Genomic DNA, 42,493 nt, shown 5'->3' with positions numbered 1-42,493 from the left:
GAGGCGCTGGACATCATGCGGGCGAACAACATCCCCGGCAGCTACGAGGGCATCAAGCGCAATATCCTGCGTGAGTCCTCGGGCAACCCGAACGCGATCAACCTGTGGGACTCCAACGCCGCCATGGGCATCCCGTCCAAGGGCCTGCTGCAGGTGATCGACCCCACCTTCGCCGCCTACCACGTTCCGGGCACGGAGTTCAACGTCTGGGATCCGGTCGCCAATATCGTCGCCGCGTGCAACTACGCCGCGCACCGGTACGGCTCCATGGACAACGTGAACAGCGCCTACTGATGGATTTCCGCACCGCGGAAGGCCTCCGGTGAGTGTCGTCGGCGCGACGTAAACTGCGTCATGGCCGATTACGCTCATTCCGCGGCCGCGGAAGCCGGGCGCGCCGCAAAGGCGCGGCGCGTTGCCGGCTACCTCTGGGACCGCGATATCTCCGGTGCCGAACTTCTCGCACTGCCGAACGCGGTACGCCGGAAACTGGCCCGGGTGGCGGGAGTCAATCCGCCGAGCACCGAGGAAACCTGGCAACAGGTCGCTCGACTACTCGACGAGAAGACCGCCTGGGCGGCACGCCACCCGGACCACCCGGCGGCCCGCCGCACGGCCGTCGACGAGAAGCTGCTGTGGGTGAAACCCCCCGTCAAACCATGGTCGTGAACCCGGGATCACGAACCATCGAGGGATGAAACCGACAGTTCGTCCGGATCGGCGGGATCAACGACGATCTTCGCCGACAACGACCGCAGCGCCCGCGCCTCGGCGTCGGAAATACGGTCGATGAACATATCGCGAACCAGGGCCACATGGTGTGGGGCCGCGCGCTCGAGCAGCGCGCGGCCCTTTTCCGTCGGCCACACCTCGACACCCCGGGCGTCATCGGCCACCGGTCGCCGATCCACCAGACCACGAGCCGCCATCCGGGCCAGATGTTTGGACAGCCGGCTTTTCTCCCAACACACCTCGGCGGCCAGATCCTTGGCCCGCAGACAGCCCCCCGGCGCCGCCGCGAGCGGCACGAGCAATTCGTAGTCGGACGACGACAGCCCGTCCCGGGCCAGGCCCGCCGCTATCGCGGCATCCATCCGTTGACGCATTCGGATATACGCCTGCCAGGTCTTTTGCTCCTCAGCGCTCAACCAGCGGACCACGAAATCATCCTATCCGGGGCTTGGTTGACATGGACACCAATCTCTCGGGGCGTCCCCGTCATCACCGTCGACGACATCCTGATTCCACCCGAACCGCCCGAGCCTGGGCAGCACCCGGCCGACCGCCGCACGGAGCCGGCTCGAAGATGCCGATTTCCGGGGTGGTTATGCCAGTGAATTTGGGCGTCGTTCGTCGGCGAATTTGGGCATCGGCGGCGGGAGTGATGGCGGTAGTGTGACGGCGAAATTTGACGTCACTGGACGGCCGAGCGAGAGGGTACTGCACGCAGCACGATGGTCCCATCGGGTCAATTGCGCGATGTCATCCCGGGGGCTCGCAGCTCTGGCCTCCAGGGCCAGACAGGAAGATGACAAGGCCAAATCCGCACATCATGGCGAGAATCCCACAGCTACTCAATGTAAGTCGCAGTATGCTGATCTGATCGCGACGGGCCCACAGATCAGCCAGCAGGACAAGCCCGCCGGCCAGCATGGTGACGGCGCCTGTGACCTGGAAGCTTTCGACAGCTGTGAACTTCGCGTTGCGTGATGCTGGTCCTCCATGAACCGCGTCACAGAAATCCGCGACTCCTCCGGTGAACAATACGTAACCACCGAGGAAGATGGCTGGTCCGAAAAGGAACGAGCTCACGACATAGGTCAATGTGAGTACAACCGGACGTTCCAAGGGCTTCACCATACGTACCGTAGTTCGCCACCACCACTGGAGATGCCAGGAGCAGGAAGAACGGCCAAACTGCAGTGGCAAGCCTTCTCAGATGGCTCGAATGTCGCGGCAAAGGCGGAACTTCCCTGGTAACGAACTGGCGGGCCACGGTGATCGGCTGGTTGGCGTGTGTGCTGGATCGGTGGATATGAGCACCGGTTTTGGGGACGTGTTCTGGGATCTATTGGTGAATATCGGTGTCACTGGGCGATGGTGGTGGCCTGTTTGGTGCGGGCGAGGCGGTAGGAGTCGGTGCCGGTTTCGAGGATGTGGCCGCCAAAGGTGAGGCGGTCGACGATCGCGGCGCAGAGCCGGGGATCGGTGAAGGTTTTTGTCCAGCCGGAGAACGACTCGTTGGAGGCGATGGCGACGGAGTTCTTCTCCTCGCGTTCGGTGAGGACTTGGAACAGTAGTTCGGCGCCGCGGCGGTCGAGTTCCATGTAGCCGAGTTCGTCGATGCAGAGCAGGTCGACGCGTCCGTAGCGGGCGATGGTCTTGGTCAGTTGCTTGTCGTCGGCGGCTTCGACGAGTTCGTTGACCAGCTTGGTGGCCAGGGTGTATTTCACCCGGAACCCCTGCATGGCGGCTTCGGTGCCCAACGCGATAAGCAGATGGGATTTGCCGGTGCCGGAGTCGCCGATCAGGCAGAGCGGCAGGCCTTTCTTGATCCAGTCTCCGCTGGCGAGGGTGTTGATGGTGGCGGGGTCGATATTGGGGTTGGCGTCGAAGTCGAACGCGCGCAGTGATTTGTCCCGGGGGAACCCGGCGGCGCGGATCCGGCGTTCGGAGCGGCGGCGGGCTCGGTCATCGCATTCGGCGATCAGCAGCTCGGCCAGGAAGGCCCGGTAGGTCATCTGTTCGCGGCCGGCGTTCTCGGCGATCTCGTTGAACTGGGATCGGACGGTGGGCAGCCGCAGCATGCGGCAGGCTTGGTCGACCGCGGCGTCGGCGGCCTGCTCGGTCATGCCGTGACGACGCGGTGTGGAGGTTGTCATGCGGTGGTGGATCCTTTCGTCGTGGTGGGCGTTCGGCGGAGTAGCTGGTCGTAGGCCGCGACCGAGGACGGCGGGCGCCGATCAGGCGGTAGCTGGGCCAGGCGGCGCTCGGTCAGAGACGGCACCGAATTGGGTGCATCGAGGTCGACCACTGCGGGTTCGGAATCGAGGGTTTCGCCGATTTTGCGGGCTTCGAGAGCGACCGCGTCGGCGGTCAGTGCCCCGGCCTGCTGCGCGGCCGCGAGGCCGGCGACCACATGATCGTGGGGCAGATGGCGGTGCAGCAGAAGCACTTCGATGAGTGCGCGGGTGCCGTCTCGGTCGCCGTGTGCTCTGCGGGCCGCGGCCCACCAGGCTTCGTGGACCGGGGTGAACTTCCCCGCGGCGCGGGCTTGTTCGAGTGCGGTCGCGCCGGGTAACGCACCTGGTTTACGGAGCAAACCTTCCAGATAGTGGTCCAGATCCAGCCGCGACCGGGCTTTGCCGAGCAGGCGTTCGTGGCGGGCGACTTCGGTGCGGCCGTCGAAGACCACCAGGTGGTTGGCATGCAGCAGGACCCTGACCTGGCGTCCGACCAGCCGGACCGGCACCGAGTATCGGTTGGTGCGGACGGTGACCTGGGAGAATTTGTCGACCCGGGGACTGAACCAGCGGCCGGTCTCGGCGGCCTCGTCCGGAAGCGCGGCCATCAGTGGTTTCTCGATCGCGAAGTGCTCACCGATCGTGTGTGGCCGGGCCCCGATCCGGCGCTGTTCGTCCTCGACGTCCCAGATATCGATCATGGCGTTGAGCTCGTCGATCGACTCGACCTCGGGAACCGGAACCAGGCGGTTGCGTCGAAACCAGCCGATCTGTCCCTCGACGCCGCCCTTCTCGTGCGCGCCGTCGATGCCGGGCTGGCAGTAGAACGGTTCGATGCTGTAATGCGACCGGAACGCGGTCCAACGGTCGGATTCATCACGCAGCCGGGCGAACCCGATCACACGCGCGACAGCAGCGCGCAGGTTGTCGTAGCGGATCTTGCCGAACGGAACCCCGCCCAGCACCGCGAACGCGTGCGCATGCCCCTCGAAAAACGCTTCCTGACCACCAGAGAGAAAGCAACGGTGGACCGACTTGCCCGAAAACGACAACCGCAGCGCGAACACATAAACCTGAACCAGCTCACCACGCAGCCGGATCGTCACATCACCGAAATCGACCTCGGCTTCCTCACCCGGCCGATGGCTCTGACGGATAAACACCTGCGCCGGGCCCCGACCGGCCTCTACCCGGATCTGTGGCTTGCGGTCGGCGACATAGTCCGCAGCGTCTGATACGCGATGCCGGTCATGGCCTGCTCATCGGTCAACCGGGCATAGAGCCGCTTGACCGTGTGCCGCTACTTGCGCGGAGCATCCAGATCAGCCCGCAACACCTCGTCGACGAACGGCTCGAACGGATCCAGCTTCGACCCCCGCCGCGGATAGGACTTCCGCTCCGCCGGCCACACCATATTCGTCGCCGCCTGAACCGTGCGCCACTCCACCCCGTACTTGGCCTGCAACGTCCGCCCCGACATCCCGCCCGAGCATCCCGACGTATCGCGGCATACAGCTCGACCTTCGACGGACGAGGCAACAGCGGCTCACTTCCACAAGGACCGGACCCGAGACCAAGCACACCGATACCCGCACCGCAACCAAGATCACGACGTCAAAATTCGCCGATACGAACATCTCCCGATCTCGACCGACGTCCACATTCACCGATGAGTGACGTCACAGATCACCGATAGAACCACCGGGGCGACCGCCCGCTGCCCGGTGCGCAACCGCGTAACGCCGATTCGTCCCCACTCGGCCGGACAATGTGCCCGATGAGCTACGAACCGACCGGACCGGACCACGCCCTCCGGCGAGGTCATCGTCGCTCGGCCGATCCACGGCCGAGCGAGGCGATACGGGCCGTTCGTGATGAACGGCCACAACCGCAGCCCGGACGGCCGAGAACCTCCCCACGGGCCGTCTGGGCGCCATTACGGCCGACCACGGGGCCGGCCGCGGTCACCACAAACCGGTGACGGCGCCGATCTGGCGCTCCAACTCCGGGGCGATGGTGCGCGAGTAGGTCGCGCTGAGGTGGTGTTCGTCGTGATAGACGAGCACATTGCCCTCCACCACCCGACACACCACCGGCCCGCACACCGCATCGGTGAGATCGATCGGATGCACATTCGGGAACGCGGCCGCCGCCGCGAGCGCCGGATTGACCGGGGAGAGCGCGTCGCTGCGGCGGATACCGCAACTCTCGGCGTTACCGCCCGCGGCCAAGCAGTCGGAGGCCTTGTAACGGCGGCCGGTGTCCGTGCGCAACCACGGGGTATCACGAATGGCGATGATCTGTAGATCGAACTCGGCCAGGGCCGCCCACACCTCGGTGAACTCGTCCGGTGTCTCGTCACCACCGATAGGCCAGATCGGCCGGGTGCCGGTGGTGAAGATCCAGTCCGGACGTTCTCGTCCGAGTTGGTCGATCACCGCCCGCGACCAATCGCGACAGTCGGGGATATCGAGCCCGCGGTACTGCGCGTCCTCGCGGAGAGTGAGGGAACAGCCCATCTTCAAATAGACGACAATCTTGACGGAATGAGCCTTGGCCAGAGCGTCCATGGCCGGCAGCCAGTGCTCGGCGTGCGAATTGCCCACCATGGCTATGGTCGTGTCACCGGCCGGGTCGCCGTAGATACAGCTGACCACCTGGGTGTTGTACCAGTCGGCGATACAGCCGTCCCGGGTGGGCGGCGGCAGATCCGACGACGCCTCCAGCACCGAGGGCCGTATCTGCGCGGCGGGTACCGGAGCCCCGGCCAGGAGCGCTTCCGCTCCCGGATACAGATTGGGTTCGAGTGCGCCCACCGGCTCCGACGGGGCGGTGACCATCACCGCCTGCCAGACCATCGACGCGCCGAGCGCCAGCACCCCCACCAGGGTCACCGCGACCGCCGACGTCCGCCGCAACCACAGCGCCCCCACGACGGACCCACTCGACCGCAACCGCAGCGGCTCCTCCACGAGCCGATTGGTCAGCACCGCCAGCACCAGCGACACCCCGATGACCAGCAGGCCGCCCACCAACCCGGCGTGATTCCGCTCGGAAGCGACCAGATAGAAGATGAGCAGCGGCCAGTGCCACAGGTAGAGCGAATAGGCGATGGAGCCGAGTTCCACCATCGGTCGGGTCGCCATGACCCGGCTCACCACGGGCCGGTGTCCCGACTCGGTCGGCAGCCCGGCCAGAATGAGCGCCACCGCGGCCCCTACCGGGAACAACGCGGCCGGGCCCGGGAACTGCCGCGCCCCGTCGAACAGAATGCCGCAGGTGAACACCGCCGCCAGCCCGCCGAACGCGAGCAGGGCCCGAACCACCCGGGCGAACCGGTGGTCGGGCACCCGCAGCATGCCCACCACCACCGCGAGCAGCGCGCCGACCATGAGCTCCCAGGCCCGCGCACCGCTGTCGTAATAGGTCCATTCCTGGTGTGAGACCGACCACAGCGTGGCATAGACGAACGATGCGATTCCCGACAGGAGTGCGAGAACCCCGACCACGGGCCGGATCGCCGGTGTGCCCCCTATCCGACGGCATACCCACGCCGTGATCGCCAGCAATAGCGTGATGAGCAGATAGAACTGGCCCTGCACCGCCATCGACCAGAGATGCTGCATCGGACTCACCGAGGGGTCGGCGGCCAGATAGTCCTTGGCGGCGCCTGCCAGGTACCAGTTCTGGTAGTACAGCGCCGAGGCCACGACCTGCCCGGACAGATCTCCCCATTGGGTGTAGGGCCGCTGCCACACGGTCAGCGCCACGATCGCGGCCAACACCACCATCAGAGCGGGCAGCAGCCGGCGGGCGGTGCGGCGCGCGGTGCGCCACAGCTCGACCCGACCACCGCGCTCGGCCTGCCGCAACAGCATGCCGGTGAAGAAGAAGCCCGAGAGCACGAGGAAGATGTCGACACCGCCGGAGACCCGGCCGAACCACACGTGAAACGCAACCACCAAGGCGATTGCGAGACCGCGCAGACCATCCAGGTCGAGTCGGTAGTCGGCACGTTTCCCGGCCTCGCGCGCCGGGCCGGTATCGACGGAAGCCGCCCCCGAGGCGGTGGGCTCATCCGTTGGCCGAGTCGTGGCTGTGTTCTCGATCCGCAACACTCGTTACTGCTCCCGAACTATCCGAATCGTGCGCCGGCCCCGGGCGCAGTGTTGATCAGCAATGGGACACGAGCGACGGACACAGCAAGAATGCCTATCACAACCGACCATGCCACCGGAATTCGCCTGGGTGTCACCACCTCGCCTTATACCCGAATTCGCGGTCATTATTCCGTGATCTTCCCGTGCCGTCGAAGTGACATCCGGTTGACAATCGGACAGCAGGTCACAACAGTGGATGCTGCGTTCTTCGGTCGAACGTTCTTCGGTCGAACGCCCGATCCATCCCAGTAAGACACATACACATAGAGGAATCCATGAACGTACGCCGGCTCACTGTCAGCGCCGCCGCCGCGGCGGGCTTGACCTTCCTGGCCGCCCCCGCCGCTCTGGCCGTCCCGGCCCCCTCCGGTTCTGCCGGCACGGGCTCGTCGGGCGTCGACAGCCTGCTGGGAGCCACCGGCTCGTCCCAGCTGTCGCAGACCGGCTCCGCTGGTGGCGCCTTCCAGAACTGCGACGAGGTCCGCGCGGCGGGCCGGGCCCCCATCTTCCGCGGCGAACCCGGCTTCGGCCCGCACCTGGATCCGGACGGCGACGGGTTCGCGTGCCCGACCGTCTGATCACGTAGTACCCCGAAATACGACGAACACCCGGTAGCGGCCCGCTACCGGGTGTTCGTCGTCTACGGCCACGTCTATGGCCACTCTGGTCAACGGAAGATCTTGTACAGCACCAAACCGACCACCAGCGCCCCCGCACCGATCAGGGTGTACTTCACCTTCGGCTCGTTCACTTTGGCCAATGCCAGCTGTTTGGTGCCCTCGGCGAGCCGTTGCGGATCGGCACGTACCGCGATCTCGTCCAAAGTGTCGGCCAGTCGCGCCCGCGCGGCCTCGATCTCGCGCTCGATCCGCTCGGTATCCCTTGCCACGTTCAAGCCTCCTGTAATCCGCCCGCACCCGGGCGGGCCGTTCTGCCGCACCCGCACCGCGGGTGGTTCTGCTCTACCGCACCTGCCGGTCCAGGGCTTGCGGACGAGTGTATCCGCGCTCACGCCGTATCTTTTCGCGGCATGAGCGACGCCCGCCGTGGCATGAGCGACGCTCTTCGTGACACGCTCCGCTACCTCCTCCGGGCGCCCACGCGCGGGCCGGGGCGGAACGGGACAGACAGGGCACCGGCGTCCTGCCGCGCCGCGCTCGATGGTCGGTTACGGTGCGAAGGTGACCGACAACCATCGACTCTCCCCCGGAGACCGGGCACCCGATTTCATCCTTCCCGACGCCGACGGCAACCCCGTATCGCTGGCCGATTATCGCGGCCGCAAGGTGGTGGTGTATTTCTACCCGGCCGCGAGCACACCCGGCTGCACCAAGCAGGCGTGTGATTTCCGGGACAACCTCACCGAACTGAACGAGGCCGGTATCGATGTCATCGGCATCTCCCCCGACAAACCGGCAAAACTCGCGAAATTCCGCGATGCCGAAGGACTGAATTTCCCGCTGCTGTCCGATCCGGAGCGCACGGTGCTCACCGAGTGGGGCGCCTTCGGTGAAAAGACCATGTACGGCAAGAAGGTCACCGGTGTCATCCGTTCCACTTTTCTGGTGGACGCCGACGGGGCGATCGAGGTGGCCCAGTACAACGTGCGCGCCACCGGGCATGTCGCCAAGCTGCGCCGCGACCTGTCGGTGTAGCGGGCACCGGCCACGACCGTATGCCGTAGCACCCGCACAGCCGGCCTCGAAAACCGGACGGTTCCGAACCTCACCGTGAACCGCCCGGTCTTCGGTGTTTCGTATTCGCCGCTGCGCCCTGTTCGCTAGAGGACGGCGGCCGGGCGCACCCCCTGATAGCCGGCCTCCGGGGTGGGCGTCCGGTACGGCGCCGTCCCACCCGAGGGCGGTCGCTCCGAATCCGGCAGGGTGAACTGGGTGGCCCACTGCACCAACAGTCGCAGATGCCGGCTCCACCAGGCATACGACTCCGGAGTGAAGGGGGGCGGTGGCAGTTCCTCACCCGGGAAGAGCAGCCCGGTCGGCGATTCGGCCCTGCGCATGGGGGCCGGAATATACGGCCGCGAGCGTGAATCCGGAACCGTCGAGTCGGGGGTCGATCCCGGGGCGAGGGAATGGCTCTGCGGCTCGGCGCCCTCGACGGACGGATCGGAGTCCGACTCGTAGTCGCGGTTCGGAGCCACATACCGGGGGGTGGAGTACTCGGAATCCGTCGAATACTCGACACCCTCGGAATCGGCGGGGATGCTCAGGCTGCCGGTCTCGGGCACACTGCTCGCCGCCTCGGGTCGGAACATCCGCTGCTGCGGCGCGTCCGTGGACCCCCGGTCCGCGGCCTGGCCGCCCACCGGGACCATGGGGGTGACATCGGCGGCCACCGACGTGTACTGCGGGTTGTTGTTCATCAGAAGATACGCCCCGCCGCCGGTCATCCCGCTCGCCAGCACCCCGGCGGCCGCAACCACCACCACCGGCCCACGCCGCTGCTGTTCGGACCGCAACGGCACCGCCACATCCACCAGATCGGTCATGGCGCACAGCGCCGCACCGGCGGCCGGCGCGGTCCGGGCCATCCCACACGGAATGACGGAGGCGCCGAACCCGCCTACGGCGCCCATGACCGCGGGCTGATCGGCCGCCGAACCGATCAACACCACCGCGTCCGGGCGCACCTGCGCCGCCTCGATCTGGTCCCGGGCCGCGCCCACCGCGGCGCTCATCGCCGCCATGGTGGGCTCCGCCGCCGACTGTCCGGTCGCCGCCAGCACCCGGGTGCGTGCCGCATCGACCAGTGTGAACGCCTGGTAGCCGGGCACCACCTCGCCGATGAGCAGATGGCCGAACTCCCCCAACCAGGTCATGGCACCCGCGACACTCAGATGCGCGGATTTCGTCGACACCATGGAGGCGCTGCGCCATGGACCGGTGGCCAATTCGGTGACGATGGCCCGACGTTCCGCCGGATCGCGGTAGGTGACGGCGGCCCCCGCGATCTCCTCGGCCGGTCCCAGTTCGCGAGCGACCTCGTCCATGACTCGCGCCACCGCGGCGGCCACCTCGGCCCGACCCGTACCGAGCACCTCGAGGACCCGGTGCACCAATATCCGATCGGGCAACGGCACATCGCTGTCATCCAAGGCCACGGCGTGAACGGCACCACGCTCGGTTGATACCCCCACGGTGACGAGCGACTTCTCCGACCGAGCTATCACAGACCCTGCCTCCCTGTACCGATACCGACCCGTGCTCGGGCCGAAACCCTGGGCTTCCCGCCTGCTGTCCGCCCCTGTCCGAACGCGAAAGATATGTCCTTGATATGTGTTCGTGACCAAACGAGGCCGAGATGGGTCGTTGGTGAGGACAGTTTCCGGTAGCCGACCACGGCCGTATATCGCGACGGTTGCGTCCTACCGCTAGCCTGGGCATGTGGATGTACGCACGGAGGCCAGGGTGAAACGGCGCCCGGACCCTGCGTTGGAAATGCAGGACGATCCCCAGGAACTCATGCCGCGGCGGCGTCCGACGCAGGAACGCAGTAAGCGCAAATTCGACGCCCTGTTGCAGGCATCCAGAGAACTGCTGGTGGAGGTGGGTTTCGAGTCCTTCACCTGTGAGGAGGTCGCCGCCCGGGCCGAGGTGCCGATCGGCACCCTTTATCAGTTCTTCGCCAACAAGTACGTCATCGTCTGCGAGCTGAACCGGCAGGACCTGGTGGCGGTTTCGCAGGAGCTGGCCGATTTCCACGGCGAGATCCCGTCGCTGGACTGGTTGCGCCATATGAACCAGTTCGTCGACCATCTGGCCGAACTGTGGGTGACCGACCCGTCCCGGCGCGAGGTGTGGCTGGCCATGCAGTCCACCCCGTCGACCCGGGCCACCGGTGCGATCCACGAGAAGGAGTTCGCCGAGGTCGTCTCGCAGATGCTGCGGCCGCTCACCCCGCGCACCCCCCGGAAACGGCGCACCATGATGGCCGAGGTGCTGGTGCACGTGGTGTATTCGATGCTCAACTTCTCCGTGCAGGACGAACAGAGCCATACCGACGCGGTGGCCGAGCTGAAACGGCTCATGGTCGCGTATTTGTTGGTGGCGGAGAAGGAATCTCGGACGGCCGGCGGGGACGAGAACGAGAACTGACCCCGCCGGCCGGTCGGTTCAGGCGCCTTCCGGTGCCCGTCCCTCGATGAGATCTGCCAGTTCGCCCGGGTCCTCCAGGACGACCATGGCGGCGGCGGTGTCGCCGTCGTGGGTCAGGGACAGATGCACCCGGACCCGGGGTAGGAATTCCGCGGCCAGGCCGTGCAATTTGATGCTCGGCCTGCCCCAGGCGTCGTTGACCACCTCGATCAGCGGATACGGGTTGTCCCCGATCTGCGGGCGGCGGGCGAACCGGGACGATGCCCAGGCCTTGAGCACCGCCTCCTTCGCCGCCCACCGCGCCGCGTAGCTGCGGGCCGGATCCGTGCCCTTGCTCTGGCAGTAGCGCCGCTCACCGGCGGTGAAACTTTCTCTGAGCATGGTGGTTCCGGCACGTTGCAGCTGTTCGGCGAACTCGGAGATGGTCACCAAGTCCAAGCCGATACCAAGGATCGTCATGGACACAGCAGCCTACGGTGTCACCGACGAGTCGGCATCGGAACCGACGGGCGCACCGTCCGTTCCGGCGTCCTCGCCGTTCGCTCGGTAGGCCCCGTCCCCCCCGAGGCGCGCCTCGGGGGACAGCAGCACATCGGCTTCCAGCTGCCGGATGCGTGCCGCCGGGGTGCCGTCGGGTCCGAACCGTCGGTCGGCCGGCCGCTCGTAGAGCGGACGTCCGCCGCACATCGCCTCGACGAACCGCTGCCGCCCCGCGAGCCGCCGCTGTTCGGCGCGACGCTGGTAGTCCTCCCGCCGCTCCGGGTCGATCGCCTGGATGAACGCCTCCGGATGCACGATGGCCAGCAGACCGGACACATGGCCGAAGCCGAGCGAGGTGACCAGTCCGGCCTTGAGCGGGAACCGCTCCCCGAAACGCAGCGGCTGTCGCGGCCACACCAGATGCGAGTAGCCGAACATCTTCTCGTCGACGCAGTCCAGGCTGCGGTTCGGCGGAACCACACCCTGTTCCAGCACCTGGCACAGGCCGATCAGCTGGAATGCGGCCGCACCGCCCTTGGCGTGCCCGGTGAGGCTCTTCTGCGAGATCACGAACAGCGGGGCGCCCGCGCTGCGGCCGATGGCGTCGGCCAAGCGCTCGTGCAGCTCGGATTCGTTGGGGTCGTTGGCGGCGGTGGAGGTGTCGTGCTTGGACACCACCGCGATATCGTCCGGTCCGACACCGAGTTTGCGCAGTTCGGTGACGAACCGGGACTCCCGACCACCCCGTCCGGCGCCGAGCGCGCCGAGGCCGGGCGCCGGAATCGAGGTGTGCACACCGTCGGCGTAGGACTGGGCGAAGGCCACCACCCCGAGCACCGGCAGACCGAGCTCGAGCGCGATATCACCGCGGGCCAGCAGCACGGTGCCACCGCCCTGCGATTCCACGAACCCGCCGCGCCGGCGGTCGTTGGCCCGGGAGAAGTAGCGATCGCTGATGCCCTTGGCGCGCATGGACGCCGAGTCCGCGGTGGCGGACATATCACCGAAGCCGACGATGCCCTCGATACCCAGATCGTCGAAGCCGCCGGCCACGACCACCTCGGCCTTGCCGAGCCGGATCTTGTCCACGCCCTCCTCGACCGACACCGCGGCGGTGGCGCAGGCCGCCACCGGGTGCACCATGGCGCCGTAGCTACCCACATAGGACTGCACCACGTGCGCGAGCGCGACGTTGGGCAGCGCCTCCTGCAGGATGTCGTTGGGCCGCGGCTCACCGAGCAGGTTGTCGATGTAGAGCGAACGCATCGACGACATACCGCCCATACCCGTGCCCTGGGTGTTGGCCACCAGGCTCGGGTGGACCCAACTCAGCAGCTCGGCCGGGCTGAGTCCGGCGCTCACGAAGGCGTCGACCGTGCAGGCGATATTCCACAGCGCCACCCGATCCACCGAGTTCGCCATATCCGCCGAGATGCCCCATACGGTCGGATCCCAGCCGGTGGGGATCTGACCGCCGACGAAGCGCGACAGTTCGACCCGACGCGGAACCCGGATCTCGGTGCCCGCCCGGCGGGTGACCGTCCAGTCACCGGAGTCGGCGACCGGGGTGATGATCGTGTGTTCCGGATCGGAGGCGTGGAAGGCACGGGCCTCGGCCTCGCTACCGACCGTGAACGACAGATCCTGATCGAGGAACACCGAGGCCATGAGCGGCGCGGTGTTGTCGGTCATGGCACCGTCGTCGGCGTAGCGGCGGACACCGCAGCGCTCCACCACCGCGTCGTGGTACTTCTCGACCAACTCGGATTCGTCGACGTATTCCCCGGTTTCGGCGTCGTACCAACCCGGTTTGGGCTCGTTCTCCCAGCGCACCATGCCGGTGGTCCAGGCCAGTTCCAGCACACCCGCGGCGGAGAGCTCGTCGGAGACCTCCATCTCGAAGCGGGTGCGCGCCGACCCGTACGGGCCCAGCTCGCCGGCGCCGACGATCACGACCATATCGGCGAGATCGGCGGTGACCTCACCCCATTCGGGCACCGGCAGCGCGGACGACAGGGTCGGCGGAGCCGGCAACGCCGCGATGGTGCGCGCGGTCTCCGACTCGGACTCGGTGGCGCTTTCGGCCTGCTGCTGGGCCTGTTTGGCCAGCGCGGCCAGATCCAGCTCGGCGTCGGCCAGACCACCGGTCAGGTCGATCTGTCGCGGGCCCTCCACGGCGGCCGACCGTGCCTCCGCGGTGCACCATTCCAGCAGGGCCTCGGCCATCTCGGCGGTGGACCAGGTACGCACACCGGCCTGTTCCACGGCTTCGACCATGGGGTCGTTACCGCCCATGAGCCCGGTGCCGCGCACCCAACCGATCAGCGCGTGCACCAGGGTGACCCGCGTCGACCAGGATTTCTCGGCCCGCCACTTGGCGACCACCGCGTCCAGCGCCGCCTTGGACTCGCCGTAGGCGCCGTCGCCGCCGAACATGCCGCGGTTGGGCGAACCGGGCAGCACCACATGCAGTTTGGCGTCCACATCGTGGTCGGCACCCAGTTTGGACAGGCCGCCGATCAGCCGCTCCACCGACCACAGCAGGACCCGCATCTCCATTTCGGCGCGGGCACCCGCGTCGGCGAGATCACCGGCCACCCGTGGCGCCGCGAACGGCAGCAGCAGGGTGGGGGTCATGGCGTCCTTGATCTTGATCTTGGCGCCACCCGCGTTGTCCACCTGTTCGGTGCCGACCCATTCGATGAGGGCGTCGACATCGACGTAGGAGGCCATATTGGCGGGCACCACCCACAGCGCCGCGCCCGGGCGGGCATTGTCGCGGTAGAGCTGCTTGTAGAAAGCGAGTTTGGCGTCGTCGAGCCGGGACGTGGTCGCGATGACGGTGGCCCCGCCGCCGAGCAGGCGCGCAATGGCCGCCGCGGCGATGGAACCCTTACCGGCACCGGTGACCACGGCGATATCGGTGGACCACTCACCCGGGGTGGCGATGTCGCGCGCCGCTTCGGCGATGCGCTCGTAATGTCCGGCGAGCACCGAACGCGCCTCGCCCATCGCCCGCTGCCGCCACCAGTCGGCCTGGGCGGCCACGGCCTCGCCCGCCCCCACGAAACCGGTGACCGGCAGCGCGGCACTCACCGCGTCGTCGGCGGTCCACATGCGGGCCAGGTCCTCGCGGGCGGTGGCCCAACGGTCGTCGAGCAGCACCGCCTTGCGGGCATCGAACGCGGGCGCCACCAAACGCGGCCAGTCCGAACCCAGTTCGCTCGACACCAGGTCGATCAGGGAGTCCTCGGCGGCCTCCGGCGCGGACACCCGGTCGCCGAGACCGAGTTGCTCCAGCACCAGCCGGGCCGCCGACGCCAGCACACCGTCACGGCCGGTGATCTTCTCGGCGAACTCACCCAACGCGGCCGCGTCCACGGTCGCGCCGCCGCCACCACCGGAGCTGGGCAGCGACACCGAGATACCGCGCCGCGCGGCCACCGCCTGGACCGCGGCATCGATCACGGCGTCCACCGCGGCGGCGTCGTTGAGCGGCCCGGAGACCAGTCCACCCAGGTCCCCGCCGCGCACGCTGGTGCCTTCCCGGGTGCCGAGAGACACCTCGGCGGTGACATGGCTGGCCCAGCCGTCACCCAGTTCCCAGACCTTCTTCACCCGTTCGGCGACGGCGGCGGGCCGCTTACCGGAGGGACCGAACACCTTGCGCAGGTGGTCGTTGATGGCGTCGCTCAGCACGGAACCGAACGGCTTGTAGGTGCGGGCCAGGCGTTCCACGGTGGCCGAGAGCGCGCCCATATCGGCGTCGGCCGCACCGTCGATGGCGCCCAACGACAGCTCGGATCCGAGGTCGACCAGCAGCTGGTTGCGCCGGGAGCTCACCCCGTCGCACAGGCCCTCGATGGTGTCCACCGCGCCGATCTGGTCGATCCGCAGTTTGGTCCACAGCGCGATGAGCACCCGAGTGGCGTCGGCGGCGGTGAAGGCGATGTCGTCCGGCCGCGGCCCACCCGAGGCGACCGGGGCCGCGGCGACCGGAGCGGCCGCGGGTTCGGCCGCGGCGACCGGGGCCGCGGCGGTCTCCTCCACCGGCTCCTCCACGGGGGCGGGGTCGGTGTCGGTGGAGAACACAATGCCGGCCTCGCGCTCGATATTGAGCACTTCCACCGTGGTGGTGCCGTATTCGGGCAGCTTCAGCGTCTGGCTCGCCAGGTTCGCCACGGTGGGGGTCGCGCCGAGACCGATCTCGACGAACCGCTCCACCCCCAGCCCACCGGCGGAGGTGTCGGTGAACAGCAGGTCCTGGGTTTCGATCCACCGCACCGGGCTGGCGAACTGCCAGGCCAACAGTTCGATCAGCACCACCCGGCACAGTTCGGCGGGCCGCTGCGACCAGCTGTCGAAATCGGCCAGCACTTGCGCGAGCGGCTCCGAGGGCACCAGATCGGCGATTTCGGCGACGAATTCGCGTTCCAGCGAGAACGGCTTGGGCACCAGGTTCGGAATGTAGCGTCCGACCAACACCTCCGGTCGCAGCTCCTGCGGCAGCAGCTGCTCCAGCTTGCTCCGGAACTCCGGAACACCCTTGCGCAGCACCGTCGAATGGAACGGCACGTCGATACCGGGCACCAGGATGAAGGCCCGCTTACCGCCGAACTCGGCCCGGCGCCGCTCGATCTCGGCCTCCAGCGCCTCCAGGCCCGCGACCGTGCCGGCGATGGCGTACTGCGAACCGCGCAGGTTCAGGTTGACGACCTCGAGGAATTCCCCGACGCTCTCGCCCACACCGGAGACGAAGTCGACCACCTCGTCGTCGGGCAGCCCGATCTGCGACGGCCGGATGGCCGCCATCCGGTAGTTGCTGCGGCCCTGCTCGTCCCGCGGCACCAGCTGGTGCATGGCCGAACCGCGCTGGAACACCACCTCGAGCACCGCCTCCAACGGCAGTACCCCGGCGACGGCGGCGAGCGCGTTGTACTCACCCACCGAGTGCCCGGCCAGCAGCGCGTCCTCCACGAACGCGCCGGCCTCGCGCAGTTCGGCGATCTGCGCGACACCGAGGGTCGCCATGGCGACCTGGGTGAACTGGGTCAGGTGCAGCACGCCCTCCGGATGCCGGTGCTCCACCCCGCGCGCTTTGAGGTAGGTCGGGTTGTCGCGCACCACGGCCAGGATGGAGAAGCCCAGCGCCTCGCGAGTGTGCTTGTCGGCGCGGTCCCAGATCTCCTTGGCGGCCTTCGATCGGGTCCGCGCGTCCAGGCCCATGCCCTTGCGCTGAATGCCCTGGCCGGGGAAGGCGTAGACGGTCTTCGGGGCTGCGGTGCGACCGGTGGCGGTCATCACCAGCTCACCGTCGATCCGGCAGGACACCTCGACGATCTCGCTGCCCGCGTCGACCGCGATCCGCTCCACCCGGACATCGATCTCCGCGCCGGGACGGACCATGCCCAGGAAGCGGGTGGTCCAGGCGGTGAGGGTGCGCGGCGGCACCGAGCTGGTGGTGTCCACCGCCGACACCGTGTGCTGGGCGGCGGCCGACAGCCACATACCGTGCACGATCGGGCTGCCCAGACCCGCCAGTTTGGCGGCGGAATCGCTGGTGTGGATGGGGTTGTGGTCACCGGAGACGGTGGCGAAGGCGGTCATGGTGCGCGGCGCGACGATGGTGGTGTCGCGGCGGCGCCGACGCGGTGTCTCGGTGGCGTTTTCGCCGACGGTGCCGGCGGCGCGCGGCGGGTCGGCGAGTTCTGCGGCGCCGGTGCGGCCGCGGATGGCGAACCGCTCGACGAGTCGGGCCAACGGCACCACGTCCAGGCCCTGATCACGCATTTCGCCGACCGTGACCCCGACCTCGATCACCCGGCCGAGATCGGTGTCGACCACCGAACCGGCCTCGGCCCGCACCACCAGAATGCTGGTGGTGTCCGGCAGTTTCCGCAGCAGTTCGATCTGGTGGTCCAGGTGGACCAGGTCGAGCATGCCCTCGATCACACTGGCGCCGGTCTCGGTCCGGGCCGCGCCGAGCACCGCGAACACGGCCGGCCAGCACGCGCCGACCAGCACGTCGGGCACCGCCCGACCCAGAGTGCTCAACTCCGCCGGCAGCCCCGAACCGGTGACCCCGGCGTGGTCGGCGATGAGGTCCGGCGTCCAGGCCAGGTTGACGTGGGCGACCCTGCCCTTGACCTCCGGCAGGGTCTGCCCGGCCGCGACGGCCAGCAACGCCGACATGGCGGTATCGGCGTCCTCCTCGGTGACCAGGGGGGCGCCGCCGTTGTAGGTGGTCACCGGCACGGTGATCCGGATCCGCACCTCGCGGCCCGCGAACAGCGGAACGACCAGCTCGACGTAGGCGTGTTCGGCCTCCGGACCGGTGGTCTCGGTGAGGGTGGCGCCGGTCGGCGGGTGCACCGCGCCCTTCTCGTCGACGGTCCACTCGTGCAGATCACCCAGCCGGTGCACCGGGTTGACGGTGGCGCGTCCGGACCAGGTGATGTCCGGCGCGGCCAGCACCACGTCGATCGGGCCGGCGGTCACACCGGCCACCCGGCGGGCGTCCACGGCGGCCGGCACCACACCGGCCCGCATCATCGAGTAGGCGGCGTCCTGCTCGAACCGGTCCAGCAGCTCCCCGACCGGTTCGTTCACCTTGGTGATACCGGCGACCGACACGGTGCCGGGAATGATGCACACCTGGTCGGCGGAGTAGCGCGGATCGTGGGCCTGCCACAGCGAATCCGAACGCCACCAGCGCCGCACATCGGCGTCGATGACGGGCACGAAGTTCACCGGTTTGCCCGGGGTCCTGCACAGCGAGACGAAGAACGGCACATCCGCCGGGTGCAGCAGTGTGGTGGCCGCGGCCGGGTAGCGTTCACGCAGGGCGGCGATGGCGGCCGACGGGTTCTCCAGGTCGTCGTCGGCGAACAGGGTCTCGATCCGCCCGTGGTCGGTGGGCGCGAGCCGGGACTCGGCACGCTGCAGCATCTCGACGAATCGGTCCCGCCAGGTGACGTCCAGCCACACCGACCGGGTGGCCTCGGTGATGGCGTCGCCGAGGTCGCTGCCGCAGTCGAAGTCCTGGCGACGTTCGGTGCCCACGGTCAGTTCGACATAGCGCTCGAGCCATTCGAGGTAGGTCATGGTGGCCACATCGCCGAAATACGGTTTGGCGGTGGCGTTCAGCGCGGCGATGATCTCGTCGCGGCGCTCGGCGACCGCATCGGCGTCACCGGCGACCTCGTCGAGCAGCCGGCCGGTGCGGGAGGCGGCGTTGTCGATCTCGTGGATATCGGCGCCCAGCTGGCTGCGGCCGGAAGCCATACCACCGCGAGCGGTGCCGGCGCCGACCCAGTCGGGGGTGCCGGGGGTGTCCACCAGCAGCTGCTTCACCTCGGGCGCGGTGGTGGCCTCGAGGGTCGCCATGGCGGCGGTGCCGACCAGCACACCGTCCAGCGGCATGGCGGGGTAGCCGTGCGCGGTCGACCACGCGCCGGTCAGGTATTCGGTCGCCCGTTCGGGGGTGCCGATACCACCGCCGACGCAGACCACCACATTGTCGCGGGAACGCAGTTCGGCGTAGGTGGCCAGCAGCAGATCGTCGAGGTCCTCCCAGGAGTGGTGCCCACCGGCCTTACCGCCCTCGATGTGCATGATCACCGGGTAGTGCGGGACGGCGTCGGCGATCCGCAGCACCGCCCGGATCTGGGCGACGGTGCCCGGTTTGAACGCGACGTGGGTGATACCGACCTCGGTCAGTTCCTCGATCAGTGCGACGGCTTCCTCGAGCTCCGGAATACCGGCGGTGACCACCACGCCGTCGAAGGGGGCGCCCGCCGCGCGGGACCGCTGCACCAGGCGTTTCCCGCCGAGCTGCAGCTTCCACAGATACGGGTCCAAAAACAGCGAGTTGAACTGCACCTGCCGCCCGGGGTGCAGCAGTTTCTTCAGTTCCGCCACCCGGTCGGCGAAGATCTGTTCGGTCACCTGACCGCCACCGGCCAGTTCCGCCCAGTGGCCCGCGTTCGCCGCCGCCGCGACGATCTTCGCGTCCACGGTGGTGGGGGTCATACCCGCCAGCAGAATCGGGGAGCGTCCGGTGAGTCGGGTGAACGCGGTTTCCACCACGATCCGCCCGTTGGGCAGCCGCACCGGTTTCGGCGCGTAGTCCGACCAGCGCCGACCGGGTTTCGGTGCCGCGCCCGGGGTGAGCAGGCCGCGCTGGCCCTCGCGGGTCGCCGCCGCGACGATACCGACCCCGGTGCCCTTCAGCGTCCCGCCGCTGACCCGGGTGAGCAGATCACCGGGGCCGAGGTCGAGAATCCACTGCGCGCCGGCCGCGACGACCTCGTCCACGGTCGCCACCCAGTCGATGGGGTCGACCAGGATCCGCTGTGTCAACGACGCGGCGAGTTCGACGTCCAGGCCGCACTGCCCCGCCCAACCGGACACCAGGTCGACGGTCTCGGCCAGCGCCGGGTGGTGGAATGCCACATCGACGATGAGGTCCTCGAAGACCGGCGCGAACACCGACCCGCCCCGCATCTTGGCCTCGCGTTCGCGGCTCTGCTCGGCGTGGATCCGTTCGCAGCGCTGCCGCACCCGCCGCAGTTGCGCGGGGGTGCCGGAGAGCACGGCGCGCCGCCGACCGTTGCGGATGGACAGCACCGCCGCCGCGGCCGGATCCACTCCCTCGGCCACCTCGGCGAGTACCGCGCGCAGTTCCTCGGGGTCGACGTTCGACACGGCCACCATCGGCGACTGGTCGCCCACCGGCATGAGCCCGCGCCGCCGGGCCACCAGTCCGGCCGCGGCGCCGATCAACTGGGCGATGGCGAGCATTTCGGCGTCGGAACGTTCGTCCCGTTCCAGGGCCGCGACGGCCAACTGTCCCTGCGAGTGCCCGATCACCGCGACCGGCGGGAACTCGGTGGGCTCCAGCCCCTGCAGGCGCAGCGCCCGCAGCGCGGCCAACTGGGTCAGCAGCACGCCCGGCATGGAAACCGCCGCGGAGCGCAGCACCTGCTCCGACGGCAGGGCAGAATTCTGCGAGGATTCCTCGTCGGCCAGTTCGTCCTCGAGCATCCAGCCCATGGGGTCGAAGCCCATGGGGCGCACCACCAGCAGCTGCCCGGCGACCGGTTCCAGTAGCGCGGCCGACTCGTTCACCAGCGCGGTGAGTTCGGGTTCCAGCGCCGCATCCCGGCCGATCTCCTCCAGCTCACCGAGCCATCGAGCGCCCTGGCCGCCGAACGCCAGCGCGTACGGGGTCCCGTCGCGCAGTCGGTCCAGCAGCGGTGAGCGGACTTCCTCGGCAACGGTCCTGCCGGCGGTGCCTGCCACGTTCACGCGGTATCCGGCCTTGGCCGCCGTGTTCTCGTTGATCGTCAAGACGCTTCGACTTCCTACTAGTGGCGACATGTCCTCGGAGACATCCCCGGCTCCTCCGGCGCGCGGGCGTCGCACGCCCGATCGGCCTCTCCTGGCAAGGATCACACAAAATCATGAGGAAATCCTCAGGTTTCTCCCCACGCCCCGGCCCTACCAACCAGTTTTCTGGCACTTTCGTACCAGAAATCATGGAAACATGAACCTTCCTCATGTTTGAAGCCGCAGGTCCGACGCATGCTTCACCCGAGGAAACATGAGACTCCCTCATATTGGCCGTTATATAATCGTTATAATCCCAGGTGGAGTTACCGACGAGTACGCCACACCCACCCACTGCTTCGCGAACGAGCCCGGGCCCGGTAAAGTTTGGACGGTCGTACCATCAGCGCGAGTGGCGAAATTGGCAGACGCGCCAGATTTAGGTTCTGGTGTCCACGGACGTGGGGGTTCAAGTCCCCCCTCGCGCACAAATACCCAGCAAATTTGCTGGGTTTGCGTGCCGTGTGTTCGAGCGCACTCGAACACACGAAGGGACCAGGCAATATGCCTACTGACCTGCGGAAATTTCTGGCAGATTCGCCAACCATACCCGCCATCAGCTCCTCGGCGCCGCGATTCGGCAGCCACCGCCAGGAGGTTCGATGATCCCGGCACTCATCCCCCCACAGGCACCGCTGGACCAACTGGTCCACGGTTCCGCACCCGTCGCCCCAGCGCATCGTGTAGCCGACGGCGATGTCGTCTACGGCATCTGCACGGTGGGCGAAGCAGGCCGGATCCTCGACCATCACCTCTTCGCTGCTCTCGGCTGGGCCCCGGGCACACGCCTGCATATAGACGTCACCGACGATGCACTGCTCGTCGGGCAGCTCCTGGACGGGCCGGTCCACGTCACCCCTGGCGGCTTCTTCCGGGTTCCGTTCCGCCAGCGACGCCGTGTCCACTTGTTCGTCGGCGACCGGGTACTGCTGATCGGCCGCCGCAGCAGCGGACGCCTTCTCGTGCATCCTCCCGCGACGTTGGAGAACCTGCTCGGTGCCCGCATCGAACTCCTGGGCAGGTGACCCGATGACATCAACCCACCAGTCCACAACTCCCCCGGCCGACACCCTCGCTGCGGCCAGGCTGTTGCTCACCCAGATGGGTCTCTCCCCCGCGGATCTGCTCACGCCTACCGTTGCGGCACCTACCTTCGCCGAGATCGTCCCTGCGGTGCGCGCAACCCTGCGCCCCGGCACCCGCCGCACCTACGGCACACACCTCGACAGACTCGAACAGTGCTGGGGTGATCGCCGACTCGACCAAGTGACCAAACCCGACTTCGACCAGCTGGCCGAATCTGTCCGCACGACCGTACGGGTCAACCGGGCCTCCCGCGGCGGCGCCAGCGCGGTCGAACACTTCATCTCCACCGTCCGCTGCGTCTACCGCCACGCCGAGGAGAAAGGCTGGATCCGTCCCGCCGACAACCCCGCACGCACCCTCACTCGCCCCACCCGCCGCAAATCACACCGCTACGCAATCCCTACCCACCAACTCGCCGATATCTGCCGTATCGCCGCCACGACCGGCAACGACCAAGAACTCGACTCGTTGCTGCTGCGGCTGCATATCGAAACCGCCTGCCGCCGCAGCGGCGCGCTGGGACTGCGCCCCCACGACCTCGACACCACCCAATGCCTGATCTACCTCCGCGAGAAGGACGGAACCGACCGCTGGCAACCGGTCTCCCCCACCCTGATGGCCCATCTCACCGCCCACGCCCAGAACCGCCACAGCCCGCAATCGGAGCAACTACTGCGTTACCGCAACGGCAAACCGATCACGCACCGCCGCTACGACCACCTCTGGAACCGCATCGGCGAACACCTGCCCTGGGTCCTCACCCAGGGAGTCAGCACCCACTGGCTCCGCCACACCACCCTCACCTGGGTCGAACGCACGTTCAGCTACGCGATCGCCAAGGAATACGCCGGACACTCCAGCAAAAAGGCAGGCACTACCGCCACCTATGTCAAGGCCAACCTTCATGAAGTCGCTGCCGCCTTGTCCGTCTTGACGAACGAACCACACCCCCTGATACATGCAGAAGAGAGCTCGCAGCCGAATAGAGCGACATCGAATCGCAGGAGCCTGCCCTGACCGAGCCGGATCCGCCACTTTCCGGCGGAAAGAACGAAAAGCGCTGATGTACAGCAGTTTTCACCAGAATGTATTGAGCGCCTCGGCCGACGACATATAGCGTCGGGCCCGGCAGATCTAATGCGCCCCGGCCGGTGGGCTAACACCGGGCCGGGGCAGACACGGAGAGAGGACCTCCGCCATGCAAAGTGTAATCATCTCGGTCGGAGCCGAGGTGGAAGTCGAAGCACCCTACAACCCACGCTTCCATGATGCGGCCGACGAACTCGGTGGAACGCTCACGCCGGACTCAGACGTGTGGCGGTTCGCCCGCAGCGACGAGGACCATGTCCGCCGGCTGTGCAGTGAGATCTTCGGCCACGACACCTCAGCGACGCCTACACGTGTCCAGCCACGCGAGGTTACCGAACTACCGGAAGCGGAGACGGTCAGCGCTCACCAACGACGGGCGAATTTGCTCGACCGGCTCAATTCCCTCCTCGACGAGGTGGCCGATGTACATACTGCCCTGCAGGGCCTGACCAAGCACACCTGATCGAGAAAATCGCTCCGTTGCCCGATATGGCGAGCACTTGCTCGCCATATCGGGCGACGAAGCATCGTGAGCGGCTCGGCGAAAGCTCAGGACGTCCAGGACATGCACCGCCGCGCGTTGCCCGTCCTTCTGGACTGTCGTCACGGTTGCATCGCGTCACCGGGGGTTATTGCAATCCCGCCGACGCCGGTGTTGCACGATAGGGAGCCATGGAAGCCGCTGACAGCAACGCTGTGCACGACACCCCCGAGGGAACCCTGGTGAGCATCGGTTACGAGGGGAAAACCGTCGATGATCTCGTTGCTCAACTGCTCGACGAGGACGTCCGTGTCCTCGTCGACGTGCGCCTCACCCCGCTCAGCCGTAAACCCGGATTGTCGAAGACCAAGCTGTCGGAGGCCCTCGCCGCAGCGGGCATCGGCTATGTCCATCACCGAGCGCTCGGCAATCCGAAAGACAATCGTGCCGGCTTCCGCGCAGGTGATCCGGCCTCCCGCACCCGGTATAGGAAGGTCCTCGACAGCGCTGCGGCGCATGACGCGCTGGCCCACGTCTGTGAACTTCTCGACGACGGCGCGGTGGCGCTGCTCTGCTTCGAGCACAACCACGCCGAGTGTCACCGGAACATCGTCGTGCACCGACTTCTCGAGGCTCGACCGAACGCGGCCGTAGTCCACATCTAGTCAGAACAAGGTGTTCTCGATCTTCGGACGCCAGACACCGAGGACGGAGAAGGCGCGGCGACGACGATTCTGGTTACCGACGTAGAAGTGCACATCGTTGTCCGCCGACAGCATCTCGTCGCGCCATTTCTTCAGCATGGCTTCCCTGGCGCCGGTATCCCCGTAGTCGCGCAACCATTTTCTGCCGCTCTGCCCGGCCTCCCAGTCGAGAACCTTTTGCTTGTGTCCGGGGCACTTCGGGCTTTCGCAGCGGTATTTGTACCGGACCGCGAACGGCGCGGGCTGAAGAGGCTCGAGCGAGCTGCCGAACAAGTCCGGCGCCGAGGCTCTGTCGATCTTCGCCTGCTCGGCCGGGGTCCACGAGTCGCCATCGACGACCGCAGTCTCGATATCGACAGGTTTGATCAGCCCCAGCGACGGTGATGGGATACCCATACCGCCCACCGGATTCCGGTCGAGGAGTTCACACATCGTGGTCCCGCCGACAAGGCTGCCGAGGTTCATACGCCGCCGCTGCCAATTCCTGCTCGTGTCCAGCAGCTCAACGCGCACCAACTCGTCCTGACGCGGCCGGAAAGACTCCGGCCGGTTGTCTTTCACCTGGTGATACGTACCATTCACTCGAATGATCTCGTACTTCCTGAACTGACTGTCGAAGTCCGCGTTGCGGAACTTCACCGGGTACAGGCGGATCCACTCCGGACGGCCTCGATCGAGTCGAACGCCGGCGACACATACCGTCTCGCCGTAGCTGTCGCTCGGATTGGGATAGGTCTTGACGGTGACCATGACAGCCGCCGTCTCCTCCCCAGGCCGCGGCGGCCTCATACCTGGGGAATCGGCACCGTCTACCCGGCCACTTCCTCCCATACAACCAGGAAAACACACAGTGCATCAGCACCGAGGCAAATCGACAACAGTTGTCGCCCAGGGTGTCTCACGATTGCACCGTCGGTGACAGTCGTAACCGACAATGGCGAGGCAACCAGCTTCGAGGTGTTCTCCAACGACTGCGGAACGACGACCAGGGGCTGGGAATCGTGGTGTCCGCCGGTCCGATCGCCCGGGTTGGCCAAAATGCGCAGGATCATCTCCGCAACCGGGGCTATGCGTAGTCGTCGTCGGCCTGGCCATCGAGCCATGCAACCGCGGCAGCGAATCGCACGCATGCCGCACCGTGGCCGCCGTGCAGCCGACGGACGAAATCCGCCTCCTCGTAGCAGGCGAATGACGGCTCCCCCTCCGCGCAATCTGCATGCCAGGACCGCCACCGATCACGATCGGCGATTCCGGCACGCACACGGTACGGCACCGTGTTCATCGGTTCGCGAGCTTTGCCTTGTCCCAGCCGGCGCGGTCACTCCATGCCTGTAGGTAGTCGGGGGCGAACATCGGGGCGTCCGGAAGTTCGGGGATATCGAAGGCGGCGGCAAGGAGGATCTGGTTGGCGGTGACAATGACGCGGTTGTGTCGCAGTTCGTCGTGGATCTCCTCTGCCAGGTCCGGGGCCTGCTGGCGGTGGGCGTTGTACCAACCGCTGTGCCGGTCGAGGTAGGTGAGCGCGACCACCGCCGCACATGCTCGGGCCACGGTCGCGGCGGTCGGGTCGGTAGCCTCCTCCGCGACGATCAGGGCAGCAGTTGCCATGAGCCTGGCACCGGTGGTGCGGGCGAGGTCGGCCCTGATCGAGTCAATGCCCAGCGCGGTGCCGTCGGGTTCGTAGTTTTCGCCGGCCTGATCGATTCCTGTGGCGGTGTAGAGGTCGGTGGCCAGGATCGTCTCGCGGGTGATGATCATGTCGAGCCACCACGGTCGCACGGTCGGGGTTCCGGGCAGGATCAGCGTCGACAGGGCTTGGTGGGTGCGTCCGGCGGATTTCTCCAGGACTTGGTTGTCGCCTTCGGCGGTTGTGGAGCCGCGAGCGTTGGCGTTCCAGTCGGGGTAGTAGTTGCAGCGTAGCTGCCCCTGGGCACCCCCACGCGCGCTACACGTGCGCAGCGCTTTCTCCGCGATCGTGGTCAGGACCGGTTTGACCACCGTCATCCACAGCGGCAATCGCTCCTGCTGGCCGGGGTCCGTGGACAGGTCGCGGACCAGCCGGCCCAGCACGCTGCCCGCGTAGGCGTGTGCGGCGGAGGTGACGAGGTCGCGTTGCAGGACGTCACTGTGACCGTGAGGCCGCTGCTTGCTGTAGTTGACCAGTCCGGCGACTCCCGCGCGGGCGGCGGCGATATTGGCGGTGGCCAGATCGAGACGGCCACCGACGAGTGGGCTGATGGAGCGATGGCAGCGCCACCGCGCATCGGCTTCATCGCAGCGGAACTCGCCGTCGTCGGTGATCGTGGCCCACTCCCCGCCGAGGAACCCCTCGCGAGGGACGAACAGCCGGTCGGCCAGGGCCCAGCCATGGTCCATCGCGGCGCCGAGTTTGCTGGACATCTCGCCCACCTCGACACCGTCGGCCAACCCTTCTTCGACCGTGCGCAGGCGGGACAGGAACAGGAACACGCCCTCGTCGCGGCCCTCGAAAATCAGGCGCGCACTGAACACCACGATCTTCGGGACAGTGTTGTCGGCGATATTCGGCGGGCCTTTCACCGACCCGATCGTGGGGCTGGACAGCCAGAATCCGTCCGCGTCGCGATCCCAGACCGCCTGCATCTGCTGGTCGGCACCGTTGGTGCCGCCGAGCTCGGTCAGGGCCAGGACACCGACGGCTGCGCCGGTGTCGAGGTCGGCGAGGCACTGCTGCTGGTAGGGGGCGCCGGTGCCGTGGGTCGCGATCGCGCCGATCGCGAGGTCGAAATGCCCGGTCCACACCGTCAGCAAGTGCGGGGCGGCGACCGCGGCCCAGTCGCCCAGCGCACCCCGCAGGTGGGTATCGGCAGTGATCTCGCGTGCAGGGACACCGACCTCGGACAGCACGCTGCGCAGCAGGTCCGGGGCGATTCCGGCTTCCAGCGCGTAGGGCAGGTGATCCTGGGGGACGTCGCCGAGCCGCATGATCAGCTCGCGCGCTTTACGGTAGGTCGCCAGGTACGGGCCGTAGATCGAGTCGCGCAGAGCGGCCACGGTGGGGTCGTCGCCCTGGTATCCGATGGGGCTGATCTGGTCGAGTGTTGTTGTCATGGTGCACAACTCATTTCGGTAGTGCTCAATCGAGCGGATCATTCGAACTGGTGCCGAGGTACAGGCGGACGTGCGGCTACGGGATGAGCAAAGGCTCTGCTGGTGGGAACGCGACCGGCAGCGCGGTGAGTGAACGGTGGAAGGGCCCCGGGCGCCAGGTGAGTTGCTCGCGCGGGATGGCCAGCTGCATATCGGGCAACGCGTCGAAGAGTTGGCCGATGGCCGCGCCGACTATCAGGTCCGAGGATCGGCGGGTCATCTCCGGGCAGCGGTGCCGACCGGCTCCGTGGCCCAAGTGCCAGCCGTTGCCGCCGCCGTAATCCCAGTCGCTGTCGTTGGTCCGGCGAATTGTGGGATCGTTGTTGCAGGCGGCCATGCTGATCAGCACGGGCTGGTGCGCGGGCAGCCATATACCGTCGAGCAGGGTGCGGGCCCGGGGATAGCGGGGGGCGTAGTTCGCCATCGGCGGGTCGGTGGTCAGGTTTTCGACCATCGCGTCCTCGACCGGTGGGGCGAAGCCTGCCTCGTTGTGGCGGTAGCGGTCGTTGGTGAGCATCAGCAGGGTCGTGTTGGCGGCGTGGTTACGCGGCACCTCGATACCTGCGGTCAGCAGCGTCACCAGCTGGTGCAGTTTCTCCTCGTGCGCCAGGTCGGTGGCGGTGTGCACGAGATTGGCCGTGACATCGGTGTGCGCCGGGCACCCGTTTTTCGAGGCCATGAGCGCGCCGAGCGCACTGCCCAGCATCGCCTCGACATCGACGGTGGCGTCGGTGTCGAACATCGCCGCGGTCGCGGTCAGGACATCGCCGAGCAACTCGGGCGGGCAGCCCATGATGTCGCTGGTCAGGACGGACGTGAAGAGAGGCGAGAAGTACTGACTGACCAGGTCCGCGCTCGCGTCCCGGCAGAAGCTGTTGATCAGCGAGATCGCTGTGCGTTCGGCGGCCGCGCGCACGTAGTGCAGGTCGACCACCGTCAATCCGCGATTCAGCGCTTTCCGGTATCGGCCGTGCTCGTCGCCGGCCGCGCGGAGCGTGTTGGGGCGCCATTCCATCATCGGCCGCAACCGATGCCGGGTCGGCAGCGTCTTCTGCCACGTCCGCGGGTCGGCCGGGAACCGGTCATCGTCGTTGAGGACCCGTTTCGCCGTGTCGTAGCCGATGACCAGAGTTGCCGGCACGTCCTCGGCCAGCAGCACCGGCACCATCGGTCTGGCACCGGCACGCATCCGCTGGTAGACCGCGTGAGGGTCTTGGGCGAACGCCTGGTCGTACATGCGGTAGCGGGGCCCGAAACTCTCGATCGAGGGATACGACTGAGAGGCGGTGATTTGCGGTGCACTGGTGTGCAGCGAATGGGATTGCACGGGATGGTCCTTACGAAAGGTGCAGCGGCGGCGCGGGGAGGAACGTCGCGGGAAGCGCGGAAAGCGCACGCAGGAACGGGGTCGGAAACCAACTGAGCTGCTCGGCGGGAATCGCCAGCTTCATCACCGGCAGCGCATCAAGCAGCTGTTCGAGTCCGGTAGTGGCGATGAGCAGCGCGAGAACACTGGACGGGCATTGATGTGCGCCCGCGCCCCACGCCAGATGCGCGCGGTTACCGTGGCGTTCGGCGGCCTGAATGGCCGGATCCGCGTTGGCCGCTCGAATGCCGATGACCACCGGTTGATGCGCAGGCAGCCACACTCCGTCCAGCCGTGGCGCGGTCGGATACCGCACGCATCCGTTCGCCACCGGCGGGTCGAGGAACAACGTCTCCTCGACCGCTTCGCGGGCCCCGAGCGCCCCGCCGAGGACATCACCGGTAAAGCGGTCGTCGGTGAGGAACAGCCGCAACGTATTCACCAGCAACGACACGGTCGGCTCAGCCCCGGAGAGGTAGAACTCCGCCAACTGGTGTACGACCTCGTCGTCGGTCAAGCCGGCCGGATGCTGCATAAGCCATGTCGCTATGTCCTCGGCCGGTGCGGCCTTCTTCTGACGCACCACCTCGGCCAGCACCGCCGTGGCCAGGTCGTATCCCTGCACTGCGACCTGGGCATCATCTGCGGTCAGGTGCTCGGTCACTGCCTGATACAGCTGCGCATTCGCGTCCTCGGGCACCCCGGCGATCTGGCCCAGCGCCGTGTACACCAGCGGCACACCGTATTCGGAGCGCAGATCAGCCTGCCCGCGGTCACAAAACAGGTTGATCAGGCCGACCGCGACGCGTTCCACCTGGGCCTGCACCATGTGCAGGTTCACCCCGCTCAGAACATCGACGACCACGCGCCGGTACCGGTCATGATCGGCGCCAGAGCTGCGTGCCGCGGTCGGCCGCCACTCCAAGCCCGGACGCACCGGACATTCACCTGGCACACCTTTCTGCCAGACCCGCGGGTCGGCGGAGTAGAACTCATCGCGCAGGACCTCCAATGCCTTGCCGTAGCCCGTCACCAACGTGACCGGCACATCATCGGCCAGCGTGACCGGGACCAACGGTCCGAACTGCTTCCGCGTCTGCTGGTAGAAGCGGTCCGGATCGGCAGCGAACGCCGCACCCCATAGCGGCACCGCCCGGCCGTCCGGCGCCATCGGCGAGCCCTGCGCAGTCCCCGATTCTCCGGATGGGGTCTGTGCTGGACGGGCAAGAGACCTCTTCACAAACACTCCAAGGGATACATAGAAATCGAATGCACGTGTCCCCCTGCGGTACACGTGGCGCCGCCGTCGTCGGGAGGGCTGGAATGCTGTGGTGTTCGACGTTCGGCTGAGGCAGATTCAGGCTGGCAGAGCACAGGATTCGCGAACATGAGCCGCTGCCCTAGACTTGTCCTACTCTCGTGTTCGACCGAGTTTCGACGGACAGTCTCGATGGCGACCGATAAGGGGGATGAACGGGGCCTATGGCGTCAGTGGTGGCCCGCTGGACGGGATACGAAGCCCGCGCCTTGCGTGAGGCCACAAGGATGAGCGTTCGCGAGTTCGCTGCTCACCTGGGTGTGAACGATGCAGCGGTCTCCAACTGGGAACGGCGCGGAATCGAAGCCAAGCTACGGTATGAGACTCAGCAGATTCTCGATACTGAACTCGCCCGATCTGGCCCGGACGTAGTAGCCAGGTTCGAGTTCATCCTTCAGCACGAAGCGGAAGACACTCCCCTTGGAACAGGACCGATTCCGAATCAGTCAGCGACCAGCGGGCCTGACTTCGGACTCCGGTCCAGGCGGCGAACGGCGGCTCTCCTCGATACAGCGACGCCGGTCCTCATGGAGGTACCGTATCGGGTCGATGATGCAGCAGTCGGGAGGTTTCGCCAGTTCCTCGCCTCAACGGCAAGGGTATTCGTCATCGCGGGCGGTGTGGGTAGCGGAAAGACCTGCCTCTCTCAACACTTGGTCCGCGAATGCCGGGAAACGGTGGATTTCCAACTTCACCTTTGCCAGACGTGGGTTCTGCCCACTACGGATCTGGCTACCGAAGTTCTGCGGTATTCCTCGTTATCGAGCGGTGATGATGCGTTACTCACTCTGGAGCGTGTCGTAGGCGCGCTCGCATCTCCGTGCGTTGTTGTTATCGATGGCATTTCGTCGGAGGAGCATCTTTCCTTCGTCGGTCGGCAAGTCGATGGCATATTGCGCCAAACAGACTCCCATCACCTTCGGTTTGTCCTCGTCGTCCGGACACCGCCCGAGCTCGACCTCTCCCCTTTTCCGATCCTGGCGGCCTCTACATTCAGACAGATCAGTGCGTCACCAACGGCTTCGTACACACTTGCACCCTGGACGATGACCGAGACACGCGAATGGTGGGACGGCACGCGCCGCAACAGCCAAATACCGTTCTCGCGCCTACCGGGGCCGCTGCAATCCCTGGCATCTATCCCGCTGTATTCGCAGTTGCTTCACAGCGCCGGAGAACCCCTCCAGGAGGGAATTCGCAATGGTCCGGCGAATGGGTTTCGCCTTGTCGACCATTGCGTGCGGACTATTCTCGGCCGCAACGCCCAACCCATCGAGCCAACCATCGAGAGCCTCATACAGGTAGCCCGTGCACTGGATCCGAACGCGATTCCGCCGTCTCTGACCACCCCTTCACAGAAGACCAATTACCGCGCCGAGCCCCCGCAGCCGACTCCTCTTTTCGTGGAGCGGGCCTCCGACGGAGGTGCGCGTTTCGCCCACGACATCTTCCGTGCTTACTTCCTTGCTACCTGGATTTCGGACCGGTTAGCAGAGACCGGGAGGTCTGCCGCGACCGTCATCGCATTCAACGAACTGGCCGTTCGCGCATCGCAGTCCGCCGCGGCGCGCAATGTGTTCGATTTTGTGGTGTGTGCACTCGATTCCCGCGCGCACCACCTCATCGAGGTGATCGCCTTGGCGCCATCGATCACGATGGACGTAGCGCTCCCGATGTTGCTCGAAACCATGGCAACCAACGGCGTACTGGCAGAAGATGCTATTCGTTCCTCCGCCCACCGCTGTACACAGTCGCAGGCACTGACCAAAGCGGTGCTGGCCACACCGAACCTCCCGGAAATCCTCGGCGATCAGCACGCGCCCTGGGTGGTCGAACAACTACGCACTCACGGCTCGCAGCTCTGGCCTTCCATCGCCAAACATGTCGAGGATGCCCTTAATGTAGAGATCAGCACTCGAATCGTCAGCTGCATCGACCTCGACAGCCCTGCTGAAGCGGCCTTCCTCGCCCGCTACTTCGACCTGTTCACGAATGCGGGCCACGACCCATTCGATCTACTGCAGCAACTCGTTCGTAATCTCGACTGGCGTGTACGCGCGGCCCTCGCCGAATCATTGCCAGGACGCGGCACGCTCAGCCCTCCACAGGTGAACTCCCTCATCGAGCAACTCGCAGGTGATTACGACTACAAAGTGCGAGCAGGCCTCGCCAGGGCGATCAGCGCCCTCGACACCGCCGCTTGCCAGCGTGTCCTTCGGTTAATGCTCACCGACAACAACTGGCATGTGCGCGAGCAAGCACTCCAGTCGATCACCGCGGCGCGACAGAACCCGGTGCCTGATCCAGCGTTCACGGACCAAGTCCTCGCCATCATCTCCACTGATAAGAGCTGGCTCAGACCCCCCGTGCACGTAGCGAAGCTCATCACCCGAATACATATGCTCAGCGGCACAACCACTCGGGATCTACAAGTCCGGGAAAACACCGGTCTGATCGGGCTTCTCAAAGAAGTTCGGTCCGGCTGGATCACATTGCCACCCGAACGTGAGCAAGCCCTGGTCCGCTGTGGTCAGGAGTCCTCTCATTGGCTCGTGGCGCGCGAAGCCGAAGCGGTCCGACGGCGACATGAGTCCGGAACACCCAGCATCCAGGAGTGGTATCGACGGCGCCGCGGCAGGCGCTCGCTCCAGGTGGCCCTCGATGTTCATTCGCTCGACCGGGCAACCGAGATAGCCTACGTGGCCGTCGAGGCCGACGTAGATTTTATCGAGGTCGGTGACCCGCTGATCAAACGGGAGGGCATCGCGGCAATCGAAGCGATCAAGCAGTGCGCGCCGGACACCGCCGTCGTAGCTGAGATGATGTCCGCAGACTGGGGCCGGGACCAGGTCGAACTCGCCGCTGAAGCCGGCGCTGATGTCATCCTCTTGATCGGTCCTGCATCGATGGCCAGTGTTTCTACCGCGGTCGCAGCAGCCCGGCGCCTCGGTGTTGCACTCACCCTCGATGCCACACCCGAGCACGCCACGCCCGCCTGGCTGCGCGATATGGAACGCACCGGCATCGACGGTTTCGTAGTCACCACCAATATCGACCTCGGTGTCGGCAGCAATCACCCCCTGGCCACCGCCGCCGCGGTCCGCAGATACAGCCAACTGCCCGTCGCGGTCTCCGGCGGCTTCAGCCCCGGCGACGACGCACTGAGTAGTGACGAATGGGACATAGCCATAATCGGTCGCAGCATTGCCGACGCCGTAGCACCGGCCGATACTGCCGGCCAGCTGGCCACCCTTGCCCGTAAGATCCGCGCCAAGGAGCATTCGTGATCATCACGCCGCTGCAGCCAGAACACATCGGCGAAGTCCGACAGCTCATGCAGCTCGGGGAGCCCTACATCAGCGCGCGCACCCTGTCGGACTACTGGCTGTATGCGACGCTGTTTTCCACCACCTGCCCCGTGGCAGTCGACGAGGAGAACACACTCGCCGGCGCAGTCATCGCCTTCCGAAGCCAGGACGAACCCGCCGACGTGTACGTACAGGACGTAATGGTTCATCCGCACTACCGCCGCCGCAACATCGCACGAACGCTTCTCGGCGCAGTGCGATCGCGAGCTGCGGGATGGGGTTGCACGCGACTGTACTTGACGTCTGAACCCGAAAACCGCGCAGCACACTCCAGTTGGATCGCACTAGGGTTCGAGAACCTCGAGGGCGACAGGGAGATCGATGGGGTCTCCGTCACCAACGACTTCAAAGGCCCAGGCCGAGATCGAGCTGTCTACGCGCTTTCCCTGGAATAGGCTCTCCCGTATCCGATTCGCCTCGTTGGCCCCTGCATTGACACCGGCCGCTCATCCTTGTTCAGGAATCGCACGCCAGGGCCTGGCGACCGACTGCAATCCATGAAGCGGGCCAACGCCAGGTCAGGCGACGCTGCCGCGTAACACCGCTACGCAGAACTACAGCAGAACTAGGACAGGACCGCGGTGTCTACTTTCGGTCTCACCAACGACGCTGGTCACGAGTACGCGACTCCTCGTCGCCGACGGCCGAGCGTCGTGACCTGCTGACCATTTCCGGCACCGACCTCACCCGAGGCGAGGAGGTCCATTCGAGTGAGAGGTGAGCCCGTAATGCTCACACCGGAAACAGATTCCCAGTTCGCTGAAACGTGCCGAGAGGAAGGAATCAACCCGGCCGAAGCCGCCCGCTCGGTAGCCAACGGCACGATGGTCTTTCTCCGGTCCGAAGCCAGCAAGCATATGGAGAACTTCAAACCCCTCCTTGTCGGCACCGGCACCAGGCCCAAGATCAGCGGCCTGATCGGGCTGGGGCCGCGTGACACCGATCGGCACGCCATCGTCGACACGATGAGCGTCATCCTCGCCGCACGCCCCGATGCCGTCATGGACCTCACGACCAACCCGGAGGGTGTCGCTCTACGCACCGACCTCAAAGAGATCATGGGCGTTCCACTCGGGGCTTGCCTGACCTATGACCTGTTCACCGACCCCCGCCGGCGCATGAGCCGTGCGGAATTCCTCGAACGATTCGAGGCAGGATTGGCAACCGGGGTCGACTACGTGCTTGTCCATATGGGTATCACCCCGGCGATATCCGAGGCGATGAAGAAATCGACCCGAATCGTGCCCACCACCTCGCGCGGCGGCGGACTGATCGACCGCTACATGCGGATACAGCACTGCGACAACCCCTTGATCGAGCACCTCGACGGCATCATCGAGATCTGCCGACGCCGCGAGGTCGTACTCGACCTCGGCGACATCTTCCGGTCTGCCTGTACTGCGGACGCCGCCAACGATGAACTGAAGTGGATGGAGCTGCGGCTGCTGGCCCAGCTACGCGCCGAGATACTGCGCGGCGGCGTGCAGGTGCTGTGTGAAAGCGGTGGGCACATCCCACTCCATCTGATCCCCGAGCTCATCCCCGCCTACAAGGAGGCCCTGGGCGGTGCGCCGCTCTGGCTGGCCGGGCCCATGGTGATCGACAATGCCGTCACGCTCGACCAAGTCGTCAATACCCTCGGTATCCTCGCCGCCGGCCAGTGGGGCGGGGACATGTTCGCCTCCATCACCCATAACGAGCATTACGCGATGCCGACCGCACCTGATACCGCCGAAGCCATCCGGTTCGCACGGGTCGCGATCACTGCATTGGAGTTGGCTCGCGGAAAGGAGTCCGAGACCACCAGGCAGCGCGCGATGGGGCAGTCCCGGCGCCGCAATTCCTGGGCCGAACAGGCCGAGCTCGCGCTGTACCCGGACCTGGCAGACCAGGCGTTCATCCGCGAAGGACTCAAAGACGGCGCACCGTGCACGATCTGCGGCAAGTACTGCCCACTCGTCATCGTCCACAAAGACGACGAGAAGCCGGTCACAGCCTCGGCAGTACAGCCCTTGCCCGTAATCGACCGCGAGGACTGATCATGCCGGCCACCGGTATACAGCACAGCATTGTGCGGCGCCTCCCCGATTCCGCCGAACTCGACGATGTGGCGACCGACATCGCGGACCGCCTCCTATCGATCGGCCGCCGCGTACCACCGGCCGACTGGCTGATCGTCGGTGGTTCCCTCGCCCGCGGCGAGCCGACGTTCGTGCGGCACAAGCAGCAGCACGTGCTGGTCTCCGATATCGATTTCCTGTACGTCCACTCCGGACAGCGGCCATCGATGCCGGTAGCGGAGCTGGTCGAGATGGCCGAACAATACTTTTCGACTGTCGATCTCATGGTTCTTCCGCTGTCCGGCTACCGCCGCGTCCAAACCTCGCTCGGCTACGACTTCAAGAACCTCGGTATAGCACTCACCGACACCGGTCTCCCAGGCCATACCCCTGTCGAGCTGGATGCCCGCGACGCCTACGAGATCCTGCTCTACTACACGCAAGCATATTTCTGGTGCGGGCTACACGGCCCGTGGCTCAACGGCGAAAACACTGCGCAGCACCATCTCGTGACCAACCGGCTGTGCATGAAGATCCTGCGCGCCACCGCGATGCTGGACGGCGCCTACGCGCACCACGACTTCGACCGTATGCCGCGGCCGATCGCGGACCGGATGCGCGCGGAACTGCGCTGGCGCCGTGACCCGTCGCAGCCTCCTATGGACGCGGGCCGATTCTGGACCTATCTCGCCGAGGCACTGACGCGTTTCGATACCGAATTCGGGCAACGGCGAGCTGATGCGGTCAACTACAGCCGGTACGCGACGACAAGCAGCGGGCGGATCGTCGCCCGTCACCACCAGGCGGCCCATCAGTTGGCGCGGGCAATGGCTGACGCATGGCTCGTCACAGGCGACCCGCGGGCATTGGCTACGGTGAAGCACCGTGCGTGGGCGGAATACACCGGCTGGGACGGCACCCACATACAGCCCAGCCCGGAAGACTACTTCCGCCGCCACAAGCAGGACATTCACGACCATCTATTGGCGATGAAAGTGCAGGTTGTATGAAACTGCTGGTCACCGGAGGTGCGGGCTATGTCGGCGCCACCGTCGCTCGCATGGCACGCGACGCCGGCCACCAGGTCGTCATCGTCGACGACCTCTCCCGCAACGACGATCGCCAGGTCCCCTCCGGCGTGGTCTTCGCGCGGCTACGCGTCCACGACATCGCCGATGTCCTCACCGCTGAGGCCGGTTTCGACGCGGTCCTGCACTTCGCCGGCCTCATCGCCGCCGGCGAATCCATGGCACATCCGGAATGGCACTGGGACAACAACACCCGTGCCTCGCTAGCCCTCCTCGACGCCATGCGCGCCGCCGAGGTCGGCAAACTGGTGTTCTCCTCCACCGCCGCCGTCTACGGCGAACCGACCGAACTGCCCCTCACCGAAACCTCACCCACCAACCCGGTCAACACCTACGGCGACACCAAACTCGCCGTCGACCGCGCCATCGCGTCCTACACCCGCACAGGCGCCCTCGGCGCGACCTCGCTGCGCTACTTCAACGTCGCCGGCGCCCACGCCTGCGACGACGGCATCATGATCGGCGAGCGACACGACCCCGAAACCCACCTCATCCCCCTCGCCCTGGACGCCGCACTCGGCCACCGCGACAAGCTCTCCTTGTTCGGCGACGACTACCCCACCGCCGACGGCACCTGCGTCCGCGACTACATCCACATCACCGATCTCGCCCGCGCCCATCTGCTGGCACTCGACGCGATTGAGCCGGGCGAACACAATATCTACAATCTCGGCAACGGTATCGGCTTCTCCAACCTCCAAGTCGTACAGGCCGTACGCGAAGTCACCGGAGCACAATTCGACGTCGAGAACGCCCCACGGCGGCCCGGAGACCCCGCCACCCTGTACGCATCCTCGGACTTGGCGCACAGCGAACTCGGATGGAAACCGGAGAAACCCGACATCGCCGACATCGTCGCCGACGCCTGGGCATTCCACCGCACCCACCGGTAACCGAACCAACAGGACACCGATGACCACCCCCTCGCTGGACACCGAATACGCAGACCTCACGCCGCTACAGGTCCGCATCGCCACCCACCAGCACCACTCCGAATACCCCGACGACCCCGTCGCCGAAGTCCTCGCAGCCCTCGGCCTAACCGGCACCGAGGACCTCGCCGATATCGGCTGCGGCGACGCACGTTTCCTCGCACACCTACGCGAAACGGGCCACACCGGTCGTCTCGTCGGCGTGGATGCCTCACTCACCATGGTCGCCGCCGCGGCGGCGGTAGCCGGTGTCACCGCGCTCCACGGCGAGGCCAGAAATCTACCGCTACGGGACGGCGAGGTCGACGTTTGCACCGCCCGGCACATGCTCTACCACGTCGCGGACCCACTCGTCGCACTCTCGGAGTTCCGGCGGATCACCCGACCCGGTGGAACGATCGCTGTAACCGTCAACCACGCCCGAACCTGCCATCGCACACACCAACTCGTCGCGGCGCACGCAAGCAGTTACGGACTCACTCCTCCGGACGGAATGATCAACCACACCGTAACCAGCGACACCTTGCCCGACATGATGCAGGACATCTTCGGCAACACGACGATCGAAACCCACGACAACGCGCTGGTTTTCGACCGACCCGGACCGCTGATCGCCTTTGCCGAGGCGCTGTTCACCTTCTGCGGCATCGCACCCGACTCGCCACACCGCGTTCAGATCCTCGCCGACATCACCAGCGAGATCGAACAGTGGTTCATGACCCATCCGGACCAACTGTGGCGCGACTCCAAGGGTTATTCCATTGCCACCGCAACTATCACCGGGTGACTGGGAACGAGATGCGCCTCGTGAGCCACTACATCCTTGCGAACCAGCTCACGGGCGGCGGAATTCGCCATCGGCCACACCTTTGCCGAAGGCTTCCCATTCATCAGCGGTGTAGCGCAGCGTGACAATCCTCGAGGCGGTGTCGGCGGCGGCCAGCTCGGCGGAACCATCCGCGTTCACACTGACCTCGGCGGTGCCAACTGTGCCGGGCCGGCTGCTGAGTGCGAGATCGAGAAAAGCGGTCCAGCAGGCGGTCGGGATCGCGATTGTCGGCTGGGTGTCGGGCGCGTCGGCGTAGTCGCTGTTCTGTTTGCTGTCTCGGATGAGCACGCAGTCACCAAGGAACTTGACCTCGACGCACGAGGGGCCGTCGTTGGAGTACGACGACTTGAAGAAATCACCGTTGTTGCTGGTGACGGGCCTATCTGTGCTCATACTGATCAGGCTATCCTATCTGCCACTTGCTGGATCAGGGCCGCGGAGTCCTCTGGGCTCAGCGCCAGGTCGAGTTGGCGGTCGAACAGGATCCGCAGTTCGCGGACTCGGGATGCGTCGTCGATGATTCCCCGGGTGGCGACCGATTCGTGCCATGCCAGGGACGGCAGCATGGGGCTGGCGAAGTGGATGATGTGGAACGGCGATCCCGACAGGATCGGGCGCCTGGGAGCGGTGAAGGGGACGATTCTGACCTCGATCGTGTCGCGTCGTGCCATCTCGTTGAGGTGACGCAACTGGCCGGCCACCACCTCAGGACTACCGGTGAGCTGGTGAAGTGCCGCCTCATGAATCAGCGCGGTCAGCTCCAGTGGGTCTTCGCCGGCTAATCGTTCTTGTCGTTTCATCCGGGCGTCGATGTACAGGTCCGCGTCGACCGGGCGAATTCGGGCGATATCGGAGTCCATGATCGCGCGGGCGTAGTCCACGGTCTGTAGCAGACCCGGGACTATCAACCCTTCATAACTCTGAATGGCCTTCGCGCCATGTTCGAGGCCGAACAATCTGAGGGTCTCGGTGTCGAAGAGGGCGGAGTAATCCATCCACCAGCCGCGCTCGCGGGCATCGGCACGGAGGGCTTCGAGTAGTTGCCGTTCCTCATTGTCCGCAGCGGCGATGCCGAACAGTTTCAGGAGCGCGTGGAAGTTGTCGTCGGTCAGGGCGCGCCGGTCGCTCATGAGCTGGTGCCAGTGATTGGTGGTGATACCCAGCGCCTTGGCGGCGGTCTTGACGTCGATCTGCTGCGCGGTCTTCCACTGGTTGATCCGAAGCAGCAACTCCCAACGGGCGACCGTCGGTGACTTCACGCGTCAGCTCCTTCCCTGGGGTCGAAGCGATCCTACCCCTCGCCTGAAATACCGGTCTGGCAGTTGTGCTGACAACTTGTCAGAGCTACCGTCAGACATGACATCGGCCACTACATCCGACTAGTTCGGATCACATGTGTCAGACAGGGAGAAGTCATGCCGATACAAGTCATCGACCGGACACTGATGGTCAGCGACCGGTGCGGGCATCAAGCAAGAAGCGTCGGAGACCAGCAGTGGGTAGTCAGTTTCCTGCCGGGCCGCACGCTCTCGACCGAACAAGCCACCGCGGCCATGCAGATCGCGGAATCCGTCGCCGACAACCTCGTGCTGGCCAGGTACCTGGGCTTGACCGTTCTCGAAGCCTGCGGCCTGGCGGCCCAAGAGCCCCCACCCGGCGAAGTAACCGCAGTCGCCACACGACGCACATTTCGTCGGTTCGGTGACGGGGCAGGGCGGTGGTCTGCATGAGAAACCATCGGGCGCTGACTGATCGGCAGGCTTCGATTGCTCTCGTCATCATGTTCAGCGCAGGAGCAGCCAGGGGACGGAGAGTAGCGAAGCAGGCGCGGCGGGCGTCGCGATCTCACATGTTGCGCTCTGTCGATACCGGCGGCCGTCACCGGCTGGAGGCGTAATGTTCGAGCAGTGCCACAGCGCGCATGAGGTTGCCCATGTATATCGTGCGATGGGATTCGACGCGTCACTGATCTTCCACCGAGTCGCGTTGATCGCATCCAACTCACTCGGAGCGGTAGCGATGCCAGCCGCCCTGGGCGCCGACGTACGCCGCGCACTCACCGACGGACCGCGCGCGATCCATGCGCCGATCATCAGCTTCCACCGCCCCGACCGAGAGTGGGTCTACCTGGTCGGCCCCGGTATAGGTCGCAGTCTCGGCCGCGCAACCCGAGATATGTTCGACACTGCCGGAGTACGGATCATGATGTCCGGACAGCGGGTATGGCTCCCGATGAGTGACAGCTTCACCCAATGGTATTGGGTATCGCCGCCCAGTCACGCCAGGGCATTGCCGTCGCGGACCGCGGTACTCACAACCACGCGTCATCTGCTGCACCTGCAGTCGCATTCGTCCGTACGGCGGTGAACCCATGTACACCGTCACCGCGATGAGTGCGACGACCCCGTTCCCATCCTGCGAGGAACTGCTATCCGCCGTACGGGGCCACCGTATCTCCGCCCATCCCCTGACTGGGCTGGCCCGTGAATTCGGCCGGATGCACCGGCGCCAACTTCACCTGGACGAACCTGCGGACCGCCGCCACCGAAACGCTTTGATCCGCAGGGTAGACGAGTGGGTCGCGAACCATCTCCCTCCCCCGCATCCGGCATCGACGCTGCATCCCGAGTCGATGGGAACGGTGATCGACCGCCTCGCTGAAACACAGGTGCTCGCGTTTCACCTGCTCATGACGATCGAGCCTTCTCATCCCAGCGTGCACAAGGCGTGGTACCAGCTCGCCGAACTGCGCGACAACTACACCGACCTGACGACCGCAGTCACACACCGGGCACTCCGCCTGCCTTGCACACCAATCCCATGACCACCGGGGTCGACAACCCACAAAGCAAGGAGCCTCGAAATTTCCATTCCCGGCCTACCTGCATCTGGCCACCGGACCTCCCCATTCCTCGGGACAGCCGACGACCTGGTGATTCTCGATGCCGATATCGGGTGGCGCCCAGGAGGCCTCATAGCATTAGCGATCGCGGCGCGTGTGGTGCCGAATCTGGTCGTGGTCACCGCCGATGAAACTCATGGCCGCCGCGCCCAGCTGGCCCGCCACGCCCTGAACCTGCTCGACCGTACCGACGTCCGGGTCATTGCCGGGTTCGATCTAGGAGGTGAGGACCGATTTCTCCTCGACAACCACCACCGGTCCCCAGCATTCAGTGAGGACTTCCTCGAACGTATCCGCGGTCTCGATCGCATGATCGCCGCCATCGTCGAACTCTGCGAGACCACTCGCCGAATCCGGTGGGTCGGACTCGGCCCGATGTCCAATATCACGGCTGTTGTCTCTCGCCTGCCGGAGATCGCCGACCGCGTGATGGTCACCCAGCTGGGTGGGGCACTCAACCATCACCACGGCAAGACGCCCGTATCGCACAACTTCCGTGTCGATCCCGTCTCCGCCGGGCTGGCGTTGCGCGCACTCCACACGCCGCGTCTGGTGCGAGGCGAGCACACCGACTCCGACGCCACCCAGATCACTCCGGGTTTCCCACTCCTTCCGACGTTCGAACAGCCAACCGCGCCGGGGTGGGCGCAACTGCTGGCGATCCACCTGCGCGCATGGCTTGTCCGTGAACCCCGGACCTGGTTGGGGCATCCCTTGGCTCTCAGCGCCACGCTCGGGCTGCCATTCGTTACGTTTCGCACCGAACGAATCGAAATACACCCTGATGCACGTCTGTCCCGCACACCCCACGGACGGCCGATGCAGGTGTCCAACACGGTCGACTACCCCGCCTTCCTGACCTGGATGCGCGACGCACTGCGCATATGACGCCGCGTCGGCATCCCGTCGCGAAACGAAGGGGAAACGCGTGACCGCCAGGACACCCAATCGAAGTCCCGTCTGCAGCAGCCGATTAGCTACCTACCATGCGGCGCTGCGCCGATACCCGGTGCTAGCCTGACCCCGGGCCGGTCGC

General features: G+C 66.2%; 32 protein-coding genes, 1 tRNA gene and 1 pseudogene. 20 read left to right on the top strand and 14 right to left on the bottom strand.

Annotated elements, in window-relative coordinates:
• Together ON32_RS05745 and ON32_RS05740 are read left to right on the top strand one after the other, a co-directional pair.
• Nucleotides 1-294, top strand: a 294-nt coding sequence (locus tag ON32_RS05745) for a transglycosylase SLT domain-containing protein (protein WP_040789309.1), incomplete at its 5' end; no start/stop codon positions are given.
• A 60-nt stretch (nucleotides 295-354) separates the two neighbouring features.
• Complete coding sequence (locus tag ON32_RS05740; protein ID WP_040789307.1) at nucleotides 355-669, top strand: hypothetical protein; 315 nt, start codon at nucleotides 355-357, stop codon at nucleotides 667-669.
• Between the two features lie 8 nt (nucleotides 670-677).
• On the opposite strand, the gene ON32_RS05735 is transcribed toward ON32_RS05740, so the two are convergent.
• From ON32_RS05735 to ON32_RS05720, 4 genes and pseudogenes are all read right to left on the bottom strand, one after another.
• The gene (locus ON32_RS05735; protein ID WP_040789305.1) at nucleotides 678-1,160 is read right to left on the bottom strand and encodes a MarR family winged helix-turn-helix transcriptional regulator; all 483 of its coding nucleotides are present in this window, start codon (nucleotides 1,158-1,160) and stop codon (nucleotides 678-680) included.
• 927 nt (nucleotides 1,161-2,087) lie between these two features.
• Nucleotides 2,088-2,882, bottom strand: coding sequence for an IS21-like element helper ATPase IstB (gene istB / locus ON32_RS05730; RefSeq protein WP_040789304.1), 795 nt, complete (start codon nucleotides 2,880-2,882; stop codon nucleotides 2,088-2,090).
• Nucleotides 2,879-4,443: pseudogene (gene istA / locus ON32_RS05725) on the bottom strand (IS21 family transposase). The gene istB and the pseudogene istA overlap by 4 nt, the downstream one beginning before the upstream one ends.
• A gap of 484 nt (nucleotides 4,444-4,927) precedes the next feature.
• Complete coding sequence (locus ON32_RS05720) at nucleotides 4,928-7,078, bottom strand: acyltransferase family protein (protein ID WP_245550824.1); 2,151 nt, start codon at nucleotides 7,076-7,078, stop codon at nucleotides 4,928-4,930.
• Between the two features lie 320 nt (nucleotides 7,079-7,398).
• On the opposite strand from ON32_RS05720, the gene ON32_RS05715 reads away from it, so the two are divergent.
• Nucleotides 7,399-7,701 (top strand): excalibur calcium-binding domain-containing protein, encoded by a 303-nt coding sequence (locus ON32_RS05715; RefSeq protein WP_040789302.1) that lies wholly within the window; start codon nucleotides 7,399-7,401, stop codon nucleotides 7,699-7,701.
• An 89-nt stretch (nucleotides 7,702-7,790) separates the two neighbouring features.
• Here ON32_RS05715 and ON32_RS05710 read toward each other — a convergent pair whose 3' ends face one another.
• Nucleotides 7,791-8,012 (bottom strand): DUF3618 domain-containing protein, encoded by a 222-nt coding sequence (locus tag ON32_RS05710; RefSeq protein ID WP_040789324.1) that lies wholly within the window; start codon nucleotides 8,010-8,012, stop codon nucleotides 7,791-7,793.
• A gap of 292 nt (nucleotides 8,013-8,304) precedes the next feature.
• Here ON32_RS05710 and bcp point away from each other — a divergent pair, with 292 nt between their 5' ends.
• Nucleotides 8,305-8,778 (top strand): thioredoxin-dependent thiol peroxidase, encoded by a 474-nt coding sequence (gene bcp / locus ON32_RS05705; protein ID WP_040789322.1) that lies wholly within the window; start codon nucleotides 8,305-8,307, stop codon nucleotides 8,776-8,778.
• 125 nt (nucleotides 8,779-8,903) lie between these two features.
• On the opposite strand, the gene ON32_RS05700 is transcribed toward bcp, so the two are convergent.
• Nucleotides 8,904-10,310 carry a hypothetical protein gene (locus ON32_RS05700; protein ID WP_040789300.1) on the bottom strand — a complete coding sequence of 469 codons (1,407 nt, stop codon included), beginning with the start codon at nucleotides 10,308-10,310 and terminating at the stop codon, nucleotides 8,904-8,906.
• Nucleotides 10,311-10,578: 268 nt separating this feature from the next.
• Between ON32_RS05700 and ON32_RS05695 the strand changes: the two genes are divergently transcribed.
• Nucleotides 10,579-11,235 (top strand): TetR/AcrR family transcriptional regulator, encoded by a 657-nt coding sequence (locus ON32_RS05695; RefSeq protein WP_040789298.1) that lies wholly within the window; start codon nucleotides 10,579-10,581, stop codon nucleotides 11,233-11,235.
• 18 nt (nucleotides 11,236-11,253) lie between these two features.
• Here the strand turns inward: ON32_RS05695 and acpS are convergent, their stop codons facing one another.
• Together acpS and ON32_RS05685 are read right to left on the bottom strand one after the other, a co-directional pair.
• The gene (gene acpS / locus ON32_RS05690; RefSeq protein ID WP_040789320.1) at nucleotides 11,254-11,694 is read right to left on the bottom strand and encodes a holo-ACP synthase AcpS; all 441 of its coding nucleotides are present in this window, start codon (nucleotides 11,692-11,694) and stop codon (nucleotides 11,254-11,256) included.
• Nucleotides 11,695-11,706: 12 nt separating this feature from the next.
• Nucleotides 11,707-21,066 carry a type I polyketide synthase gene (locus tag ON32_RS05685; RefSeq protein WP_040789296.1) on the bottom strand — a complete coding sequence of 3,120 codons (9,360 nt, stop codon included), beginning with the start codon at nucleotides 21,064-21,066 and terminating at the stop codon, nucleotides 11,707-11,709.
• Between the two features lie 385 nt (nucleotides 21,067-21,451).
• On the opposite strand from ON32_RS05685, the gene ON32_RS05680 reads away from it, so the two are divergent.
• The 5 genes from ON32_RS05680 (at nucleotide 21,452) to ON32_RS05660 (ending at nucleotide 24,426) form a co-directional block, all read left to right on the top strand.
• Nucleotides 21,452-21,533: transfer RNA gene (locus ON32_RS05680), tRNA-Leu, on the top strand.
• 174 nt (nucleotides 21,534-21,707) lie between these two features.
• Nucleotides 21,708-22,130 carry a hypothetical protein gene (locus ON32_RS05675; RefSeq protein ID WP_051132904.1) on the top strand — a complete coding sequence of 141 codons (423 nt, stop codon included), beginning with the start codon at nucleotides 21,708-21,710 and terminating at the stop codon, nucleotides 22,128-22,130.
• 4 nt (nucleotides 22,131-22,134) lie between these two features.
• Entirely contained in the window at nucleotides 22,135-23,208 is a 1,074-nt protein-coding gene (locus ON32_RS05670) for a tyrosine-type recombinase/integrase (protein ID WP_051132903.1), read from the top strand.
• A gap of 214 nt (nucleotides 23,209-23,422) precedes the next feature.
• Nucleotides 23,423-23,743 (top strand): hypothetical protein, encoded by a 321-nt coding sequence (locus ON32_RS05665; protein ID WP_138448535.1) that lies wholly within the window; start codon nucleotides 23,423-23,425, stop codon nucleotides 23,741-23,743.
• Nucleotides 23,744-23,952: 209 nt separating this feature from the next.
• Nucleotides 23,953-24,426: a DUF488 domain-containing protein gene (locus ON32_RS05660; protein ID WP_040789292.1), complete on the top strand. Its 474-nt coding sequence runs from the start codon at nucleotides 23,953-23,955 to the stop codon at nucleotides 24,424-24,426.
• Here ON32_RS05660 and ON32_RS05655 read toward each other — a convergent pair whose 3' ends face one another.
• The 4 genes from ON32_RS05655 to ON32_RS05630 all read right to left on the bottom strand — a co-directional run bounded on the left by ON32_RS05655 (nucleotide 24,427) and on the right by ON32_RS05630 (nucleotide 30,131).
• The gene (locus ON32_RS05655) at nucleotides 24,427-25,215 is read right to left on the bottom strand and encodes a DUF8757 domain-containing protein (protein ID WP_040789290.1); all 789 of its coding nucleotides are present in this window, start codon (nucleotides 25,213-25,215) and stop codon (nucleotides 24,427-24,429) included. It lies immediately after the preceding gene.
• A 528-nt stretch (nucleotides 25,216-25,743) separates the two neighbouring features.
• Nucleotides 25,744-27,555, bottom strand: a complete 1,812-nt coding sequence (locus tag ON32_RS05640; protein ID WP_040789285.1) for an acyl-CoA dehydrogenase family protein — start codon at nucleotides 27,553-27,555, stop codon at nucleotides 25,744-25,746.
• 76 nt (nucleotides 27,556-27,631) lie between these two features.
• Nucleotides 27,632-28,921, bottom strand: a complete 1,290-nt coding sequence (locus ON32_RS05635) for a cytochrome P450 family protein (RefSeq protein ID WP_245550822.1) — start codon at nucleotides 28,919-28,921, stop codon at nucleotides 27,632-27,634.
• Nucleotides 28,922-28,931: 10 nt separating this feature from the next.
• Nucleotides 28,932-30,131, bottom strand: a complete 1,200-nt coding sequence (locus tag ON32_RS05630) for a cytochrome P450 family protein (protein WP_040789283.1) — start codon at nucleotides 30,129-30,131, stop codon at nucleotides 28,932-28,934.
• A 374-nt stretch (nucleotides 30,132-30,505) separates the two neighbouring features.
• On the opposite strand from ON32_RS05630, the gene ON32_RS05625 reads away from it, so the two are divergent.
• The 6 genes from ON32_RS05625 (at nucleotide 30,506) to ON32_RS05600 (ending at nucleotide 38,513) form a co-directional block, all read left to right on the top strand.
• On the top strand, nucleotides 30,506-33,565 hold the full coding sequence (locus tag ON32_RS05625; RefSeq protein WP_157224087.1) for an orotidine 5'-phosphate decarboxylase / HUMPS family protein: 3,060 nt from the start codon (nucleotides 30,506-30,508) through the stop codon (nucleotides 33,563-33,565).
• Entirely contained in the window at nucleotides 33,562-34,041 is a 480-nt protein-coding gene (locus ON32_RS05620) for a GNAT family N-acetyltransferase (protein ID WP_040789278.1), read from the top strand. Before ON32_RS05625 ends, ON32_RS05620 begins: the two co-directional genes overlap by 4 nt.
• A gap of 333 nt (nucleotides 34,042-34,374) precedes the next feature.
• Nucleotides 34,375-35,685 (top strand): phosphomethylpyrimidine synthase ThiC, encoded by a 1,311-nt coding sequence (locus ON32_RS05615; RefSeq protein ID WP_040789276.1) that lies wholly within the window; start codon nucleotides 34,375-34,377, stop codon nucleotides 35,683-35,685.
• A gap of 2 nt (nucleotides 35,686-35,687) precedes the next feature.
• On the top strand, nucleotides 35,688-36,716 hold the full coding sequence (locus tag ON32_RS05610) for a nucleotidyltransferase family protein (RefSeq protein ID WP_040789274.1): 1,029 nt from the start codon (nucleotides 35,688-35,690) through the stop codon (nucleotides 36,714-36,716).
• The gene (galE, locus tag ON32_RS05605) at nucleotides 36,713-37,687 is read left to right on the top strand and encodes a UDP-glucose 4-epimerase GalE (protein ID WP_040789272.1); all 975 of its coding nucleotides are present in this window, start codon (nucleotides 36,713-36,715) and stop codon (nucleotides 37,685-37,687) included. Before ON32_RS05610 ends, galE begins: the two co-directional genes overlap by 4 nt.
• 19 nt (nucleotides 37,688-37,706) lie before the next feature.
• Nucleotides 37,707-38,513, top strand: coding sequence for a class I SAM-dependent methyltransferase (locus ON32_RS05600; protein WP_040789270.1), 807 nt, complete (start codon nucleotides 37,707-37,709; stop codon nucleotides 38,511-38,513).
• Nucleotides 38,514-38,561: 48 nt separating this feature from the next.
• Here the strand turns inward: ON32_RS05600 and ON32_RS05595 are convergent, their stop codons facing one another.
• Nucleotides 38,562-38,948 carry a DUF397 domain-containing protein gene (locus ON32_RS05595; protein ID WP_040789268.1) on the bottom strand — a complete coding sequence of 129 codons (387 nt, stop codon included), beginning with the start codon at nucleotides 38,946-38,948 and terminating at the stop codon, nucleotides 38,562-38,564.
• A 5-nt stretch (nucleotides 38,949-38,953) separates the two neighbouring features.
• Nucleotides 38,954-39,814, bottom strand: coding sequence for a DUF5753 domain-containing protein (locus tag ON32_RS05590; RefSeq protein WP_040789266.1), 861 nt, complete (start codon nucleotides 39,812-39,814; stop codon nucleotides 38,954-38,956).
• 156 nt (nucleotides 39,815-39,970) lie between these two features.
• On the opposite strand from ON32_RS05590, the gene ON32_RS29530 reads away from it, so the two are divergent.
• From ON32_RS29530 to ON32_RS26865, 4 genes are all read left to right on the top strand, one after another.
• Nucleotides 39,971-40,285 (top strand): hypothetical protein, encoded by a 315-nt coding sequence (locus ON32_RS29530; protein WP_040789264.1) that lies wholly within the window; start codon nucleotides 39,971-39,973, stop codon nucleotides 40,283-40,285.
• 289 nt (nucleotides 40,286-40,574) lie between these two features.
• Nucleotides 40,575-40,922 (top strand): hypothetical protein, encoded by a 348-nt coding sequence (locus tag ON32_RS05580; protein ID WP_157112826.1) that lies wholly within the window; start codon nucleotides 40,575-40,577, stop codon nucleotides 40,920-40,922.
• 4 nt (nucleotides 40,923-40,926) lie between these two features.
• A complete protein-coding gene (locus tag ON32_RS27585; protein ID WP_083874090.1) occupies nucleotides 40,927-41,379 on the top strand; it encodes a DUF4254 domain-containing protein in 453 nt (150 codons plus the stop codon).
• Nucleotides 41,380-41,487: 108 nt separating this feature from the next.
• Complete coding sequence (locus tag ON32_RS26865; RefSeq protein WP_051132900.1) at nucleotides 41,488-42,345, top strand: nucleoside hydrolase; 858 nt, start codon at nucleotides 41,488-41,490, stop codon at nucleotides 42,343-42,345.
• The last annotated feature ends 148 nt before the right edge of the window (nucleotides 42,346-42,493 follow it).

The sequence above is a fragment of the Nocardia paucivorans NBRC 100373 genome (genome assembly GCF_000308675.1).
GTDB classification, from domain to species: domain Bacteria; phylum Actinomycetota; class Actinomycetes; order Mycobacteriales; family Mycobacteriaceae; genus Nocardia; species Nocardia paucivorans.
The sequence above is the reverse complement of the archived record's forward strand: the minus strand, read 5'-3'. Positions and strand labels throughout refer to the sequence as shown.

What these genes read in the sequence shown, in the direction of transcription:
- ON32_RS05740 (WP_040789307.1), top strand. Translation starts at nt 355, where the DNA reads ATGGCCGATTACGCTCATTCCGCGGCCGCGGAAGCCGGGCGCGCCGCA.
- istB (WP_040789304.1), bottom strand. Translation starts at nt 2,882, where the DNA reads ATGACAACCTCCACACCGCGTCGTCACGGCATGACCGAGCAGGCCGCC.
- ON32_RS05715 (WP_040789302.1), top strand. Translation starts at nt 7,399, where the DNA reads ATGAACGTACGCCGGCTCACTGTCAGCGCCGCCGCCGCGGCGGGCTTG.
- ON32_RS05695 (WP_040789298.1), top strand. Translation starts at nt 10,579, where the DNA reads ATGCAGGACGATCCCCAGGAACTCATGCCGCGGCGGCGTCCGACGCAG.
- acpS (WP_040789320.1), bottom strand. Translation starts at nt 11,694, where the DNA reads ATGACGATCCTTGGTATCGGCTTGGACTTGGTGACCATCTCCGAGTTC.
- ON32_RS05675 (WP_051132904.1), top strand. Translation starts at nt 21,708, where the DNA reads ATGATCCCGGCACTCATCCCCCCACAGGCACCGCTGGACCAACTGGTC.
- ON32_RS05670 (WP_051132903.1), top strand. Translation starts at nt 22,135, where the DNA reads ATGACATCAACCCACCAGTCCACAACTCCCCCGGCCGACACCCTCGCT.
- ON32_RS05660 (WP_040789292.1), top strand. Translation starts at nt 23,953, where the DNA reads ATGGAAGCCGCTGACAGCAACGCTGTGCACGACACCCCCGAGGGAACC.
- ON32_RS05655 (WP_040789290.1), bottom strand. Translation starts at nt 25,215, where the DNA reads ATGGTCACCGTCAAGACCTATCCCAATCCGAGCGACAGCTACGGCGAG.
- ON32_RS05640 (WP_040789285.1), bottom strand. Translation starts at nt 27,555, where the DNA reads ATGACAACAACACTCGACCAGATCAGCCCCATCGGATACCAGGGCGAC.
- ON32_RS05630 (WP_040789283.1), bottom strand. Translation starts at nt 30,131, where the DNA reads ATGGCGCCGGACGGCCGGGCGGTGCCGCTATGGGGTGCGGCGTTCGCT.
- ON32_RS05625 (WP_157224087.1), top strand. Translation starts at nt 30,506, where the DNA reads ATGAGCGTTCGCGAGTTCGCTGCTCACCTGGGTGTGAACGATGCAGCG.
- ON32_RS05615 (WP_040789276.1), top strand. Translation starts at nt 34,375, where the DNA reads ATGCTCACACCGGAAACAGATTCCCAGTTCGCTGAAACGTGCCGAGAG.
- ON32_RS05610 (WP_040789274.1), top strand. Translation starts at nt 35,688, where the DNA reads ATGCCGGCCACCGGTATACAGCACAGCATTGTGCGGCGCCTCCCCGAT.
- galE (WP_040789272.1), top strand. Translation starts at nt 36,713, where the DNA reads ATGAAACTGCTGGTCACCGGAGGTGCGGGCTATGTCGGCGCCACCGTC.
- ON32_RS05600 (WP_040789270.1), top strand. Translation starts at nt 37,707, where the DNA reads ATGACCACCCCCTCGCTGGACACCGAATACGCAGACCTCACGCCGCTA.
- ON32_RS05595 (WP_040789268.1), bottom strand. Translation starts at nt 38,948, where the DNA reads ATGAGCACAGATAGGCCCGTCACCAGCAACAACGGTGATTTCTTCAAG.
- ON32_RS29530 (WP_040789264.1), top strand. Translation starts at nt 39,971, where the DNA reads ATGCCGATACAAGTCATCGACCGGACACTGATGGTCAGCGACCGGTGC.
- ON32_RS05580 (WP_157112826.1), top strand. Translation starts at nt 40,575, where the DNA reads ATGCCAGCCGCCCTGGGCGCCGACGTACGCCGCGCACTCACCGACGGA.
- ON32_RS27585 (WP_083874090.1), top strand. Translation starts at nt 40,927, where the DNA reads ATGTACACCGTCACCGCGATGAGTGCGACGACCCCGTTCCCATCCTGC.